Here is a 57,671-nt window from a genome sequence, read left to right as displayed (position 1 = left end):
GGGGAGTCCTACTCCCACTCGATGGTGCCCGGGGGCTTGCTGGTCACGTCGACGACGACCCGGTTGACGTCGCGCACCTCGTTGGTGATCCGCGTGGAGATCCGGGCGAGGACGTCGTACGGCAGGCGCGACCAGTCGGCGGTCATGGCGTCCTCGCTGGACACCGGACGCAGGACGATCGGGTGGCCGTAGGTGCGGCCGTCGCCCTGGACGCCGACGCTGCGGACGTCCGCCAGCAGGACCACCGGGCACTGCCAGATCTCGCGGTCGAGACCGGCGGCCGTGAGCTCCTCGCGGGCGATGGCGTCGGCGTCGCGCAGCAGGTCCAGACGGTCCTTGGTGACCTCGCCGACGATACGGATGCCGAGGCCGGGGCCGGGGAACGGCTGCCGCTGGACGATCTCCTCCGGCAGGCCGAGCTCCTGGCCGACCATGCGGACCTCGTCCTTGAACAGCTGGCGCAGCGGCTCGATCAGCTTGAACTCGAGGTCCTCGGGCAGGCCGCCGACGTTGTGGTGCGACTTGATGTTCGCCGTGCCGGTGCCGCCGCCGGACTCGACGACGTCCGGGTACAGGGTGCCCTGCACGAGGAACTCCACCGCCGGGCCCTCGTCCGCGATGATCTCGGCCTGCGCCTGCTCGAAGACGCGGATGAACTCGCGGCCGATGATCTTCCGCTTCTCCTCCGGGTCGGAGACGCCGGCGAGGGCCGTCAGGAACCGCTCCTCCGCGTCGACGACCTTCAGGTGCACGCCGGTGGCCGCGACGAAGTCCTTCTCGACCTGCTCGGTCTCGCCCTTGCGCATCAGGCCGTGGTCGACGTAGACGCAGGTCAGCTGGGAGCCGATGGCCTTCTGGACGAGGGCGGCGGCGACGGCGGAGTCCACACCGCCGGACAGACCGCAGATCGCGCGCCGGTCGCCGACCAGCTCGCGGATCGCGGTGACCTGCTCCTCGATGACGTTGCCGGTGGTCCACGTCGGCTTCAGGCCCGCGCCCCGGTACAGGAAGTGCTCCAGCACCTGCTGACCGTGCGTGGAGTGCATGACCTCGGGGTGGTACTGGACGCCGTAGAGCTTCTTCTCGTCGTTCTCGAACGCGGCGACCGGGACGACGTCCGTGGAGGCCGTGACGGCGAAGCCCTCGGGGGCGGCGGAGCAGGCGTCGCCGTGCGACATCCACACGTGCTGCTCGGCGGGCGTGCCCTCGAACAGCGTGGAGGACGACTTCGAGACGTGCAGGTCGGTACGGCCGTACTCGCGGGCGCCGGTGTTGTCGACGGTGCCGCCCAGGCTCTGGGCCATGAGCTGGAAGCCGTAGCACATGCCGAAGACGGGGACGCCGGCCTCGAAGAGCGCGCGGTCGAGACGGGGGGCGCCCTCCTCGTACACGGACGAGGGGCCGCCGGAGAGGATGATCGCCGCCGGGTTCTTGGCGAGCATCTCCTGGACCGGCATGGTGCTCGGCACGATCTCGCTGTAGACCCGGGCCTCGCGGACTCGACGGGCGATGAGCTGGGCGTACTGCGCACCGAAGTCGACGACCAGGACGGTGTCGGGGGCGGCGGCAGCGGGAGTCGCTGATGACACGGGGTGCCTTCTGGTGGTCGGGCGGGGGCTGTGTGGCTGATTCTACCGACGCGCGGGTGCGACTGGTCCGGCCGCCGGTGAGCACCCCTCGGAGCCTCGGCCTCCGCTGCCGGTGAGCACCGTTCGGAGCCTCGGCCTCCACCGCTGACAAGCACACCCCGGAGCCGCAGCCTCCACCCCCGGTGCACGCCCTCCGGAGCCGCCGGGCACGCCCCCGGACCCCCAGCCCTCCGCCGACGCATGCCCGCCCCGGGCAACCCCAGACGGCCTCGGACAACCTCAGGCAGCCGACAGACACCCCCACCGCCCCGTCTCAGCATCCGAACCGCTTTGGCCCGCCCTCCCCCGCCCGGCATACTGGCCCCATGTTCACGCGGACGACCTTCCTGTTTACCTATGGCAACCGGCCCGCCGGCTGCCATGGTCGTGCTGCTTGAGCTGACGCCAAGCGACTTCCCAGGCGCCCCGGGCCGACAAGGCCCGGGGCGCCTGACGTTTTCCGGGTCCTGTCGTCCCGGGGCGGCCCTTCCCCGACAAGGAGCCCCCGTGACCGCCACCGCAGCCCAGACGAACGCCATCCCCACGATCCCCGCCCCCCAGAAGACCGCCGCCCCCGCCGCCGAGCGGACCGGCGCCCGCACCCCCGAGGCCGCCGACGTGATCAGCGGGGCCAGGGAGCGCATCGACGCGCTGGACGACCGGATCATCGGGCTGATCCAGGAACGTGTGGCCGTGTCGGCCGTCATCCAGGAGGCCCGGATCACCTCCGGCGGGCGCCGGGTGAACCTCTCCCGCGAGATGGAGGTCCTCGGCCACTACAGCGAGGCCCTGGGCAGGCCGGGCACCACGCTCGCCATGAAGCTGCTCGAGCTGTGCCGGGGTCGGATCTGAGTTCGACCCCCGACTCACCCGTACGGAGCGTGACGGCACGGGAACGGCTTCGTTGCTCTGATTGTCCGTGTCAGCCAGGCACGGGCCCGAGAGAACCACGCGTGGCTCGCTGGAGCGATGAGACGTGCGGAACGTGCCGTGCGTCGTGGGACCTCGCTCCAGGGGTCGTGACCGGACGGCAGGGGACAGCAGCCCGGTCACCCAAGAGAACGGCCGGCTCCGGGGACGCCCGGGGCCGGCCGGCGGGAACCGTCCCCCTCTCCCGCCGCCCCTCCCCGCCCCACACCCCCGCCCCACACCTCCCATCAAGTGACCCAGATCACATAGAAACCGGGTAAGCGGAGGACAACCCTTCACAGGCCTCACCGATCCAACCGGGCAAACCACAGCTCGCCCGTGATCCAGAGGTCCGCATGAAGCTCAGCCGTGCCGTGGCGGCGGCCGCCGCCACGGCGGTCGTGACGCCGCTCGCGCTGCTGTCCGCCTCTGTCGCCTTCGCGGACCCGGCCGACCCGGCGACCGTCTCGGACACGACGACCGTCACCGCCACTGCGACGCCGGCCGGCACCGCGACTCCGGCCGGCACGGCCACCCCGGCCGCCGCGGGAACATCGAGCGCCACCAGCACCCCCACCGGCACCGCGACGGCCACCGCCACGTCCTCGCCCTCGGCCACCGAGAGCTCCTCGGGGCAGCCCGAGCCGACCGCGGACCCGTCGGAGTCCTCCGGCACGCCCGCGTCCCCCGCGCCGTCCGAGCCGGACGTCCCCTTCTGCGAGGACGTCGACGCGGGACACGACGCCAAGATCTCCGCGGACATCAAGGGCCTGCCCGGCAAGATCGTCGCGGGCGACGGCCACCACGCCTTCCGGCTGGTCGTCACCAACGACTCCGACGCCCCGATCGAGGACGTCCACCTCTACGCCGAGGTCGAGAACTACGAGCTGGAGGAGTCGGCGTTCCTCAGCCCGTACGCCGAGCTGGAGTTCAAGGACGGCGACGGCTGGACCCGGATCGGCGACGGCGACTGGGCGGGCGACGACTTCCTCGACACCACGCTCGCCTCGCACGCCTCCCGGTCGGTCGAACTGCGGCTGAGCATCGACGCCGGGGCGCGGGCCGGTGACGCGTACTCCTTCGGCTCCGGCGCCTACCTCGACCGGGTCGGCGACGAGGACTGCATCGCGGAGGGCTGGGCCCAGTACGACTTCGAGGTCCTGAGGGCCGGCTCCGCCAACCCCGACCCGGGTACGGCCACGCCGAGCGACTCGGACGACAGGGCGCAGGGCGGCGCCGGTGCCCCCGCGGCCGGGGACGGCAACCTCGCGCACACCGGCTCCAGCTCCGCGCTGCCGGTGATCGCCCTCGTCGGCGGGGTCGCGGTGGTGGCGGGCGCGGGGGCGGTGCTCGCCGTACGGCGGCGCAAGGGCGGTACCGACACCTGAGACGTGGCGTGAGCGGCCCGGTGATCCGGGCGGCACACGCCGTGCGGACAGCCAGAGGGACCTGCGCTCGGAGGGGGGCGCAGGTCCCTCTGGCTGTTCACCGGGTCACTTCTTCGGCGGCACCGCCGGCATCCCCAGGAACGGCAGCCGCAGCGCGCCGAACGCGTCCGCGGGCACGGCCGGGGACTTCGGCTCGACCGGCTGGACGCGCTCGTAGGCCGATCCCTGCTCGGGGCGCGGGTCGGCCTCGCCCTTGTTCGGCCAGAAGGACATCGCCCGCTCGGCCTGCGCGGTGATCGTCAGCGACGGGTTCACGCCCAGGTTCGCCGAGACGGCGGCGCCGTCGACGACCGAGATGCCGGGGTGGCCGTACAGCCGGTGGTACGGGTCGAGGACGCCGGTCTCGCGGGAGGAGCCGATGGGGCAGCCGCCCAGGAAGTGGGCGGTCAGCGGGGTGCCCATCAGTTCGCCGACGTTGGACCCGGCGAAGCCGTTGATCTCGGCGGCGAGGGCGTTCGCGCCCTCGTGCGCGGCCCGGATCTGCCTGGGGTTGGGTGCGCCGTGGCCCTGGCGGGCGGTCAGCAGACCCTTGCCGACGCCGTCCGGCTTCAGGTACGTCGTCAGGGAGTTGTCCAGCGACTGCATCACCAGGCCGATGATGGTCCGCTCCGACCACTTGCGGTTGGACAGCGAACGCAGCACCAGGACGGGGTGCCTGGCGGCGTTGGCCAGCCAGCCCAGCAGCCGGGAGGAGTTCTCGGCGTAGGGGACCTGGAGGATGGACAGGCCGCCCATCGAGTTGGAGCCCTTGCCGTAGCGCACCGGCTCGATGTGGGTGTCGGCGTCCGGGTGGACGGAGGACGTGATGGCGACGCCGCGGGTGAAGTCGGCCCGCTTCTGCCCGGTGGCCTTGCGGTAGCGCCGGTCGGTGGTCTGGGCGCCGACCAGGGCCTCGGAGTTGGTCCGGGTCAGTTCGCCGAGCCGGTCGGAGAGATACGGCAGCCTGCCGCCGGCCTTCATGCGGTGCAGCAGGGTCTGGGTGCCGTAGGTGCCGGCGGCGAGGACGACCCGCCGGGCCTTGAAGGTGCGGCCCTCGCCCTTCCCGCGCCTGTCGGTGGGCAGGGTGGTGAGGGCGTAGCCGCCCTGGGAGTCCTCGGTGACCGCCACGACCGTCGTCATCGGGTGGACGACCGCGCCCGCCTTCTCGGCGAGGTACAGGTAGTTCTCGTTGAGGGTGTTCTTCGCGCCGTGCCGGCAGCCGGTCATGCACTCGCCGCACTCGGTGCAGGCGTTGCGGGAGGGGCCCGCGCCGCCGAAGTAGGGGTCGTCGACCTGCTGGCCCGCCTTGGCCTTCGTGCCGCCGTCGGCGTCCTCGCCGTCGCCGAAGAAGACGCCGACCGGCGCCATGTGGAAGGTGTCGCCGACGCCCATCCGCTGCGCGGCCGCCTTCAGATGGACGTCCGAGGGGGTCATCGTCGGGTTGAGCCGGACGCCGAGCATGCGCCGGGCCTGGTCGTAGAAGGGCTTCAGCTCCTCCTGCCAGTCCGTGATGTCGCGCCACTGGGGGTCGTCGAAGAACGGCTTCGGCGGGACGTAGAGGGTGTTGGCGTAGTTGAGGGAGCCGCCGCCGACGCCCGCGCCGGCCAGGACCATGACGTTGCCGAGCAGATGGATGCGCTGGATGCCGTACAGGCCGAGCCTGGGTGCCCAGAGGTAGTTCTTGATGTCCCAGGAGTTCTTCGGGAGAGAGTCGCGGGTCCAGCGGCGGCCCGCCTCCAGGACGCCGACGGAGTAGCCCTTCTCGGTGAGGCGCAGGGCGGTGACGGAGCCGCCGAATCCTGAGCCGACGACGATGACGTCGTAGTCGTAGGTGTCCTGGGGCACGTGTGCGCTCCTCGTCGAGTGTCCGTGCGGGGTTTCCGTGCGGGGTGAGGGTGGGGCCGGTCGCGCCCGCCCGGGCGGGGCCGCACGACGGTACGGCCCCGCGCCCCGGCTACCTGAGCCGGAACGCCTTCATCAGGCGGAGGCTGCGGCTCATGAAGGCCGCGTACTTCTCGTCGTCCATGCCCAGCGCGGGGGCCATCGGGAGCACGCGCTGGTGGGCGACGGTCTGGGCCTCTGTGTACTTGAGGATGCCCTCGGAGCCGTGGCGACGGCCGAGGCCAGAGTCCTTCATGCCGCCCATCGGGGACTGGACGGAGCCGTAGGCGGAGGCGTAGCCCTCGTTGACGTTGACCGTGCCGGTGGTCAGCCGGGCGGCGATCGCGCGGCCGCGGCGGCCGTCCTTCGTCCAGACGGAGGAGTTGAGGCCGTACGGCGTGGAGTTGGCGCGCTCGATCGCCTCCTCCTCCGTCGTGAACCGGTAGACGGAGACGACCGGGCCGAACGTCTCCTCGGCGCAGACGGACATGGGTTCGGTGACGCCGTCGAGGATGGTCGGCTCGAAGAAGTACGGGCCGACGTCCGGGCGGGCGACCCCGCCGGCGAGGACCTTCGCGCCCTGGGCGACGGCCTCCTCGACATGCCGGGTGACGGTCTCCAGCTGGCGTTCGCCGACCAGGGAGCCCATGTCGGCGCCGTAGGCGAGGGAGGTGCCGAGCCGCATGGCCCGGGTGCGGGCGGCGAAGCGCTCCAGGAAGGCGTCGGCGACCGACTCGTGGACGTACAGCCGCTCGATGGAGATGCACAGCTGCCCGGCGGAGGAGAAGCAGGAGCGGACCGCGCCCGCGGCGGCCTTGTCGAGGTCGGCGTCCTCGAGGACGAGCATGGCGTTCTTGCCGCCGAGTTCGAGGGAGACCCCGACGAGGCGGGCCGCGGCGCCCTGGGCGACCTCGCGGCCGGTGCGGGTGGAGCCGGTGAAGGAGACGTAGTCGGCGTACTTGACGACCTCGGGGCCGACGACCGGGCCGTCGCCGATGACGACCTGGAAGACCTCGGCGGGCAGTCCGGCCTCGAGGAGCAGGTCGCGGGCCCACAGGGCGGTCAGACAGGTCTCGGTGTCGGGCTTCATCACGACGGCGTTGCCCGCGACGAAGGCGGGTATCGCGTCGCCGACGGAGAGTTCGAGGGGGTAGTTCCAGGGGGCGATCTGGCCCACGACCCCGCGCGGGTGGCGCAGTTCGGTGACCTTGGTCAGGGTCGGGATGGCGCCCGCGTGCCGCTTGGGCCTGAGGTACGCGGCCGCCCGGCGTCCGTAGTGACGGGCGGCGACCGCGACGGCCTGGACCTCCTCGTGGGCGTGCAGCCGGGCCTTGCCGGTCTCCAGCTGGATGAGGTCGAGGACCTCGGCCTGGCGTTCCAGGACGAGGTCGTGGAAGCGGAGCAGGACGGCGGCGCGCTCCCGTACGGGCACCTGGGCCCAGACGGCCTGGGCGGCGCGGGCGGCCTCGAAGGCCCGGGCGACGTCCTCGGGCGTCGACTCGGGCAGGTCGGCCAGCTTCTCGCCGGTGAACGGCGTGTGGTTGGCCGTCAGGCCGGAGCCCGTGACGCCCTTGGTAAGCCGGGCCACGAGGTCCGGCGTCACCACGTCGGCGGCGGTGCGGACCCCCACCGGGGCGGGGGCGACGGGATTGGTGCCGGGAGCGGCCTTCTCGGGTGCCTGCGCTTCGGTCATGAGGCGCAGGGTATGCCGCGTCGGAGGCTTTGTGTACCCGTCGGTAATGGTGATTCACCGGGCGCACACAAACCGCCAGCGATCACTGGCAACAAACCGCCTGATCAGGGGCTTGTTCCCCGAATCGGACCACAGCGTCAGTTTTTCGCGGGCGCCTCGGCCTCGTCGACCACGAACTCGGCCATCGCGCGGTCGGCCACCTCGCGGCCCCGTTCGGTGAGGTCTCCCTCGCCCGGGTAGGAGACGGACAGCCGGTACATGTCCTCGCCCACGCTCCGGTAGTAGAGGATCTTCACCTCCTTGGGCACGAGGAACTGGCTGTCCTTGTCGTCGCTGTAGGTGAAGGTGCTCTCCGCGGCCTCGTGCCCCTGGAAGGTGGCCGCCTTCGTCACGACCTTCCTCGGCTCGTCGTCCGAGATGTTGAACGCCGAGCTGGAACCGCCCTCCAGCTCCTTCTTCTCGTCGTAGGCCTCGCCCATCGAGGAGCTGGCGATGTAGCCGAGCGAGTCCTCGCTCTTCTTCAGCAGCTCCAGGCGGATGTAGATCACGCCGCTGGGGTCCGACCAGTGCACCCAGTGCTCGCCCTGGTCCGTCTCCCCGGGCAGGTAGCGGTCGTAGCCCTTGGGCACGCTCAGCGTCGCGGCGAGGTCCTTGTGCTCGTGCTTCTCCCAGACACCGCCCGACTCCCCGTCGCCCTTGAACGGCTGGGCGACCGCCAGGACGGCCGTCAGCACGGAGGCCACCACCACGGCGCCGAGCGCGGTCAGCGCCTTGCGGCCGAGCCGGACGCCGCCCCGGTCGTCTCCGCCGCGGTCGCCGCCCGACAGCGTCACCACCTGGGTCGGCGCGGGCGCGGGCGGGTTCGCGGCCGCCTCCAGCAGGGCGCGGACCTGGCCGGCGCCCGGACGGTGGGCCGGGTCCTTCTGGAGCAGGCCGTTGATGACGTCGGCGAGCGGCCCCTGCGCGGAGGCGGGCGGGGCCGGGGTGGCGTTGAGGACGGACTGGAGGGTGGCCGGGGTGTTGCTGCGGCGGAACGGCGAGACGCCCTCGGTCGCCGCGTACAGGACCACGCCCAGCGACCAGAGGTCGGAGGCCGGGCCGGGGCGCTGGCCGAGCACCCTCTCGGGCGCGATGTACTCCGGCGAGCCGACGAAGCCGCCCGTGTCGGTCAGATTGGTCTCGCCCTCGATCTGGGCGATCCCGAAGTCGGTGAGGACCACCCGGTCGTGCCGGCCGAGCAGCACGTTGTCCGGCTTGACGTCCCGGTGCAGGATGCCCGCCGCGTGGGCCGCCTCCAGCGCGCCGAGCACGTCCAGGCCGACCTTGGCGGCCTCCCGGGCGCTCAGCGTGCCCTCCTGGAGCGCGGCGCCGAGCGAACGTCCCTGCACCAGCTCCATGACGATCCAGGGCTGCCCGTCCACCACGGCGACGTCGTGCACGTTGACGACCGCCGGGTGGTCGAGCCGCGCGGCCGCGCGGGCCTCACGGCGCATCCGCTCGAAGGCGTTGGCCCGTTCACGCTCGGGAAGGTGGTCGGGGACACGCGGCTCCTTGACCGCGACCTCCCGGTCCACCGTCTCGTCCTTGGCCCGCCACACCGTGCCCATGCCGCCGTGGCCGAGCTTGGACAGCAGCCGGTACCGCCCGGCGACCAGGCGTCCCGCGCCCGGCTCCGGCACGGCCTGCCGCTGCGGCACGACCTGAGTGGGCGTCGCGTACGGGTTGCCCGGCTGCGGCACGCCCGCGGGCGGGTTCGGGTTCGGTGGTTGCAGGCCGAAACTCGTCGGCTCGTCGGCCCCGTAGCGGGCTCCCCCGTTGTTGCTCATGGTTCATCCATATCGTGCCGGGCGCTCGCGTATCCACTTCGGCGGAACACGCGGTACAGACCCGTGACCCCGGCATCGCCCGGATTCCGTCCGCGCGGGCGGTTTCAGCCCGTTGCGCCCTCTTCGCCGGACGGTGTCGGCGTCGCCCGCGGGGTGCTGACGGAGGTGGACGGGGAGGGCGTCGCCGGTGGACCGCCGCCGTCGCCGTCCCCGTCGAGGAGCAGCACCGCGGCCGACACGCCGGCCACCGCCGTCACCGCCACCAGCGCGGCCACCAACATCCTTGAGCGCGGGGCCTGTCGCTCGGGCTCGGGCGTACGACCGGTGTCCAGGAAGCCGCGCAGCATCCGCTCGGCCCCGGTCGCGTCCAGCCGCCGCTGCGGATCGCGCTCCAGCAGTCCCCGTACGACGGGCAGCAACGGCGCGGCCTGGGCGGGCAGTCGGAGGTCGTCGGACAGCACCGCGTGCACGACCGCGCCCAGCGACTCGCGCCGGAACGGCGATTCACCGCTCACGGCCGCGCACAGCAGCGCCCCGAGCGACCACAGGTCGGAGGCGGCTCCGGTGCCGGCCCCGGACATGCGCTCCGGCGCGGTGTACTCGGGCGAGCCGACGAAGGAGCCGCTCTCGGTGAGCGTGGTGGTCCCGGCGACCTGGGCGACCCCGAAGTCGGTGAGGACGACCCGGCCGGTGCCGTTCTCCACCAGGACGTTGGCGGGCTTGAGATCCCGGTGCAGCACCCCGGCGGCGTGCGCGGTGCGCAGGGCACCCAGCAGCGCCACACCGATCCTGGCCGCCTCGTGGGCGTCGACGGGGCCGTGCGCGGCGATGCGCTCGGCGAGGGAGCCGCCGTCGACGAACTCCATCACCAGATAGGGGCGTTCCTCGTGCGCCACGACGTCATGCACCACGATGACCTGCGGATGCCGCAGCTGGGCCACCGCGCGGGCCTCCCGCAGCGTGCGGTCCCGCCGCCGACGGGCCTCCTCCTCCGACAGCGTGTCGTCCAGGGCGAGTTCCTTGACCGCGACGACCCTGCCGAGCAGTTCGTCGGTGGCACGCCAGACCACGCCCATGCCGCCGCGCCCGAGCACCGTCTCCAGCCGGTAACGGCCCGCTATCACACGCCCGCCCGTCCGCTCGGTCCCCATGCGCCCCATCATGCATCAGCCGGAGCGGCACCCTCCGAGCGGCGCGACCGCGGGTGGCCGACAACAGACGCTCGACGACGGGAAGTCGTCAGGAGCCGGTGGTCCGCCAGCTGCGCAGCAGGATGTCGAACCGCTCGCGCATGGCGGGCCAGTCCGCGACCGGGGCCGAGGCGTAGACCGCGTACTCGACGCCGTCGCGGGAGATGTACATGTGGTCGATCGCGCGGCGCGGACCCGGCAGGGTGTTCGCGTTCGCCAGCGCGGTCCAGGTGTACTCCCAGAGGGCACCCGGCCGGTCCCGGTAGGTGATCTTCTCCAGCATCAGGCGCTTGTACTGGGCCAGCCGCTGCACCTGCGGCTCCAGCCCCAGTTGGTGCTCGTAGGGGTCGTCGTAGTCGGGCCTGCGGTCGACGGCGATGCGGAAGAAGTTCTCCCCGCCGTCGGGCGAGTAGTCGACCTGGCCCGTGGCCTCGTCGTACACCGTGCGCCGCCACTCCGGTCCGGGCACCGCGATGCTGAAGCCGAAGGGGTCGTTGCGGCGTTCCCAGCCCTCGGGGAGGGTGCCGGCGCTTTCCGGGGGACCGGCCGAGTCGCTCGGCGAGGGGCTCGGGCTGCGGCCACCCGGGGTCCGGTCGCCCGGGGTCCGGTCGCCCGCCTGCTGCTGTCCGCGGTCCTGCCACTGCTGGATGCCCACGGCACCGCCGCCGACGAGTGCCGCGAGGACGACCACCAGGGCGAGCGTCCGCCGCCGCCGGGGACGGCGGGGCGCGGACGGGGAGGGTCCGTCGGACTGCCGCGGGTACGGCGTCGTGGTGGACGTGGGCGACGCGCCGCCCACACCGTCCCGGGGGACCGCCTGCGTCGGGACGTACGGCTGGGGCACGGCCGACGGGCGGCCACGCGCCACCTCCGCGAGCATCCGTTCGGCCTCGGCGGCGCTCGGACGACTGGCCGGATCCTTGCGCAGCAGGGCGGCGATGACGGGCGCGAGCGCACCGGCGTTGGCGGGGGCGTCGGCCTCCTCCTCGACCACGGCCTGCATGGTGGAGATGGGCGAGGTGCGGCGGAACGGCGAACGGCCCTCCACCGCGTTGTAGAGCGTCGCCCCGAGCGCCCAGAGGTCGGAGGCCGGACCGGGGTCGTGGCCGCGGACCCGCTCCGGAGCGAGGTACTCGACGGAGCCGACGACCTCTCCGGCGAGGGTGATGGTGGCGTCGCCCTCGATCTGCGCGATGCCGAAGTCGGTGAGCAGCACCCGGCCTTCCCGGCCGAGCAGCACGTTGCCGGGCTTGACGTCGCGGTGCAGGACACCGGCGGTGTGCGCGGCGCCCAGGGCGCGCAGCACCCACAGGCCGATCCTGGCGGCCTCGGCGGGCGGGATGCGGCCCTCCTCCTTGACCGCGTCGGCCAGCGAGCGGCCCTCGACCAACTCCATGACGATCCACGGCCGGCCGTCGTGCTCCAGCACGTCGTGCACGGTGACCACTGCCGAGTGGTTGATCCGGGCGGCCGCCCGCGCCTCGGCCCGGGTGCGCGCCAGCAGCACCGCCTGGTCACTCTCCGACACATAGAGCGCGGCCGTCAGCTCCTTGATCGCGACGGTCCGGTGGAGCACCTCGTCGTGCGCCCGCCACACCCGGCCCATGCCGCCGCGGCCGATCGATTCGGCCAACCGGTAACGGGCCGCGATGAGCTGGCCCTGCATCTGATTCACGTTGCCCCGCTTTGATATTGACAGGGTCAGGGTAAGTACGGTTGACCCGACGGGGAACAAGCGGGGCGGCTCGGATACCGCACTGTGACGGTTGTCGCTTTGAGTGACGAGGGGGAACCGGACCGCCCCCGCCGGATTCAGCCGGTGGGCTGGTAGGTGGAGGACGCCTGTTCGTACAGGCGGGTCACCTCGTCCCGTTCGGCCTCCGGGCCGCGTACCTGCACCACGTGGTAGCGGCCGTCGAGGAGGATCGCGACATTGCGCACGAACAGCTCGCGCCCGTCGGCGCCGGTCCAGGTGAACTGGCCCTCGGCCATCGTCCGTCCGCCCACCGAGATCGTCTTCAGCCCGGTGGCCGTGGCCCAGCTGGAGTCGCGGTACGGCTGCAGCTCCGCCTCCCGCTCCCGCTGGTAGACCATCGGGTCGCTGCCGAACTCCCCGGCGCTGTCCCGGCCGGCGACGACGATCAGCTCGAACGAGCCGTGCGCGTACCGCACCTGTCCGCGGCCGTTCTCTCCGCCGCGTTCCCAGCCGTCGGCCACGGCGATCCGGAAGCCCGCCGGGTCGGAGCGGACGGTGAAGCCCTCGGCGGCATCGGACCCGGACGGCTGCGTCTCGTCGGAACCGGCCGACTGGGACGGGTCGTTGCCACCCCCGTCGCCCGGCGTGGTCTGGTCGGGCCGCGGTTCGCTGCTGGCCTGCGGCGAGCTCTCGGGCGCCTGTCCGGCCTGCCCGGCCGCGCCGGTACGGTCCGCCTGCGGCGAGCCGGAGCCGGACTCCTCGGACTTGGGCATGAACAGCACGGCGTACGCGACCGCCGCCGCCATCGCCAGCAGCACCGTCACCAGCAGGGTCCGGCCGAGGCTGCGCGGCGAACGCTCCTCCTGCCGGGCCCGCTTGTGCCGTCCGTGCGCCGCGGGCAGCCCGGCACGCCGCTTGCGCACCAGCTCGCCGCGTCGTCGTACGACCGGCAGCCGGCCCGTGTCGGCGGGCGGCGCGGCGACCACGTGCACCCCGGCCTCCGGCTCGGGCGCCGAGCGTACGAGGGAGCGCAGCCAGCCGCGCAGTTCCTCGAAGTCGGGCCGCTCGGTGGGGTCCTGGCGCAGCAGGGACTCCACGACCGGCCGCAGCGGGCCGCACTCCTCGGCGAACGCGGGCGGCTCCGCGCACACCATCTGCACCAGCTCGGCCGTCGACTCCTCCGGGTAGGGCGCGTGGCCCTGCACGGCCCGGAACAGCAGCGCGCCGAGCGCCCACAGGTCGGTGGCGGGGCCGATCGGTGCGGCGAGCTGCCAGTTCTCGTGCACGGGCCCGGCCTGTTCGGGGGCCCACCGCTCGGTGACCGCGCCGACCACGGCCATCCGTGCCTGCCGCGCGCGCTCGGCGGCGAGCGCGGTGGCGGGGCCACGCCGTCCGGGGACGGCGGGGGCCGGCTCGTCCCAGCGGCCGGCCGGCGGGGAGGCGGGTGCGGGAAGCGCGGCGGGGCTCAGCTGCACGGGGGACATGCCCGGCGTGCGGCCCGCCGCGGGGAGGGCCTGGCGGTGCGGGTCGGCCGGGGGGATCCCGAGCGGCGCGGCGCCCGTCCGCGGGGCACCGGGGGCGGTGCGCGGGGCGGCGCCGTGCCAGGGGCGGGCGTGCACGCCGTACGGGTCGGCTATCCGGCCCGGGGGGTTGCCGTCCGCACGGCCGCGGGAGTCCTGCTCCGGCAGCTGGGGCGAGGGCGCGCCGGGGGCGGGCCGGGCGCCGGGCAGCAGGGCCTGTCCGTCGGACAGCGAGGGGTCGGGGCCGAGTCCGGGGGCGCCCTGCCGGGTCTCCTGGACGCGGGCGGCGGCGCGGGCTCCCTCACGGTAGGCGGCGATCGCCCCGGCGCGGGCCGCCCGGATGTCGTCGCCTCGCCCCGGTTCCCCGCGCTCGGGGGCGTCCGGCGCGCCGGACGGGGCCGGGCCGTAGGGGCCAGGGCCGGGCGGGGCCTCCCCGCCGGGCAGACGGCCGACGCCCCGTGCCTCGATGGCGGCCCGCCGCGCGGCCTCCAGGTCACCGGCCGTGGCTCCCGCCCGGCCGGGGGACAGGACCGCGGCGCCGCCCGGGGGGCCGCCGGGGCCCTGGTGGGGCAGGGTGGGGTGGGTGCCGGTGTCCTCACCTGCCGGTACCGGGTCGTAGCCGCACAGCGCCTCCTCCGCAGCGCCGACGGCGAGGCCGGTGAGCAGGACACGCCCGTCGTCGCAGACGAGCACCGTGCGGGCGGTGATGTTGCGGTGCACCCAGCCGTGCGCGTGCAGCACGCGCAGCGCCGTGAGGACGTCGGAGGCGACCTCGGCGGCCCGGTACGGCGTCAGCGGTCGCTCGGTGAGCAGCGCGGCGAGCGGCCGCGCTGCCACCAGCTCGCTGACGATCCACAGCGAACCGCCCTCGGCGAACACGTCGAAGACCTGGTCGAGCCGCGGGTGGTCGGGAAGGGCCGCGGCGGCCTGGGCGGCCTCCACGGCACGCCGTACCGCCGGATCGGCGGGCCGTCGCGCCGTACCGGGCGCGGCGGGCCGCCGTACGCCGCGGTCCCGTGCGGTGAATCCCTCCGGCAGCCCGTCCGCGTCGAGCACCTCCGCCTCGACGACCTCGGGCAACGGCACCTGGCGGACCAGGACCTCCTGCCCGCTGTAGGTGTCGAAGGCGCGTGACTCGGTGAGTTCGTACTCGTCGGAGGGCGGCAGCGGCAGGCGGTAGCGGTCGGCCAGCACCCGTCCCGCATAGTCGTCCACGTTGCCTCCCCCGGCCGCCCGGCTGGTCAATTCCGTTCGTACGGCGTCCCGTTCCGGATGCGTACGGTTCGCAAGCACTCACGATACGTGCCATGGGCAGCCCGCACCGAGGGGATGGGAGATCTCACCCCGCCTCGGCCGCGGGAAACCCGGCCCGGACGCCGGGACCGGCCCCGGCCGGGGCCGGGCTCAACCCTTCGGCCGGAACGTCTTCGTGAGCGTCTGCCAGGTGTCCCGGCGCAGTTCCCCGCGCCACTTGTCGGCCTTGGCCGTGTACATCAGGGCATACCCCTGGTGGTCGTTGACGACGAACCCGCGGTCGATGCTCCGGTAGCGCGTGCCGTCCTCGGCGTAGGTGAACTCCCAGTCGGCCGTGTTCCAGCCGCGGTAGCCCACCGCTTCTATGCGGATGCGCTGGTACTGCGAGCGCTGCATCGCGCGTTCCTGGTTGCGCCAGTCGGCGACCGGGTCGTCCTTCGGGGTGCTGGTCCAGCCGATGAGCAGCTTCTGCCCGTCGGGGCCGGTGAAACGGTCCCCCGCGTCACCGGTGGACTGGTACTTCCAGCCCTTGGGCAGCCCGATCGAGTAGCCCTGGCCGCCCCGGTGGGTCCTGGCCACGGCGTCGTCGCCGGAGCCGCCCGCGGTGTCGCCCTTGTCGTCCTCGTCGCCGTCCTCGCCCTGGCCGGCCGCGGCGCCCGCGGTCGCGGTCGGGCTCGCGCCCTTGCCGGCGGACTCGGACGCCCGGCCGTCGGGGCGGGTGCCGCCCTGGTCGTCGCCCTTGGTGTCGGCGCCGGGCGTGACGTCGCCCGAGGCCCTGGTGCCCCCGCCGGTGTTCGAGGAGCCGGAGTCGTCGCCGTCGAGGTTGAGGGCGATCACGGTGCCGAGCACGGCGAGCACCAGGGCCACCGCGATGATCACCAGCGTCCGCCGGGGCACCACGTCGGTCAGCGGCGCACGCCGCGCCGGGCGCGCCGGCAGATCCGGCGGCGGCACCACGGGCCACCCGGAACCCTGTCCGGCCGTACCTGCGGCTCTCCCGCCCTGCCCCGCGGGCCCCTCCGGGCGCGCGGGCCCGGAGGCGGCCGGAGAAGCGGCACCGGCCGAGGCGGACGTGGCACTCGAAGCTCCCGCTGCCCCCGCGGCACCCGCGGACCCGGTGGAACCCGCGGACCCGGTGGAACCCGCGGCCCGCGCGGACACGGCAGACCCCGCCGACCCGGCGGCCCTGCGCACCGAACGCAGCGCTCCGCGCAGCCGGTCGGCCGCTTCCTCACCTCGTCGGCCGCCCGTGCCGGACCCGCCCGGCTGCTCGGGCAGCGGTACGACCTTGGTCGCCTCCAGCGGCTCCGTCGAGGAGGCGTCCGGCGCGCTCAGCACGGCGGTGAGCATCCTGCGCGCGCCCGCGTCGTCGAGCCGTTCGTCGGGGTCCTTGGTGAGCAGGCCGTGGATGACGTCCTTCAGCGGCCCGGCGTTCTTCGGGTCGTCCAGCGGCTCGGTCATCACGGCGGTGAGGGTGGCGATCGCCGACCCCTTGTCGTACGGCGGCACGCCCTCGACCGCCGCGTAGAGCAGTCCGCCGAGCGACCACAGGTCGGCCGCGGGCCCCGGCTTGTGGCCGCGGGCGCGCTCGGGGGCGATGTAGGAGGGGGCGCCGACGAGCATGCCGGTCGAGGTGATGGACGGGTCGCCCTCGACCTGGGCGATGCCGAAGTCGGTGAGCACGACCCGGCCGTCGTCGGCGATCAGCACGTTGGACGGCTTCACGTCGCGGTGCAGGATGCCCTGGCGGTGGGCGGAACGCAGCACGTCGAGGACCGCGAGGCCGACCTCGGCGGCGCGCCGGGGTTCGAGCAGACCGTCCTCGCGGATGGCCTCGGCGAGCGACTTGCCCTCGACGAGCTCCATCACGATCCACGGCCGGTCGTCCTCGTCGACCACGTCGAAGACCGTCACCGCGCTGGTGTTCTTGATCCGGGCGATGGCCTTGGCCTCACGCAAGGTGCGCGTGATGAGCCGTCGCTTCTCCTCCTCGTCGATGTTCGACGGGAACCGCAGCTCCTTGACGGCCACCGTGCGGCCGAGGGTCTCGTCCTCGGCGCGCCACACCGTGCCCATGCCGCCGCGGCCGAGCACGTCTCCCAGCCGGTAGCGCCCGGCGAGGAGACGTGCGCTCTTGTCCTGACGGGATGTCCCCGCCCGCTCCGCCTCCGACATGCGTCCCCTCGTGCAACCCGCCCTGACAGAGGCTCCATTGTCCCTCACCCGACAAGTGCCCGGTTCCCCGGGGGGCCCTGGGGCCCGGCGGGTGCGCTGACGTCCGCGTGCGGTCTGAATCGCCCCTTCCGCACCCCTGGATGACGCTCTGTGAGACGCTCGCGTAACGCCCTGTGACATGTACCCGCCGCGCCGTCACAGCGGCACGATGTCCGGCGCCCCCAGCCGTGCCGCGTCCGCCGTGAGGTCGTCGGGCTGGCGCTGGGACTCCCGCTCGGCCTCCACTCTCTTCTCGTAGTGCCGCACCTCCCGCTCGATCTGGTCCGCGTCCCAGCCGAGCACCGGCGCCATCAGCTCGGCGGTCTCCCGCGCGCAGCGCGTGCCGCGGTCGAAGGTCTCGATGGAGATGCGGGTGCGCCGGGTCAGCACGTCGTCCAGATGGCGCGCGCCCTCGTGCGAGGCGGCGTAGACGACCTCGGCGCGCAGATAGTCCTCGGCGCCCTGGAGCGGGTCGGCCAGCGAGGGGTCGGCGGCGATGAGTTCGAGGAGTTCCTCGGTGAGGGAGCCGTAGCGGTTGAGCAGGTGCTCGACGCGGGCCACGTGCAGTCCGGCGCGGGCGGCGATCCGCGCGCGGGTGTTCCACAGCGCCCGGTAGCCCTCGGCGCCGACCAGCGGGATGTCCTCGGTGACGCACTCCGCGACCCGCCGGTCGAGGCCGTGGACCGCCTCGTCGACGGCGTCCTTGGCCATCACCCGGTACGTCGTGTACTTGCCGCCGGCCACCACGACCAGGCCCGGCACCGGGTGGGCCACGGTGTGCTCGCGCGAGAGCTTGCTGGTGGCGTCCGACTCGCCGGCCAGCAGCGGGCGCAGCCCGGCGTAGACGCCCTCGACGTCGTCACGGGTGAGGGGCACCGCCAGCACGGAGTTCACATTCTCCAGCAGGTAGTCGATGTCGGCGCTGGAGGCGGCCGGGTGGGCCTTGTCGAGGTCCCAGTCGGTGTCGGTGGTGCCGATGATCCAGTGCCTGCCCCAGGGGATGACGAACAGCACGGACTTCTCGGTGCGCAGGATCAGTCCGGTGCTGGAGTGGACGCGGTCCTTGGGCACCACCAGATGGATGCCCTTGGACGCGCGGACGTGGAACTGCCCGCGCTCGCCCACCATGGCCTGGGTGTCGTCGGTCCACACGCCCGTGGCGTTGACGATCTGCTTGGCGTGGATCTCGTACTCCCCGCCCGCCTCGACGTCCTGCACGCGCGCGCCGACCACGCGTTCGCCCTCGCGCAGGAAACCGGTGACCCGCGCGCGGTTGGCGGCCTGGGCGCCGTAGGCCGCGGCGGTGCGCACCAGGGTGGCCACATAGCGGGCGTCGTCCATCTGGGCGTCGTAGTACTGAAGCGCGCCGACCAGGGCGTCCTTCTTCAGGCAGGGGGCGACCTGCAGCGCGTGACGGCGGCTCAGATGGCGGTGCACCGGCAGTCCCCGGCCGTGCCCGCGGGCCGTCGACATGGCGTCGTAGAGGGCGACGCCCGAGCCGGCGTAGAGCCGCTCCCAGCCCTTGTGCTGGAGCGGGTACAGGAACGGCACCGGCTTCACCAGGTGCGGGGCGAGCCGCTCCAGCAGCAGTCCGCGCTCCTTCAGCGCCTCCCGGACCAGGGCGAAGTCGAGCATCTCCAGATAGCGCAGGCCGCCGTGGATCAGCTTGCTGGATCTGCTGGACGTGCCCGACGCCCAGTCACGCGCCTCGACCAGTCCGGTGGACAGACCGCGCGTGGCGGAGTCGAGGGCGATACCGGCACCGACCACTCCACCGCCCACGACGAGGAGGTCCAGTTCGTGCTCGGCCATGGCCGCCAGTGCCTCGGCACGCTGTTCCGGCCCCAGTGTCGCTGTCCTCACCGCTGCCTCCCGCTGCTCGGTCGCGCCGGCCGCACCCGTCGGGCGAAGCCCCGTCCGTGTCCCCCCTGCCCAGAATTCTGACCGGCTTGCCCGACTTCAGCCACCACGCACCGGCGACCTGTGGATAACTCCGGCGGACCTGGACGCGTCCTCCGTCACCGGAGCGGGGCGACACAAGGAAACAATGCAGCATATCGGTCATATTTACGCTTAGTCTGACATTGCGCTCGCCCGTTCTGTCCACCGGGCTTGCGCACCTGTCCCGCATCGGTTACTGGGAAGGACGGCCCACTCCATGCCCGCAGATCTCGCCGTGATCGGACTCGGCCCGCTCGGCCTGCCGCTGGCCCAGGCCGCGGTGGCCGCCGGCATCCCCACGGTCGGCTATCGCACCGGGACCGAGGCCGGGTCCCTCAGCCCCGCCGAACTGCGCCGGATGCACTCGGAGGGCTTCCGGCCGGCCGACGGGCCCGCCGAACTCGGCCGCGTCCGCACGGCGGTCATCTGCGCCCCCACCCCACGCGCCGCCGACGGCGGCCTCGACCTCGGCCAGGTGGAGACGGCCGCCCGCACCCTCGCGGCCAGGCTGCGTCCCCACACCACGGTCATCCTGGAGTCCCCGGTCCTCCCCGGCACCACGGAGGACGTCCTGCGCCCCCTGCTCGAGGAGGGCTCCGGCCTTCGCGCGGGACGCGACTTCCACCTCGCCCACTCCCCCAGCCGCGTCGACCCCGGCAACCGCGTGTTCACCCCCGCCAACACGCCCAAGGTCATCGGCGGCCTCACCCCCGCCTGCACGGAGTCCGCCGCCGCGTTCTACAGCCGCATCACCGACAAGGTCGTCCGCGCGCGCGGACTGCGCGAGGCGGAGACGGTGCATCTGCTGGAGACCACCTACCGGCACGTCAACATCGCCCTCGTCAACGAAATGGCCGTCCTCTGCCACGACTTGGGCGTCGACCTCTGGGACGTCATCCGCTGCGCGGAGACCAAGCCCTTCGGCTTCCAGGCCTTCCGCCCCGGCCCCGGCGTGGGCGGCCACACCGTCCCCCAGGACCTCATCGGCCACCCCGGCCGCGGCCTGCGCATGGTCGAACTGGCCCGCCAGGTCAACGAACAGATGCCGCGCTACGTCGTCCAGCGCGCGGCCGCCCTGCTGAACGAGCACGGCAAGTCGGCGAGAGGCGCCCGCGTCCTCCTGCTGGGCGTCGCCTACAAGCCCGACCTCGCCGACGAACAGGCCACCCCGGCCCACGAGATCGCCTTCCGCCTGATGTCCCTGGGCGCGGCGGTCAGCTACCACGACCCGCACATCCCCTCGTGGACCGTCCTCGACCGCCCGATCCCCCGCGTCGACTCCTTCTACGAAGCCGCCGCCGAGGCCGACCTCACGATCCTCCTCCAGCCCCACCGCACCTACGACCTCCAGGGCCTGTCGGTCAAGGCCCAACTCCTCCTGGACACCCGCGGAGCAACCCCCTCCGGGGTGGCGCACCGCCTGTGACGGGGGCGCACGCCCCACCACGAGCCCGGAGGAGGGGCCGGCCGCCGCGGACGCGAAGGACCCGCCCACCTGCTGGTGGGCGGGCCCTTCGGCGTGTGCGGGAGGGGTCAGCGCTTGTGCTGGGAGTCCGCGACCGTGACCTCGACGCGCTGGAACTCCTTGAGCTCGCTGTAGCCGGTGGTGGCCATGGCGCGGCGCAGGGCGCCGAAGAGGTTCATGGAGCCGTCCGGGGTGTGGGACGGGCCGGTGAGGACCTCCTCGATGGTGCCGACCGTGCCGAGGTCGACCTTCTTGCCGCGCGGCAGCTCCTCGTTGACCGCCTCCATGCCCCAGTGGTGGCCCTTGCCGGGCGCGTCCGTGGCGCGGGCCAGCGGGGAGCCCATCATCACGGCGTCCGCGCCGCAGGCGACGGCCTTGGGCAGGTCGCCGGACCAGCCGACGCCGCCGTCCGCGATGACGTGCACGTACCGGCCGCCGGACTCGTCCATGTAGTCACGGCGGGCCGCCGCCACGTCCGCGACGGCCGTGGCCATCGGGACCTGGATGCCCAGCACGTTGCGGGTGGTGTGCGCGGCGCCGCCGCCGAAGCCGACCAGCACACCCGCGGCGCCCGAGCGCATCAGGTGCAGGGCCGCGGTGTACGTGGCGCAGCCGCCGACGATCACCGGGACGTCCAGCTCGTAGATGAACTGCTTCAGGTTCAGCGGCTCGGCGGCGCCGGAGACGTGCTCGGCCGAGACCGTCGTACCGCGGATGACGAAGATGTCCACGCCCGCGTCGACGACGGCCTTGGAGAACTGGGCCGTGCGCTGCGGTGAGAGCGCCGCGGCGGTGACCACGCCGGAGTCGCGCACCTCCTTGATCCGCGCCCCGATCAGCTCCTCCTTGATCGGGGCGGCGTAGATCTCCTGGAGGCGGCGGGTCGCGGTCTCCGAGGGCAGCCCGGCGATCTCGTCGAGCAGCGGCTGCGGGTCCTCGTAGCGCGTCCACAGGCCTTCGAGGTTGAGCACGCCGAGACCGCCGAGCTCGCCGATCCGGATCGCGGTGGCCGGCGAGACGACCGAGTCCATGGGAGCGGCCAGGAAGGGCAGCTCGAAGCGGTAGGCGTCGATCTGCCAGGCGATCGAGACCTCCTTCGGGTCCCGCGTACGGCGGCTGGGGACGACGGCGATGTCGTCGAAGGCGTACGCCCGGCGGCCGCGCTTGCCGCGCCCGATCTCGATCTCAGTCACGATGTGTGGCCTTTCCCTGATGCGTTTCAGCGTCTTCCAGTATCGCCGACGGGCACGACTGGGCCCTTCTGACGGATCCCCGTGGGAGTAGGAGCGGCCTCGGTGCGGGCGATCGGCGTGCGGTGCGGAGGGTCGTGTGGCGGAGCCGCCTGTCCCTCCGCACCGTGCGACGAGGGTGTGTGCCGGGCGTCGCGACGCCTCGGAGATCCGTCAGAAGGGCCCAAGGGCGGCCCCGGTGGTTGCGGGGCCGCCCTTCGCGAAGCTGGTGACTACTTGTGGCGGCTGTAGTTCGGCGCCTCGACCGTCATCTGGATGTCGTGCGGGTGGCTCTCCTTCAGGCCCGCCGAGGTGATCCGGACGAACCGGCCGTTGGACTGGAGGTCCGGCACGGTCTTGCCGCCGACGTAGAACATCGACTGGCGCAGACCGCCGACCAGCTGGTGCACGACCGAGGCGAGCGGGCCGCGGTAGGGCACCTGGCCCTCGATGCCCTCGGGGATCAGCTGCTCGTCGGAGGCGACGCCCTCCTGGAAGTAGCGGTCCTTGGAGAACGACTTGCGGTCGCCGCGGGTCTGCATGGCACCGAGGGAGCCCATGCCGCGGTACGACTTGAACTGCTTGCCGTTGATGAACAGCAGCTCACCCGGCGACTCCTCGCAGCCCGCGAGCAGCGAGCCGAGCATCACCGTGTCGGCGCCCGCGACGAGGGCCTTGGCGATGTCGCCGGAGTACTGCAGGCCACCGTCGCCGATGACCGGGACACCGGCCTCGCGGGCGGCGAGCGCGGCCTCGTAGATCGCGGTGACCTGCGGGACGCCGACACCGGCGACCACCCGGGTGGTGCAGATCGAGCCCGGGCCGACACCGACCTTGATGCCGTCGGCGCCCGCGTCGACCAGCGCCTGGGCGCCGTCGCGGGTGGCGACGTTGCCGCCGACGACGTCGACGCCGGAGGAGTTCGACTTGATCTTGGCGATCATGTCGCCGACCAGGCGGGAGTGACCGTGGGCGGTGTCCACGACGATGAAGTCGACGCCCGCCTCGATCAGCGCCTGGGCGCGCTCGAAGGAGTCGCCCGCGACACCGACGGCCGCGCCGACGAGCAGCCGGCCGCCCGCGTCCTTGGCCGCGTTCGGGTACTTCTCCGCCTTGACGAAGTCCTTGACCGTGATCAGGCCCTTGAGGACGCCCTGGTCGTCGACCAGCGGCAGCTTCTCGATCTTGTGCCGGCGCAGCAGCTCGATGGCGTCCACTCCGGAGATGCCGACCTTGCCGGTGACCAGCGGCATCGGCGTCATGACCTCGCGCACACGGCGGGTGCGGTCGGTCTCGAAGGCCATGTCACGGTTGGTGACGATGCCCAGCAGCTTCTTTTCGCCGTCGGTGACCGGGACGCCGCTGATGCGGAACTTGGCGCAGAGGGCGTCGGCCTCGGCGAGCGTGGCGTCCGGGTGGATCGTGATCGGGTCGGTGACCATGCCCGACTCGGAGCGCTTGACCAGGTCGACCTGGTTGGCCTGGTCCTCGATGGACAGGTTGCGGTGCAGTACGCCGACGCCGCCCTGGCGGGCCATCGCGATCGCCATGCGCGACTCGGTGACCTTGTCCATGGCGGCGGACAGCAGCGGGATGTTCACCCGCACGTTCTTGGAGACGTACGAGGCGGTGTCGATCTCGTCGGGTGCCATGTCCGACGAGCCCGGCAGCAGCAGCACGTCGTCGTAGGTCAGCCCGAGTGTCGCGAATTTACCGGGCACTCCGTCGACGTTTGCAGTCATGACACCTTCCCCAATGGCCTTGATCGGTGCGGATGTCCATGCTAACGGGAAGAGAACCCGTCTCATTCCACGGTTCCGGACCCCGGGCGGCTTCGTATGTTCGTACGGAAACTGGCCGCCGCCTGTTCAACCAAGGCGCGGACACGGCTCCACGGCAGGGCCGTTACTGCTCCGCCAGTGCCCGCAGCCGGCTCAGCGCACGGTGCTGGGCGACCCGGACCGCGCCGGGTGACATTCCCAACATTTGACCCGTCTCCTCCGCCGTGAGGCCGACCGCGATCCGCAGCAGGAGCAGTTCGCGCTGGTTCTCGGGCAGGTTGGCCAGCAGTTTCTTGGCCCATTCGGCGTCGCTGCTGAGCAGTGCGCGCTCTTCCGGGCCGAGGGAGTCGTCGGGCCGCTCGGGCATCTCGTCCGAGGGGACGGCCGTGGAGCCCGGGTGGCGCATCGCGGCCCGCTGGAGGTCGGCGACCTTGTGGGAGGCGATGGCGAAGACGAACGCCTCGAAGGGCCTGCCGGTGTCCCGGTAGCGCGGCAGCGCCATCAGGACGGCGACACAGACCTCCTGGGCGAGGTCCTCGACGAAGTGGCGCGCGTCGCCGGGCAGCCGGGACAGCCGGGTGCGGCAGTAGCGCAGCGCCAGGGGGTGGACATGGGCGAGCAGGTCGTGTGTGGCCTGCTCGTCCCCGTCGACCGCGCGATGCACGAGCGCGCCGATCGCACCCTGGGCACGGGTCGGCTCGTCGTCGCGCATCGGTCCATCGTGCCCTGAGCCCGTACGGCCCGTGGCACCGCGTCCATCGTTGTGCACCGAAGCGTTATGAGCAGGTGCGCCGGAAGTCATCCCTTGCGCCCTCCCCTTCCGCTCGACCGACTCGTCCCCGAGGAACTCCACACCTCAAGGATGCGGCATCCGCGCCGAAACGAGCAGCGGGCATCTGGAGGGCGGTCCACACCCGCGCCCCCGTCAGGGCACGGGGCTGTATCGACGCAAGACTCCGCCGCATGGGCGCGACCGGCCGACACTGCCCGCGCGGGACCGCCCACGGACGACGGCGGACGGGTGACAGCGGGCCACTCGCCCGAGTGGGGCTCTAGCGGACCAGTCCCCACCGGAAGCCCAGGGCCACCGCGTGGGCGCGGTCCGAGGCGCCGAGCTTCTTGAACAGACGCCGGGCGTGGGTCTTGACCGTGTCCTCGGAGAGGAACAGCTCCCGCCCGATCTCCGCGTTGGAGCGGCCGTGGCTCATGCCCTCCAGCACCTGGATCTCACGCGCGGTGAGCGTCGGCGCCGCACCCATCTCGGCCGACCGCAGCCGCCGCGGCGCGAGCCGCCAGGTGGGGTCGGCGAGCGCCTGCGTCACGGTCGCCCGCAGCTCCGCGCGCGAGGCGTCCTTGTGGAGGTACCCGCGCGCACCCGCGGCGACCGCGAGGGCGACGCCGTCGAGGTCCTCCGCGACGGTGAGCATGATGATGCGGGCACCCGGGTCGGCGGACAGCAGCCGCCGCACGGTCTCTACGCCGCCCAGTCCGGGCATGCGTACGTCCATCAGAATCAGGTCCGAGCGGTCGGCACCCCAACGGCGGAGGACTTCCTCGCCGTTGGCCGCCGTCGTCACGCGCTCAACGCCGGGCACGGTCGCGACCGCGCGGCGGAGCGCCTCTCGGGCAAGCGGGGAGTCGTCGCAGACGAGGACGGAAGTCATGGCCGCCCTCCGCAGCTGATGCGCGTCACCTTGAGCCTCCAGGCTGGTACGAATCGTCACCTGTGCGGTCGACCGTCTCGGACGCCTGCCCGAGCACTTTTGTTTTCAACCGCCTCCGCACTCTCAACGACGGTCACTCGAAAGAGTTACGGGGCTGTCTGCCATCTTCGGCACTCTACGTGAGGGGGCGGACACGGGGCAGACATAGCCGCCGGACCCTCAACGTTTCATCACAAGCGCGCCCCATTCGGCCCATTTTCTTCCCTTTTACTGGTGTCCGAGGCTAGATTCGCAATGAGTCATATTTTCATCTCCTTAGATCGTAGTTGTACGGTCGTGGGCACCGTATCCGCTCAGAACGGCTACAAGGGGTCACGCAATGGCAGATTTCTCCCGCCTTCCCGGACCGAACGCGGACTTGTGGGACTGGCAGCTGCTCGCTGCCTGTCGCGGGGTGGACAGCTCGCTCTTCTTTCATCCGGAGGGTGAGCGCGGGGCGGCCCGGAGCGCTCGCGAGAACTCGGCCAAGGAGGTCTGCATGAGGTGCCCGGTCCGCGCGCAGTGCGCGGCTCACGCGCTGGCGGTGCGCGAACCGTACGGTGTGTGGGGCGGGTTGACCGAGGACGAGCGCGAGGAGCTCATGGGCCGGGCGCGCCATCGCCTGGTGACGGCTTCGACGTCCGGCGGCGACGCCGGTTCGAACACCTGAAGGAACGTTTCTTCGTATCTCTGGGGGCAGAACGGGTAAGGGCTCGCGGGGCGCGTGCCCGGGCTTTGTCGTGCGCTGGCCCCGGCCGGGGGCTGCCGCGGGGTCTTGCTTACGGAGGGTGATCCCGTGTTCGCCGGGTGCGGGGGCGGACCGCCGGGTGCGGGGCGTATGTGGCTGGGCGCGGTCCGCCGGGTGCGGGGCGTATGTGGCTGGGCGCGGTCCGCCGGGAGTGGGCGGGTGCGGCTGGTCTCGGTCCGCCGGATGCGGGTCGGGGGTGGCTGGGGGCGCAGTTCCCCGCGCCCCTTGAAGGGCGCGCACGACGTGCGTCTCAGGGGTGCGGGGAGCCACGCGGGCGGGTCACGCCCCCCGCACCCGGCGGTCACGGGGGGGGCTCGCTCACATTTCTAGCGCCGCGTCGCCCTGGCCAGTTGGTCGAGTGTCGCCGTCACCGCCGGGACCTGGGCCAGGTCGGGGAGGGTGAGGGCGACGATGTCCCGGCGCACCGCGGGCTCCAGGGTCACCGCGCGTGCCCCTCGGGGCCGTACGGACTCGATGGCGAGCTGGGGCAGCACGGCGACGCCGAGACCGGCGCCGACCAGGCCCACCACGGCCGGGTAGTCGTCGGTGGCGAAGTCGATGCGGGGCGTGAAGCCGGCGCCCTCGCACACCTCCACGAGCTGGCCGCGGCAGCGCGGGCAGCCCGCGATCCAGGGCTCCTCGGCGAGTTCGCCGATGGCGACGGAACCGGCCCGGGCCAGACGGTGGCGTTCGGGCACGAGCGCGACCAGACGGTCCGTCAGCAGCGGCCGTACGACGAGGTCGTCCCACTCCGCGTCCTGCGCGCCCGCGCTCCCCGCGTAGCGGAAGGCGAGGGCGATGTCGCAGTCCCCCTCGCGGAGCATCTCCACGCTGCGCGGCGGCTCGGCCTCCACCAGGGAGACCCGGGTGCCGGGGTGCGCCGCGCGCAGGGCGGCGAGGGCGGTGGGCACGAGGGTGGAGCTGCCGCTGGGGAAGGAGACCAGCCGGACCCGGCCGGCGCGCAGCCCGGCGATCGCCGCGACCTCCTCCTCCGCGGCCGTGAGCCCGGCGAGGATGCCGGCGGCGTGCCGGACCAGGGCCTCGCCGGCCTGGGTCAGCCGCATCTCACGACCGCCGCGCACCAGCAACGGAGTGCCGACGGAGGCCTCCAGGGCCTTCATCTGCTGGCTCACCGCGGGTTGTGTGCAGCCCAGCTCGCGCCCCGCCGCGGAGAAGGAACCGGTGGCGGCGACGGCGCGCAGCACACGGAGATGTCGTGCCTCGATCACGCCCCGAGCATAAGTCTTGCTTGGGCGTGGAGGCGAATAATGCGTCGACGCTTTGGCTCCGGAGGCCTACCGTGCGCTCATGATGCTTCTGTCGCTGAATCTGGGCCGTGCGACGGCCGTGCCCTACACCGACCAGCCGGAAGGGCTGACCGGTATCGACAAGCGGCCCGTCGAGGGCCCGGTGCGGGTGGCGGCGCCCGGACCCAAGGGGGTCGGGGCGAGCGGGCTGGCCGGGGACGCGGTGTGCGACACCCGGCACCACGGCGGCGACGACCAGGCCGTGTACGCCGTCGCGCGGGAGGACCTCGACGACTGGGAGGCCGAGCTGGGCCGGGAGCTGCGCAACGGCTGCTTCGGCGAGAACCTCACCACGAGCGGTCTGGACGTCTCCGGCGCCCTCATCGGCGAACGCTGGCGCGTCGGCCCCGAACTGGTCCTCGAGGTGACCTGCGGCCGTATTCCCTGCCGGACCTTCCAGGGCCACCTCGGCGAGGAGCGCTGGGTCAAGCGGTTCACCCGGCGGGCGGCGCCGGGGGCGTACCTCCGGGTGATCGAGCCGGGGGAGATCCGCGCGGGCGACCCGATCGAGATCGTGCACCGTCCCGCGCACGAGGTGACGGTGGCGCTCGCCTTCCAGGCGGAGACGACCAGGCGGTCGCTGCTGCCCGCGGTCCTCGCGGCGGGTGAGGCGCTGCACCCCGAGCTGCTGGCCGCGGCCCGCAAGTACACGGCGGCGAACGTGAGCTGATCACCGGTCAGCCGAATCCCCACCCGCGGTCCCCGAATCCCCCACCTGCCGGGCCGGATCCCCCGTCTCCGGGTCATTAACCTTGCGCCATGACAACGGCTCTCATTACGGGATCGACGGCGGGCATCGGTGCCGCGTTCGCGCGGCGGCTGGCCGCGGACGGGCAGAACCTCGTCCTGGTGGCACGGGACGGCAAGCGGCTGGTGGAGCAGGCGACCGAGCTGCACGACCGGCACGGCATCGAGGCGGAGGTGCTGGTGGCCGACCTGGCGACGGACGCCGGGATCGATGCCGTGGCGGCCCGGCTGGCGGACCGGCGGAGCGCCGTCGACCTGCTGGTGAACAACGCCGGGTTCGGCAACAAGGGCCGTTTTCTGGAGGTGTCCGCCGAGGACGAGCTGCGGATGCTGAAGGTGCACTGCGAGGCGGTGCTGCGGCTGACGGCGGCGGCGACGGAGGCGATGCGGGAGCGCGGGCGCGGCGGGGTCGTGAACGTGGCCTCGGTCGCGGCGTTCGTGCCGCGCGGCACCTACGGCGCGTCGAAGGCGTGGGTCGTGCAGTTCACGCAGGGCGTGGCGCGCGATCTGGCGGGCAGCGGCGTGCGGTTGATGGCGCTGTGCCCGGGGTTCGTGCGCACCGAGTTCCACGAGCGGGCCGGCATGGGCACCGACAACATCCCCGGCTGGATGTGGCTCGACGCCGACAAACTGGTCGCGGCGGCGCTGGCCGACCTGGCCCGCGGTCGGACCGTGTCGATCCCGGACCCGCGCTACAAGGCGCTGATGGGCGTGGTCAAGGTGATCCCCCGGGGCATGCTGGGCGGCGTGACGTCCAGGACCGGACGGAAGTACGGGCCTCAGTAGGCCGGTCGGGGGACGCCGGGGCGGGGCGGTGGAACAATGGAGCTGTCCGGACGGACCCCTCGGGGGACCGGAGGCGGCGCCATGACGTTCGTACAGATCATCGACTGCAAGACCAGCCGGTTCGACGAGATGAACCGGCTGATGGACACCTGGGTCGAACAGACCAAAGGCAAGCGGACGGCGACGCACAACCTGATCGGCAAGGACCGGTCCGACGCGTCGCACTACATCGAGATCGTGGAGTTCCCCTCGTACGAGGAGGCGATGCGGAACTCGAACCTCCCCGAGACCGACAGGATCTTCCGGGACATGGTCGCGCTCTGCGACGAGATGCCGACGTTCACGGACCTGGACGTCGTACGGGACGAGCAGCTGTACGCGGCCAATGTGCGGCGGCTGCTCCAGACGATGGGCACGCCGGGCGAGCTCCCGCCGCTCAACGACCTGATCGCCGAGCACTACCACGACCACGACCCCTCCAACGAGCAGGACGTCCTCGGGCTGGACAACATCCGGCGCGAGATGCTGATGTGGCGCGGGGCGTTCGACTTCGCGTTCACCGTGGAGGACCTGGTCTGCGAGGGCGACCGGGTCTGTGTGCGCTGGTTCTGGAAGGGCACCAACAAGGCCGACTTCCTCGGCATCCCGGCCACCGGCAAGGAGTGCACCATGACCGGCACGACGGTCTTCCGCTGCGGCGGCGACGGCAAGATCGCCGAGGGCTGGTGGGAGTACGACCGTCTGGGCCTGATCTCCCAGCTGGGCGCGCTGGACGCACTGGAGCAGTAGGGCTCGCGGCGGGCTCCGCTGCCTGACAGCCGGAAGGCCCGGCACCCCCAACCGGGTGCCGGGCCTTCTGGTGGTGCGTGGTGCGTCAGTGCGAGTGGCCGTGGCCGTGGCCCGCCTCGGCCGGCTCCTCTTCCTTCTTCTCGACGACCAGGGTCTCGGTCGTCAGGAGGAGGGAGGCGATGGAGGCGGCGTTCTCCAGGGCGGAGCGGGTGACCTTGACCGGGTCGATGACGCCCTGCTTGACCAGGTCGCCGTACTCGCCGGTGGCGGCGTTGTAGCCGTTGCCCTTCTCCAGGTCGGCGACCTTGGAGACGATGACGTAGCCCTCGAGGCCGGCGTTCTCGGCGATCCAGCGCAGCGGCTCGACGGCGGCGCGGCGGACGACGGAGACACCGGTGGCCTCGTCGCCGGTCTTGCCGAGGTTGCCCTCGAGGACCTTCACGGCGTGGACGAGCGCGGAGCCACCACCGGAGACGATGCCCTCCTCGACCGCGGCGCGGGTCGCGGAGATGGCGTCCTCCAGACGGTGCTTCTTCTCCTTCAGCTCCACCTCGGTGGCGGCGCCGACCTTGATCACGCACACGCCGCCAGCCAGCTTCGCGAGGCGCTCCTGGAGCTTCTCGCGGTCCCAGTCGGAGTCGGTGTTCTCGATCTCGGCCTTGATCTGGTTGACGCGGCCCGCGACGTCCTCGGAGTTGCCCGCGCCGTCGACCAGCGTGGTGTCGTCCTTGGTGACGGTCACGCGGCGGGCGCTGCCCAGCACGTCCAGACCGGCCTGGTCGAGCTTGAGGCCGACCTCCTCGGAGATGACCGTGGCGCCGGTGAGGACCGCCATGTCCTGGAGCATCGCCTTGCGGCGGTCACCGAAGCCGGGGGCCTTGACCGCGACCGCGTTGAAGGTGCCGCGGATCTTGTTCACGACGAGGGTGGACAGGGCCTCGCCCTCGACGTCCTCGGCGATGATCAGCAGCGGGCGGGAGCCACCGGACTGGATGACCTTCTCCAGCAGCGGCAGCAGGTCCTGGATCGAGGAGATCTTGCCCTGGTTGATGAGGATGTAGGGCTCCTCCAGGACCGCCTCCATGCGCTCCTGGTCCGTCACGAAGTACGGCGACAGGTAGCCCTTGTCGAAGGCCATGCCCTCGGTGAAGTCCAGCTCCAGGCCGAAGGTGTTGGACTCCTCGACGGTGATGACACCGTCCTTGCCGACCTTGTCCATCGCCTCGGCGATGAGCTCGCCGACCTGCTGGTCCTGGGCGGACAGCGCGGCGACGGCGGCGATGTCGGACTTCTCCTCGATCGGCCGGGCGGTCGCGAGCAGGTCCTCGGAGACGGCGGCGACGGCCGCGTCGATGCCCTTCTTCAGGGCGGCCGGGGAGGCGCCGGCGGCGACGTTCTTCAGGCCCTCGCGGACGAGCGCCTGGGCCAGCACGGTGGCGGTGGTCGTACCGTCACCCGCGATGTCGTTGGTCTTGGTCGCCACCTCCTTCACCAGCTGCGCGCCGAGGTTCTCGTACGGGTCCTCGACCTCGACCTCGCGGGCGATGGTCACACCGTCGTTGGTGATGGTGGGGGCGCCGAACTTCTTGTCGATCACGACGTTGCGGCCCTTGGGACCGATCGTCACCTTGACCGTGTCCGCAAGCTTGTTGACGCCACGCTCAAGGGCGCGACGGGCGTCCTCGTCGAACTTCAGGATCTTCGCCATGGCAGCGGTAGCCCTCTCGGAAAAGTCTGGGGTAAAGAAACTGCGCCCCGGGCGCCCGGCTACTCATCGGTCGCGGGGGCCAGGGGCGCAGTGGAAAGCAAAGGTGCTTCGCGGGAAGCGAGGTGTTTACTTCTCGATGATCGCGAGAACGTCGCGAGCCGAGAGAACGAGGTACTCCTCGTTGTTGTACTTCACCTCGGTGCCGCCGTACTTGCTGTACAGGACCACGTCGCCGACCTGGACGTCGAGCGGCAGACGGTTGCCGTCCTCGAAGCGGCCCGGGCCCACGGCGAGGACGACGCCCTCCTGGGGCTTCTCCTTCGCGGTGTCCGGGATGACCAGGCCGGAGGCCGTGGTCTGCTCGGCGTCGAGCGGCTGGACCACGATGCGGTCCTCGAGCGGCTTGATGGCAACCTTGGAGCTGGTGGTCGTCACGATCCGACCTCCCCCTTCGGAGATCTCACGGGGTTAACTGTCTGAGGTGGCGACCAGGTGGATCCGTCGTCGCGGGTGCCGGACCTGCCCGTCGCGTGTTTGGCACTCTCCGGTGGGGAGTGCCAGAGCCGAGACTATGACCGGGGTTAGCACTCGGTCAAGCGGAGTGCCAATTGACGTCCGGCGCGGCGCGTTCTCTCCAGGCGCTCACAGGTAGTCCTCCAGCCTCCCCACCGTCAGCCCGTGCCGCTGGATCTCCCGCAGCACGGCGGCCGTACGGTCGCGCAGGGGCGGGTCGGCGGGGTCGTGGGAGGACAGCGAGACGATCGCGCCGGGGGCGAGCCCTGCGGGGGCGCGGGTGCCGGTGACGGTCGCGCTCCAGCGGACGACCGCCGCGATGCCGCAGTCGGCGGCGGCCCGCAGCGTGATGGTGTCGTAGGCGCCGTGCGGCGGGCGGACCGTGCGCAGCCTGCGAGGAGGGCGGTCAGGGCGAGCGCGGCCGCGATCGGGTGCCTCACCCTCACAGGTAGTCCTCCAGCCGTGCGACCGCGTAGCCCTCGTCCGTCACCTTGCGCAGGAACCGGCGGATCATGTCGGACATGGTGCCCTTCCACTGGTCCTTGCCGCGGAAGTGGCTGAGGACGATGTCGCCGGGGTGCAGGGCGCGGTCCGGCTCGCGGTACTCCCAGCGGTCGACGAAGACCTCCTGGTTCCACAGCGGGGCGTACTTCAGGCCGCAGGCCTTAGCGGCGCGCAGGGTGTCCCGGTTGTAGCTGCCGAAGGGCGGGCGGAACAGCACGGGGCGCTTGCCGTAGCGCTTCTCGATGACGTCCTGCATGCCGCAGATCTCGTGCTTCTGGCGGGCGTAGGACAGGGCGCGCATGTACGGGTGGTGCAGGGTGTGGTTGTTCAGGACCACGCCCCGGTCCTGCATCCGCCCGAAGTACCCGTAGTCCTCCTTGACCAGGTAGTCGCTGAGGAAGGCGGTGTACGGGATCTTCAGGTCGCTCATCATCCGCAGGAAGGCCGGGTCCTTCTCGGCGCCGTCGTCGATGGTGAGGAAGACGACCTTGTCCCTGGTGGGGACGGTGGTGAAGACCGGGGGGAGGCCCAGCTCCTCGTGGCCGTCGACCTCGAAGCCCCTGCGGGTGCCGATCACCGGCTTCCTCGCGGGCGGGGCCGGGGGCGTCAGCGGCATGCGGGTCAGCCCCCAGCGCCTGGTGGCGGCCGCGCGGGCGGTGTGGTCGGCGCGCAGGCGGTCGGCGTAGGAGTCCAGGGCGCGCGCCGGGGGCGCCTCGAGGTGCGGCTGCTGCCCGGGGGCGGGCCGCGCCGCGGAGGCCTCGGGGCCAGCGCCCTCGGCGCATCCGGAGGCGATGGCGGAGGCGACGAGCACGGCGAGCGCGGCGCGGACGCGCGGCACGCGAGGAGCGGGCCTCCGCCGGCGCCCCGCGGAACGTCCCCGGCGGCCGGAGGGACCCCCGCCGCCGCCCCCTGCGGCATCGCGGAACCGTTCGGCCCGTGACCCGTCCGGGCCGCCCCCGGAGAAACCACCCGCCCCGGACTCCAGAACACCCGCTCCCCCGGACCCCGGGCCGCCCGCTCCCCCGGACCCCGGGCCGCCCGTTCCTCCGGGCCCCGACCCACCCGCCCCACCGGACCCCAGACCACCCGCTCCCCCGGACGCTGGGCCGACCGTTCCCCCGGACCCCGACCCGACCGTTCCCCCGGACGCCGGGCCGACCGCTCCCCCGCGCCCCGACCCGACCGTTCCCCCGGACGCCGGGCCGACCGCTCCCCCGCGCCCCGACCCGACCGTTCCCTCGGACGCCGGGCCGTCCGCTCCCTCGGGCCCCGGGCCGTCCGTCGCCCCTTCGGGCGCGACCCCAGGCGCCCGGCTTTTGTCATTTTGTCCCACTGCTCGCATGGAGCCGGATCCTCGCAGCAGCCCGCCCCGGACCCCCGCCGACACCGCCACCGCGGGCGAACCGTCCTCCGGCTGGCCCACAATGAGCCGGTGAACGAGCTCGACGCCCTGCTGACGCCCGAAGGCCGTGCCCTCCTCGACGAGGTGCGTGACACCGATCCCGCGCAGGAGCTGGCCGTGGCCACGCGGCTGCGCCGCGAGCACCCCGCGGAGCTGGTGTCCGCCGCGCTGGGACAGGCACGGCTGCGGCAGCGCGCGGCGGCGAAGTTCGCGCCCGGGGACGCCGCGCGGATGTTCTTCACGCCCAACGGCGTCGAGCAGTCGACCCGGGCGAGCGTGGCCACGTATCGCGCGCGGCGGTTCGGGGAACTCGGCGTGACCTCCGTCGCCGACCTGTGCTGCGGCATCGGCGGGGACGCGATCGCGCTGGCCCGCGCCGGCATCCGCGTCCTCGCGGTCGACCGCGACCCGCTCACCGCGCGGGTGGCCCGCGCCAACGCCGAGGCGCTCGGGCTCGCGGACCTGATCGAGGTGCGCGAGGCGGACGTCACCGAGGTCGACGCCTCCGGGTACGACGCCGTGTTCGTGGACCCGGCCCGGCGCGGCGGACGCGGCCGGATCTTCGACCCGGAGGCCTACTCGCCGCCGCTCTCATGGGCCGTGCAGGCCGCGGCGAAGGCCCCGCACGCCGCCCTGAAGATCGCCCCCGGCGTCCCCCACGAGGCGATCCCCGCCGAGGCCGAGGCCGAGTGGACCTCCGACGGCGGGGACGTCAAGGAGGCCGTGCTGTGGTTCGGCACGGAGCCGGGTGCCGTGCGCGCGACCCTGCTCCCCGGCCCGCACACCCTGCTCGGCACCGGCCTGCCCAACCCGCCGGTCCGCCCCCTCGGCCGCTACCTCTACGAGCCCGACGGCGCCGTCATCCGGGCCCACCTGGTCGCCGACGCCGCCGCCGCGCTGGACGGCGGCCTCGTCGACGAGACCATCGCCTACGTCACCTCCGACGCGCTGCGCCCCACCCCGTACGCCACCGCCTACGAGATCACCGACCAGCTCCCGTTCAACGTCAAGAGGCTCAAGGCGCTGCTGCGCGAACGCGAGGTCGGCGTGCTGACCGTGAAGAAGCGCGGCTCGGCCGTCGAGCCGGAGGAACTGCGCAGGAAGGTCAAGCCGCAGGGGCGGAACGCGGCGACGGTGTTCCTGACGCGGGTGGCGGGCGCGCCGACGATGCTCGTGGGGCATCCCGCCGGGTGAGAACACGGAACGGGCAGGACACCGCCTCCTCGGCGGGTGTCCTGCCCGTTGCCTGTGCGGCCGGTCAGTCCATGCGCAGGTCCTCCGGCAGCAGGTGCCGGGCCGTCTCTAGGAGTCTCTCCCGGCGCGCCGGGACGGGCTCCGCCTCGTACAGGACCCAGTAGGCGAGCAGGGCGGTGCCCGGAGCCCGGCCGGAGAGCACCTCCTCGTACAGGGTCCAGATCCCGGCCCGCGCCGCGTCCCTGCACGCCTCCGCGATGTCCTCGTCATCCACGACGACGAACGAGGAGAGCAGGTCGAGGAACTGGTGCCGGGCCGCCGGGGCGACCCGGGGATCGGCCAGCCCGGCCATCAGCGCCCGGGCGACGGGGACGGCGGTCTCCGTCGCCCAGCTCTCCTGGATCACGTGGAACTCGATGTCCCTCGGCACGGCCTCCTCGGGCGTCCGTGCCCGGGCCATCCGCAGCAGTTCCGCAGGAACGTGCGACGCGGATGCGCAGCTGTGGCAGGGCAGCCGGGCCCAGTCGTGCAGGCCCAGCTCCAACTCCATGGCGTCCATCGCTCGCGTCTCCCTAGAAGAACTGGTGGAACCAGATGCCGCCCTCCTGAGGAACGGCGCCCGATTCAAACTGGAACGGGGACCCGTAGTCCACCTGACACCTCCTGCACACCTCCTTCATCACCGCCACCAGGTGGCCGCCGACCTCCTCCTTCACCGTGTAGGCGATGGTGAACCGCACCTTCGTGGGATCGCCTCCGAGGGCGTGCACGACATTGCCCTCGGCGCAGTAGCTGGGGCCGGGCTTGCATCCGCCGGACTGGGCGAGGGCGATGTCCCCCGTCTCGGTGTTGTAGCCACCGACGTAGGTCTTGCCCTTCTTGCTCCTGGAGTAGTTCCTGAGGGCGAACCCGGCGACCTGCGACGACGCCTTCTCCATCTGCTCGGCGTGCGTCCAGCCCGCGGGGGCCTTCTGGACCTCCACCACGGGCGCGCTCTTGCCGCCCGCGCCGCGCGGGCTGACCCGCGGCGGCGGGGTGACCCGCGGCGCCACCCTCGGCTGCTCCGCCTTCTTCGCCGCGCCCGAGAACAGCTTCCCGAGCGCGCCCTTGACGACCTTCGCCACGGTGCCGGGCTTGGAGGCCACCTTCGCCGCCCCGCCCGCGCCGGAGGCACCCGGCATGAACGGGACGAGGAACTTCCCGATCCAGTGCGCGACGTTGTACCAGGCGCCGCTGTACTCCGGCCCGCGCACGGCCTTGTAGACGCTGAAGGGGCCCTTGCCCGCGCGGTCGTTCTTGACCTTCTGGGCGTTGTTGTCGGTCCAGCCGAGCCGGTCGGTGACCGTGTAGACGCTCTCGGAGAAGTCGTAGTAGCCGTCGACCGCGCCGTTCCAGAAGCCGGACGTGGTCTTCTTGCCCTTGTCGACGAGGTCGTCCAGCCACTTCCACTGGCCGTTGGCGTCGCTGAAGGTGACGGGCGAGTTCTCGGCGTACGCGTAGCCGTTGAGCTGCTGCGGGTCCGTGAGGTCCATGACCGGGTCGACGCTGATGAAGCGGCCGGTCGCGCTGTCGTACTCACGGGCGCCGAGGTGGGTCAGGCCGGTGTCGGCCGAGTCGTCGGTGCCGCCGACGAACGCCTTGCCGCCGGGCCAGTCCGCCGCCGCCGTGCCGCGGGCGCCGCCGAAGGGCAGCGTGCGGCGCTGGGTCAGCCGCTGGGTGGCGGCGTCGACCGCGAGCTGGCCGGTGCCCTGGTGGTCGGCGATGGTGAAGGCCACCGAGCCGTCGTCGGACTTGACGGCCTGGTGACCGCCGCCGAGCGGGAAGTAGCGGGTCGCCTTCGGCTTGTCGGCGCCCTTGGTGAGGGTCAGCTCGGTGTGACCGAGGTACAGCGTGGTCTTCGAGCCGGTACGGGCGATCAGGCGGCTGCCCTCGGCGCCGTAGAGGTACTCGGTGACCTTGCCGGACTCGGTGACCTTGGCCAGATGGCCCTCCGCGTCCCACTCCAGCGACTGGCCGGGGCGGACCGTGGTGTTGCCGGTCTCGTCGTAGTCGAACGACTCCTTCGTGGACGTGCCGTCGGGGCGGCGGGTGGTGACCGAGTCCAGGCCGTGCGGGTGGGCGCTGCCGGGCGCCGGGTAGGCGTAGACGCGCTCGGTGTCCTTGGCGCTGTCGCCCGAGAGGTCGTGCCGGGTCTCGGTGAGACGGTTGCCGGACTTGTCGTAGCCGTAGGACTGCCAGTACGGCGCGGGACCGCCCACCGTGGCGCCGGACGGGGCGGCGGCGCAGGTCTTGGTGCCCTGCGTCCACGCCTCGGTCAGGCGCTGGAGGTGGTCCAGGCGGAAGCACTGGGTGTCGGTGCCGGAGCGTGAGGTGTCCGAGACGGACAGGATGTTGCCCGCCTCGTCGTACCGGTAGGTGTTGAACCGGTCGACGCCCGCCACGTCCTGGCGGTCCACCCGCGAGGTCGCCAGGCGCTGGGTGCCCCACTCGTAGGTGTTGGTGACCTGCACCGGCTTCGCACCGGCCGCGTTGCCGTACATCTTGTGCTGGAGCGGCTTGCCGGTGCTGGAGTAGCTGGTGTCGGCCGTGAAGCCGTCACCGAGCACCGAGACGGGCCGCAGCGTGTCCGCCTCGTAGGAGTACGAGTAGCCGCCGCCCGGCAGTGAGCCGGCCGCGGACCAGCTCACGCCCTTGACCAGGCCGGACGGGTTGTAGGCGGTGCCCGTCTGGTACGTGCCGGCGAGGGCGCCCTCCTTCTCGGGGACCACGAGCGCGGTGCGCACCGGGCGGTAGAGCTGGTCGTACTGGGTGACCTTGGAGGTGTACGCGGCGCCGCCGGCGTAGCGCGTGGCCTCGGCGAGCAGGCCCTTGGCACCGCTGACGGTGTCGTACGTCCACTTGGCGCGCAGGGCGCCGGTGGCGGAGCCGTCGCGCAGTTCGGTCTGCCGGCCGAGGCCGTCGTAGACGTGCGCCAGGACCGTGTCGCGGGAGTCCTTGGTCGTGGTGAGCAGGCCGCGGTCGTCGTAGGTGCGGATGGTGGTGCCCCGGTCGGGGTCCTCCGTGCGGGTCTCCCGGCCGCGCTGGTCGTAGCCGTACTTCCAGACGTTGCCCGCCGGGTCGGTGACCTTCTCCAGCTGGCCCTTGGCGGTGTAGGCGTAGCGGGTGGTGTCGTAGGGGGCGTCGGCGCTGCGGGTGTGGTGCTGGCGCAGCTCGGTGACCTGGCCGCCGGCGTCGGCGATCGCGGTCGTGGCGGTGCCGCCCTCCGGCGGGATCACGGTGGTGCGGTCGCCGCCGTAGATCCGCCGGGTGATGCCGAGGACCGCGCCGCCGTCACCGTTGCCGGCGACGTCCCGGGTCTCCGTCTCGCGGCCGAGCCCGTCGTAGGTGTGCCAGGTCTGGGTCTCGACGGTGAGCGCGTCGGCCGGCTTGAACAGGCCGCGGTTCGGGGCCTCCTGGTCGTTGTAGTAGGGCGCGAACGACCGCGCGGCGAGGCCCCGCTCGTCGTAGAAGACGTCCGTGAGGACACGGCCGCCGTTCGGGCCGGGGCTCTGGGTCTGGCGCTCGCGCAGGAAACCGTCGTAGAGGACGTACGAGGCGCGCTGGCCGCCGTTGTCGTCGAGGGTCTGGGTGCGGATGGCGACCGGCTTGCCCTCGTCTACGAAGTAGCCGAACTCGTAGTTGGGGGTCTGGCCGGTGCGCCGGTCGGGCAGCCAGATCCTGTGCGAGCGGCCGAGGGCGTCGTACGCGAACTCGGAGCGCTTGCCGTTGGGGTCGACCTGGGCGGACGGGCGGCCGCGCAGCGGCTCGAACTCCGTCACCGTGGACTGGGCCGTGGAGGCGACGCCCGGCGTGGCCGGCGGGGTCGTCTCGGTGAGCTTCGCCGGGATGCCGGTGGCCGGGCTGTACGCCGTGGTCGTGGTGCGGCCGTCCTTGCGGGCGGTGCGGACGGGGGCGCCGGTGCCGGTGAACTTCACGTCGGCCGTGAGGTCGGTGGTCGTCAGACGGCGCCCGTAGGAGTCGAAGGTGGCCTTGGACTCGATGTATGTGGCCGTGGTGCCGTCGTGGCTCTTGAGGGTCGCGGACGCGGTGGCGTCGCCCTTGGTCGCCGCGGCGCCGTACTCGCCGCCGTCGTAGGCGGTCCGGACGTCGGAGACGACGTCCTCGGCACGGTCGGGCGTGCGGGAGCAGTTGCCGAGGACGGTCTCGGTGCGGGCGACGAGGTCGAGGTCGCCGGGCACATAGGTGGTGCGGGTGCAGCGGTCGTCGCTCGCGGTGGTGGTGTCACCGAGGTCGTCGACGCGGGTGACCCGGCCGGTCGCGTCGTCGTACTCCGTCTCCGTCGCGGTCGTCTTCCACGAGGAGCCCGCGCCGGCGTCCAGGGAGGTCCAGGACGAGGTCCGGGCGGTGCCGGAGTAATTCGCGGTGACGGTGCCCCAGTCGCGGGTCTTCTTGGCGGTCTGGTGGTACCAGGGCCTGCTGACGGTCCTGGACAGGACCTTGCCGCCGACACCCGAGTACTGCACGGTCTTGTAGGCGAAGCCCGCCGTCGACTCGTGGTCGGCGATGGGGTCGCCCTCACCGGCGCCGAGCGTGACGGACACGTCCTTGGTACCGCCGGAGGTGTTCTCCCGGTCGCCGTCCATGCCGCGCAGGAAGTACGTGTCCGCCTGCGACTTCATGGCGCCGCCCTGGCCGCCGGACCTGACCCGCACCTGGCCGTAGCCGCGCCACTGCGACCACGTCTTGTGCTTCTGCTTGGTCAGGCCGTCGTCGGTGTCGAAGTGCCAGGCCGCGCCGCCCAGGTACTCGTACTGGGTCACCGCGTCGGGCGCGCCGCCCGTGCGGTCGGTCTTGGTCGTCGAGGTGACGACGTACTTGTTGAACCACTGCTTCTCCGGCGCGTCGTCGGCGTCGCCGCCGATGAACTGCGGGAAGCAGCGGGTGGTGTTCTTCTCCGGCACCGGCAGCGCGTCGAAGGAGCAGACGGGCGCCGAGTAGTTGATGTCGACCTGGCCGCCGTACTCGTCGGCGACGGTGGACAGCCGGGACTTGATGAACGGCGCGTAGCCGTCACCGGTCCTGTCGAGCCTGTTGGCGAGCTGGGTGTAGCCGAAGGTGGTCTTCGGCAGGGTGATCGCCGGGGTCGCGCTGTGCCCGGTGTGCTGGATGGAGTCCAGCAGCAGCTGGTAGTCGATGTCGGCCTTGCCCCAGCGGTGGCCCAGCGTCCAGGAGTCGACCTTGGCGGGGGCGTCGCCCTTGAGCACCTCGGTGGTGATGCCGGTCAGCCGCTTGCGGGTGAAGAAGACCGGGGACAGCCGCCCCTTGTCGCACTCCTTGCCCTCGTCGCAGTTGAGGTCCCAGGGCGTGTCGTACCAGTAGAAGGCGTCCTTGCCGATGTCGGCGCAGGTGGTCTTCGAGTCCGGCAGACAGCGCTCGGAGGTGCTGAGGTCGACCCGGGCGAGCGCCTTGGCCGTGTACGCGTCGGAGGACTTCAGGCCGTACTCGATACGGTCCAGGGAGCCGCCGCGCACATAGCGGGTGTCGTCCTTGGCCTTGAGGTTGCGGCCGTAGGAGTTCTTCTCCTGGTCGTAGTAGTAGGCGATCGCGTTGCCGTGCGGGTCCTCGACGTGGTCGAGGTTCCAGCGCCAGGCCTGCTGGCACCAGGAGTCCGCGAAGGCCGCCTTGTGGCAGGGCTCGTCGGCGTCGTCGCCGAAGACCGGGACCGTCCAGGTGGAGTCGGTGGTCTCCTTGCCGGTGGCCCAGCCGGGCAGTCGGTTGTACCCGAAGTAGTAGCGGACGCCGTCCGGGGCGGTCAGCCGCCAGTACTCGCCGTCGTTGTCGCCGTTGCCCCGGTCGTCGGAGCGCAGGCGCTTGACGCGGGTGCCGTCGTCCTGCTTGAAGCGGAAGTCGTCGGCGCCGGTGGGGACGAGTTCGCCGCCCTTGCCGTTGAAGGTGATGAAGGCGTTGTCGTAGCCCCAGCACAGGTCGCCTGGCTTGTTGACGCCGTCGGCGGCCTTCTGCCCGTCGTCGGCGCACGGCTTGTAGCGCCGCTCGATGTAGCCGGACCACAGGTCGAAGCCGTCACCGACCCAGGAGGACTGGTTGTTGGTGGTGCCGGTCCGTCCGTCGATCCGGCCCGACTGGTACGACACCCCGAGGTCGGGTGACAGCCCGCCCGGGACGTCCGGCACGGGGATGTCGTAGGACCAGCTGAAGTCACCGGTGTTGAGGTCGGTGTCCCAGGTCGCCGAAGGGGACAGCTGGGTGGCGGTGTAGTCGCCCTTGCCCGCGGTCTCCTCGGCGGCCGCGACGGCCGCGAAGAGGGTCGGACCGGAGGACCGCAGGGCGAGCTTCGGGGCGGTCAGGGTGCGCCGCTCGGTGTCGTTGACCGTCTCGACGGGCGTCGCCGTGCCGCACTTGGCCCTGATCCCCTTGCCGGCCCGGTCGAGGGCGCAGCCGGGGAGCCGGACCAGGGTGAGGCGGGAGCCGAAGCCGCCGCCGTAGGCCTCGGCGAAGGAGGAGTAGTTCAGGCTCGCCCCGACCGAGGCGGGCGTACGGCCCTTGCCGCCGGCCGCGTCGAGCGTGAACAGCACGCCGTTCACCCCGGCGCGCTCGGCCGCGGCACGGCCCAGGACACGGGCGGTGACGGAGGCGGGAGCGGTCGCGGCGGCGGAGCGCGCGAGGCGGCCGCTCGTGCGCGGGCCGGTCACGTCGACCAGGTCCGCGCCCTCCTTCGGCCAGGCCGCGCTGGGCCTGGTCCGGGGCGTCCTCGGTTCCCGGGTGAGCGCGCGGGGCTCGGCCTTCAGGACGTCCTCGCCCTTGACGGGCTTCTCGGCCGAGGGCAGGCCGGGCAGGTCGTACCGTGCGTCGGGGGTGGTCGCGGAAGCGGCCGCGGTCTGCAGCACCGAGCCCACCATGACGGCGGACAGGGTCAGCGCCACCCGTCGTCGGACCGCTTTACGCAGTCGCGACCTGGATGTTCCAGACATGAGTGATCGTCAATCCTCGTGGGAGGTCACCGGCCCGCCCCGAGCGGGGCGGGCCGGTGAAGGAAGAGAAGGAAGTGCGGGCGGCGTCAGGCGCCCGGTACCTCGGTCGGCAGGTCGAACCACGTGGCGGCGAGCTTCTCGACCTGTTCGTCGGTCAGCGCGCCCTGGAAGGCCCACACGTCGTCGACCAGACCCGGGAAGTACTCGCCGTAGCCCGTACCGGACTTGGCGCGGCCGATCTGGAAGGACTTGGCCGCCTTGAAGGCCAGCGTGTTCTCCGCCCAGGAGACCCGCTCGGCGCAGCCGCCCTGGTCGGCCTCGCCGTCGCCGTCCGCGTCGCCGCAGGAGACCGCCTGGAGGTTGCCGTTGACGTACAGCCTCGCCTGCTTGGCGAAGCCGTCGTAGACCACGGCGAGGTGGTTCCAGTCGCGTACGTCGAAGAACTCGCTGTTCTCCACGCGCACCACGGTCGCGTCCGCGCCGTCCTGGTCGGCCACCGCCAGCTCCCAGCGGCCGGGCCCTTCGGGCTTCGCGTCCGGCACGAACCGGACGGCGAACGCGCTCTGGGACGAGCCCTCCGCGCTGAGCAGGGTGACCCCGCCCTTGGGCACGGCCGCGGCCTGCGCCCAGCCGGTCACGGTGTAGCTGGCGCCGGTGTCGACGGGGACCGCGGTGGTCGCCGCGTGGCCCGTGACGCCGTCCAGGTCCAGGCTGCCGGAGTCGATGAAGGCGGAGTCCGACTTCTTCGCGCCGCCACCCAGGGTGAGCGCGCCGCCCCCGGTCACCGCGTCGGGCGTGGTGACGGTGGAGGTGCCGGCCGTCTCCTCGAAGTTCCAGCGGCTCTTGACGAGGGGCCGCTGCTGGAAGATCTGGCGGACCTCGTCGTCGGCGACGGGCCGGTCGAAGAGCCGTACGTCGTCGATCGATCCGGGGAAGTGGTCGACGATCTTGCCCGTCCAGACGGCCCGCCCGATCTGGAGGGCGCCCTGTGCCTCCCAGGTCCTCGGCGCCGCGTCGGTGCCCTGGAGCCGCCCGTTGACGTAGAGGCGGATCTGCCGGGCGGTGGCGTCGTGGACGGCCACCAGGTGGGTCCACTCACCGGGCCGCGCGGGCTGGGTGCCCCGCACCACCTGCTCGGTGATGTTGCCCGCCTGGACGTCCTCCAGCGAGGTGCGCAGGCTCCAGGTGTTCGGCGAGGCCTCGTAGGACAGATAGAACGGGCTGTAGTACGTGCCGTTCTGGCTGACCACCGTGCGGTTGCCGGTCACGCCCGGATTGAGCTTCGCCCAGGCGGAGACCGCGTAGGAACCGGCGGTGTTGAGCACCGGCCGGTCGGTGGCCGCGTAGCCGGTGCTGCCGTTCAGGGTCAGGGCACGGCCCGCGACCCCTTCGGCGCCCGCCGTGGCACCGCCGTTCAGCGTCAGCGGCTGCTCGGGAGCCGCGCCGGCGGTCTCGGTGGCGCCGGCGGCCTCGTCGAGCGGGAAGACCGCCCGGGCGGGACGTCCGCCGGTGAGCTCCTGGTCCTGCTGGAGCCGTGCCGCCTCGGCGGCGCTCAGGGCGCGGTCGAAGATCTTCAGGTCGTCGACCGTGCCCGGGAAGTAGGCGCCCGGCTTGCCGTTGTAGCTGCCCGCGCCGATCCGCAGGCCCCGGCGGGCCTCCCAGGCGGTGCTGTACGCGGTGGAGCCGGAGAGCTTGCCGTTGACGTACAGCCGTAGCTGCTTGGCCTTGCCGTCGTAGACCCCTGTCAGATGGGTCCACTCCCCCGCCTTGGCGTCCCCCGGTGTGGCCGCCATGGCGCGGGCGACGGAGGCGTCGGCCGTGTCGGCGGTGTACTGGTTGAACACCCAGCGGTCGTAGTACTGGGAGTAGTACAGCTCGAAGCCCGGCGAGTGGTTGCCCGGCTGGGCGGCGATGATCGCCGCGGCCGGGGGCATCCTGTCGAGCCGGGCCCAGGCGGCGACGGAGAAGCTGTCCGAGGTGTCGACCACGGTGAGGTCGGAGTCGGCGTACCCGGACTTGCCGTCGGTGTGCAGGGCGGTGCCCTTGCGGCCCTCGGCGCCGAGGGCCGCGCCGCCGGTGAGGCGCACGGTCCGCGGGGCCGTCGTGCCGGCCGCCTTCGCGGCGCCGGCGCCTTCGTCGAGCCGCCAGGCCGCGCGGTCGGGCTGACCCGCCTTGACCCGGAACTGGTAGGTGCGGATCTCGGAGCCGTTGCCCGCGGCGTCGAAGGCCTGGGCCGTGACGAAGTTCAGGCCCGGCCTGGACGGCAGCAGCTGCACGGACTTCCCGGCACCGCCGCTGGTGGTGATCTGCGTCGAGCCGGACGGGTCGGTGTTGAACCCGTAGCGGTAGCGGACCACGTCCGTCTCGGGCGAGTCGAGGGCGAAGCCGCCGTACTGACCCACGCCGTCGTACCAGGGGTCCTCCGGGTCCTCCGGGTCGGAGGCCGGGTAGTGGCCCGAGGAGATCGAGGGCGCCTTGGGCACGCTGTTGTCCTGGACGAAGTAGCAGCCCGTCGCGGTGCCGGAGTGCGACCACGGGGAGTACTGCGCCCCGTCGTAGGACCGGACGGACCAGCTGACCCGCTTGTTCTTCGGGATCGAGGACGGCAGCGCGACCGAGAAGCCGGAGCCGGACTTCTTGTACGAGGTCAGGGCGGGCTTCCAGCGGGCGGTCCAGCCCTTGCCGTCACCGGCGTCCCAGGCCGCCTCGAACTCGACCGCGATGTTGTCGCCGTCGGGGTCGGTGACGCCGTTGGCGTAGATCTTGCCCAGGGTGCGCACCCGGGGCTCGCTGGTGTGGGGCTTGCAGGTGCCGCCGTACTCCATGGTGAGCTGCGACATCTTCACCTGCGGCGGCGGGCGGTTGTACTTCACCCGCAGGAACGCCTTGTCGGAGAAGCGCTTCCAGCCGTACCGGTCACTCTCGCTGCCGGCGCGCAGGCCGAAGGTCATCGACGACCACTTGCCGTTCGCGGCCTCCTGCACCGCCGCCTTCACGTCGAACTCGGCGTCCTTGGCGGCGCAGCCGCTGAAGCCGTACGCGAAGGACGACGAGCGCAGCTGCTTGATCCAGAAGCCGGACTCGTTCTGCGAGTTCCAGGTGGTCGAGGAGGAGATGCCCTTCGTCCGCCACAGCTCGACCTCGCGGTCCGAGCAGGACGCCGACCAGGTGTTGCGGACCACGAACTCGGCGGACAGGATCGTCCGGCCCGCGTACGCGGAGGTGGGCACCTGGTAGAAGAGGCGCTTGGTGTCGTTCGGGGCGCAGTAGTCCCAGTTGCAGTAGCCCATGCCGGCGTCCGGCTTGCCGTTGAACTTCCACTGCGGGGAGGATGCCCAGTACTTCGACGCCATCGTCCACGAGGTCGCGCGCGGCGAGTACCACTGCGGGTCGATGAAGACCGGGTACTCGGTGTTCCTGCCCTTGAGGACGTCGGCGTCGGGCGTGAGCACCAGCTCGCGTCCGCCGGGCGGCAGTTCCACGCCGACCGGGGCGAGCTTGGCGGTCTCGCCGGGGCCGGTGTCGGCCGCGGCGGCGGCCACGGACGGGCCGATGCCACGGCGCTGCGGCGCGGTGGCCGCCCCGCCGGTGACTGCCGTCCTGCCCATGGCGGTCTTGTCGCCGCTGACAGGTGCGCCGCCGCTGGAGTCCCACATCAGTGGCTTCGGCGCCTCGAACACCGCGTTCCCGGCGCCCTTGTCGACCGCTGCCAGGCCGCCGCCCGCGGTCTCCTTCACGTCCATGCCGTCGGCGGCCAGCTTCAGCCGCAGTTCGGCGAGCGCCGGACTGGCCGCCGCCTGGGCGCTGTTGACGACGAGCAGCTGGGTGAACCCGTCCTCCTGCGCGCCCATCCGCAGATCGACGTCCGGCAGGACGTCGCGGTACGTCGCCGTGGCGCCGTCCAGCCGGGGCGCGGGCAGTGTGCCGGGCCAGGACAGCGCGAGCCGCCGGCCGGCCTTGTCCATCCGGACCAGCGGCACCTCGGTGCCACCGGCGGAGAACTCCAGCCCGATCGTCGCCACCTTCGGCGCGACCGTGCCGTGGCCGGTCGGCGCCAGCTCCGTGTCGACCGGCTTCCATTCGCCGTCGACCCGGGCTCGGACGGGACGCAGGTGCTCCCGTCTCTCCAGATCCCCTTCGGGGGTTACGAACACCTCGGTGCTCTCACCGCGCAGTGCGGTGACCTCCACGCTTCGGCCGGTGCGTACGGCCTGCTCCCGCGCCTGCCGTTCGGTCAGCGGAGCGTTCCCGGAAGTGGTCAGCTTCCGGGTGTCCGTTGCCGGCGAGTCGGCGGCCGCCGTCGCGGTGGCGGGCAGCAGCCCGACCGCGAGTGCGGAGCTGAGAGCGATTGCGATGGTTCCCCCGACGCCGCGCATGAGCGCATGCGTCTGCATCTTCACGTTCCCCCACATCATGAAAAACGTATGAAATTATTGTGGTCGGGGGGAACTTAACATGATCTACGGAATGTCCCGCGAGGTCCCCTCTACGGCAACTCCCCCGCCCGGCGCAGCAACAGCTCGCGCTCCCGCTCGTTGCGCGCGAGCCCCGCGGCCCGTTCGAACTCCGCCCGCGCCTCGTCCGTACGGCCGAGGCGCCCCAGCAGGTCACCGCGGACGCTGGGCAGCAAGTGGTAGCCGCGCAGGGCGGGTTCGGCGGCCAGGGCGTCGACGATCCGCAGCGCCTCGGCGGGGCCCTCGGCCATCGACACGGCCACGGCCCGGTTCAGCTCGACCACCGGTGAGGGGGCGCGGGCGGCGAGCATCCCGTAGAGCGCGGCGATCCGCGCCCAGTCGGTCTCCTCATAGGCCGCGGCCCGGGCGTGGCAGGCGGCGATGGCGGCCTGGAGGGCGTACGGCCCGAGGGCGCCGCCCTGTTCGACGGCGCGCTCCAGGGCGGCGAAACCGCGCCGGATCAGCAGCCGGTTCCACAGCCGCCGGTTCTGGTCGGCGAGCAGCACCGGCTCCCCCTCGGGGCCGGTCCGCGCCGCCGTGCGCGAGGCCTGGAACTCCAGCAGGGCGGCCAGACCGTGCGCCTCGGCCTCCTTGGGCGTCAGCGCGGCCAGCACCCGGGCGAGCCGCAGCGCGTCCTCGCACAGGGCGGGGCGCAGCAGGTCGTCGCCCGTGGTGGCCGCGTAGCCCTCGTTGAAGATCAGGTAGATGACCTCCAGGACCGAGCCGAGGCGGGCCGCCCGGTCCTCGCCGTACGGCACCTCGAAGGGCACCCCGGCCTTCGCCAGGGTCCGCTTGGCCCGCACGATCCGCTGCGCGACGGTCGCCTCCGGCACCAGGAAGGCGCGGGCGATCTCGTCCGTGCGCAGACCGCCGACGAGCCGCAGGGTCAGCGCGGTGCGGGCCTCGGCCGACAGCAGCGGGTGGCAGGCGGTGAAGATCAGCCGCAGCACGTCGTCGTCGATGTCCCCGGGGCCCGAGGGCTCGGGGTCGTGCGACGCCTCGGTCAGCTCGCGGCCGGCCTCCGCGAGCTTGCGGGCGTACGTCTCGCGCCGCCGCACCAGGTCGACCGCGCGATGCTTGGCGGTGGCCGTCAGCCAGGCGCCCGGCCGGTCCGGGACGCCCTCCGCGGGCCACTGCTCCAGGGCGGCGAGCAGCGCGTCCTGGGCGATCTCCTCGGCGATGCCGACGTCCCGGACGATCCGCGCGACCGTGGCGATGATCCGCGCGGACTCCAGCCGGAAGACGGTGTCGAGGGTCCGGGCCACCGAGCCCGGCGGACCGGCCCCGTCCGTGCTGTGTGCCGTCACGTCTCACATGACAGCACACGGCACCGACAACGGCCGTGGGCTCAGAGCCCGGGCTCCTCGACCTCGCGGACCTCCAGGCCCACCAGCCACTCCTTGGGGTGGACCTCCAGGAAGCGCTTCCCCCACTCGACCGCCTCGGCCATGTCCTTGCACTGCATCAGCGCGTAGCCGCCGACGACCTCCTTGGTCTCGGTGAACGGGCCGTCGGTGCAGGAGAGCTCGCCGTCCGACCAGGTGATCCGGGTGGACTCGGCGGTCGGCTTGAGCCCGGCGGTGTCCAGCATCACGCCCGCCTTGGTGATCTCCTCGAACAGGGCGCCCATGCGCTGCTCGAAGCCGGGGTCGGCGGACGCCATGTCGATGGTGCCCTCCTGGATACGGACCATGGACAGGTAGCGGGGCATGGTGACTCCTCGTGTCTCCGGGCGGGGTCCGTCCCCGCTCTCACCCATGCGTCGAACGGGAGACGGCCGGATCGACATCGTCGCCAGAATCTTTTTCGCGCGCATGGCGAACGGGTTCGCACGCACCCGCGGGGAGGACGCGCGCACCCCTCGGAGCGCGGGCGGGCACCCGCCTCGAATCCGCCCGGAGGGGGGCCGCCCCGCACCCACCGGAGCCAGGCCCTTCCGGAAGCGCCTTCTCAGCGCAGGGACTCCCACAGCCGCTCTGCCTCGGGCTCGTCCGCGACCACCCGGTTGCGGTCCCAGGGCGCCGGGACGACCGGCATGGTGACCGTCTCGACCGTGTCCGCCGACAGTCCCGCGAGGCTGCGGCCGAGACCCGTCAGCTCGGTGAGCGAGTCGAGGCCGGTGTCGGTGGTCAGACTGCCGGTCACCGTGTCGGCGACCCGGTAGAGCCGGGCGGGGTCGGTGAACAGGCCGCCCTCGGAGATGCGCGCCAGCAGGGCCGTGACCAGCTGCTGCTGGAGGCCTATGCGGCCGAGGTCGCTGCCGTCGCCGACGCCGTGCCGGGTGCGGGCGAGGGCCAGGGCCTGCTCGCCGTCCAGCAGATGGGTGCCCGCCGCCAGCTCCAGATGGCTGTCCTCGTCGTCGATGTCCTCGCCGGTGGTGACGGTGACCCCGCCGACCGCGTCGACCAGCGCCGCGAACCCGGCGAAGTCCAGCTCGACGTAGTGGTCCATCCGGGCCTCGGTGAGCTGCTCGACGGTCTTCACCGCGCACACCGGCCCGCCCAACTCGTAGGCCGAGTTGAACATCGCCGCCTCGCGGGGCGCGCTCTCGCCGCCGGACGGCAGCGGGCAGGACGGGCGGGCGACGAGCGTGTCGCGCGGGATGCTGACCACCGTGGCCGACGTACGGCCCGGGTCGACATGGACGATCATCGCGGTGTCGGAGCGGCCGCCACCGCCCTCCCCGCCGCCGAGCCGCCGGTTCTCCGCGCCCGTGCGGGTGTCCGAGCCGAGGACCAGGATGTTCAGGGCGCCGCTCGGCACGGGCGGGCCGGACGGTGACACGGACGGGGCCGTCATGGGTCTGGGCGGACGGTCGTCGCCGAGGGCCTGGTCGATGTCGACGCCGGTGATGTTGTCGCTCAGCCGCCAGTACGCCCAGGCGGCCGTGGCACCGGCCAGCAGCAGCGCTCCCGCCAGAGTGAGGCCGGCGGTCCTCAGCACTGCCGACCGCCGGCCCGCTCTCGCGCCCTCGTCCTCGTTCCCGGTGGTTCCGTTCTCCTGGTGACCCGTCACATACAGGAACGTACGTCCGAAATATTACGGGCGGGAACGTCACTCCGGGATTTCTAGGGAGAATCTCATCTTCCGGGGCCGGGGTTCAGCCCAGGGACACCACGGCACCGGATTGCCGCCGTTCCAGGAGGCGTTGAACCCGAAGGTCACCGAACCGCCGTCGGGGACCGTGCCGTTGTACGAGGCGTTCGTGCAGGTGACGGCCGCGCCCGACTGGGGGCAGTGGGCGTTCCAGGCCCGGGTGGGGTTCTGTCCGGCGCCGAAGGCCCAGGTCGCCTTCCAGGAGGACAGCGCGGCACCGGCACAGGAGATCTTCACCTGGCCGGTGAAGCCGGAGTTCCACTGGTTGACCACGCCGTAGGCCGCCGTGCAGCCGGTGCCGGGGGTCGGGGGCGAGGTCGCGCAGCGGGGTGCCGGCGGCCTGCGCGCCCGGCGCGGCGGACAGCAGCGCGCCGAGCGCGGTGAGGCCGGTCAGGGCGGACACGAGGCCTGATCTCAGAAATCGCGGTCGGGTGGAGCGCATTGCGGGCGCCCCCGAAAGTGTCGAATGTTTCGGTGGTGCAACCGATTGGCTTCGGTGGAGTGTGGAGGGCCGGATCCACCCGTCAATACGTCAACTTCCGGCCACCTGGGTCCCGGCCGTACCGGTCGGCGCGCCCCGCCGCGCGCCTCAAGCCCCGTCGCCCCACCCGCACGCGGTACGCCCCGCGGCGCGCCTCAGGCCCCGCTCCCCCGCGGCGCGCCACAGGCCCCGTCGTCCCACCCCCGCGCGGTACGCCCCGCGGCGCGCCTCAGGCCCCCGGCGTCCCGCCCCCGGCCCCGCCCGGCCCGGCCGTGCTGCTGCGCACCACCAGGCTGGTCGCCAGCTCCACCCGGGTCGTGGCCGGGGCCATGTCGTCGCCGCGGCCCAGCTCCAGCACCAGCCGGGCCGCCGCCTCGGCCATCTCGGTCAGCGGCTGCCGCACGGTCGTCAGCGGCGGCCCCACCCAGCGGGCCACCGGCAGGTCGTCGAAACCGACCACACTGAGGTCCTCCGGAACCCGGAGCCCCAGCTCACGGGCGGCCTCGTACAGGCCGAGCGCCTGGAGGTCGTTGCCCGCGAAGACGGCGGTGGGCCGGTCGGGGCGGCGCAGCAGCTCAAGGCCCAGCCGGTAGCCGGACTCGTGGTGGAAGTCGCCGGTGACGATCAGCTCCGGGTCCACCGGCAGCCCGGCGGTCTCCAGCGCGGCCCGGTAGCCGTCGACCCGGGCGCGGCTGCACATCATCCGCGAGGGCCCGCTGATCGCGCCGATCCGGGTGTGGCCGAGTTCCACCAGGTGCCGGGTGGCCGCGAGGCCGCCCTGCCAGTTGGTGGCCCCGATCGAGGGCACGTCGGCGCCCGGGTCGCCCGCCGGGTCCATCACCACGAACGGGATCGAGCGGCTGGTGAGCAGCGCGCGCTGGGACTCGTCCAGCTCGGACAGCACCAGGATCACACCGTGCGGGCGGCGGGCGGCGACCTGGTCGGCCCAGGTCCGGCCGGGGGTGAGCCGCCCGGCGATCTCGGAGAGGACCACGCTCAGCCCGGCGTCGCGGGCCACGTTCTCCACCCCCCGGATCACCTCCAGCGCCCACGCGCTCTCCAGCTCGTGGAAGACCAGGTCGATCAGCGGGGAGCGGCTCGCCTCGGCACGGCGGCGCCGGTAGCCGTGGGTCCGCAGCAGTTCCTCGACACGCAGCCGGGTCGCCGGGGCCACATCGGCCCGCCCGTTGAGGACCTTCGAAACAGTCGGGGCGGACACACCGGCCTCGCGGGCGATCTCGGCGAGGGTCGCGGTCTGCGTCGAGCGAGCCGCCATCTGGGTTTCGGCGGATTCCGGAGCTGTCATGCCGACGATCGTATCGCTGCGCGCGGTCTTGACGGACCCCTCCTGCCGCCATACGTTCCCGGAACATTCGTGATTCAGCTCGAATCTTTCGCCATTCCTTTCGTTCGACTCTCCGGGAGAGGTGCTGTCATGGGGTCCACCACTCCGTCCCACGGCGGACGCACGTTCAGCAGGCGCCGAGTGCTCGGCGCGGGTGCCGCGACGCTGCTCGGCTCCGCCCTGGCCGCCTGCGGCGACGGCGACGGCGGTGCGGGCGGGGGCGGCGACACGCTCACCGCCCTCGTCTACGGCGACGACGCGGTCAAGGTGCAGCAGGCCGCCGTCGACCGGTTCAACGCCTCGGCCGCGGCGAAGAGGGCGGGCGGCAGGGTCAGGCTGGAGAAGGTGCCCGGCTCGGACTACTCGCCCAAGCTGCGCACGGCCATGGGCTCGCCCGGCGCCCCCGACCTGTTCTTCAACTGGGGCGGCGGGTCGATCAAGGCGTACGAGGAGGCCGGCAGGCTGGTCGACCTCACCGGCGTCATCGAGTCCGACCCGGTCCTGAAGGACGGCTTCCTGCCCGCCGTGCTCGCCGCGGGCGACCTCGAGGGCCGCCACTACGGCATCCCGATGCGCGGTATGCAGCCGGTGATCCTCTTCTACAACAAGGCCGTCTTCGCCGAGCACGGGCTCCAGCCGCCCACCACCTGGGACCAGTTGCTCGACAACAACGCCAAGCTCAAGAAGGCCGGCATCACCCCCTTCGCGCTCGGCGGCTCCGACGTATGGCCGGAACTGATGTGGCTGGAGTACCTGGTGGACCGCATCGGCGGCCCGGAGGTCTTCCGGCGCATCCAGGACGGCGACGCGGAGGGCTGGGGCGACCCGGCCGTCCTCAGGGCCGCCGAACTGGTCAGGGAGCTGATCGACGACGGCGCCTTCGGCTCCAGGTTCACCTCGGTGTCGTACGTCAACGGCGGGGCCCCGGCCGTCTTCGCCAAGGGCAGGGCCGCCATGCATCTGATGGGCTCCTGGGAGTACTCGACTCAGCTCGGCAAGTTCCCCGACTTCGCCGGGAGCGACCTGGGCTGGGCCGCCTTCCCCCAGGTCGACGGCGGCACCGGGGACGCGCGCAACGTCGTCGGCAACCCCACCAACTACTGGTCCGTCAACGCCCGTGCCCGCAACAAGGACACCGCGATCGCCTTCCTCAGGGAGTGCGCCTCCGAGGCGTACGCCAAGGACCTCATCGCCAACGGCGACGTGCCGACCACCTCCGGCGCCTCGGCGCTGCTGGCCTCCGCGCCCAACCCCGGGTACGCCCGCTTCCAGTACGAGACGGTCGAGCAGGCCCCCGCCTTCACGCTCTCCTGGGACCAGGCCCTCGGCGACGAGCTGGGCACCCGGATGCTCACGGAGATCGGCAAACTGTTCGCGGGCAAGTCCTCGCCCGACCGGTTCGTGTCCGCCTGCAAGGGCCTGAAGTGACCGCCACGAGACCGGACTCCCCCGGGACGGGCACCTCCACCGCGGGCACCGCAGGTCCGGGCGCGCCCGGCGCGGACACCTCCCGGGCCGGTGCCGCGCGGACGAGGGCCCACCGCCCCGTCCGCGCGGGCCGCCCGCACGCCGCCTGGGCCCTGCCCGGCGTGCTGTTCTTCGCCTTCTTCGCCGTGGTCCCGATGGCCCTCGCCCTCTATCTGTCCTTCACGTCCTGGGACGGCCTCGGCGACCCGGTCCCGGTCGGCCTGGACAACTGGCGCAAGCTCCTCGACGACCCCCGCCTCGGCCAGTCCCTGAAACTCACCGTGCTGCTCACCGTGGCCAGCTGGCTGTTCCAGACGGTCGTCGCGCTGCTGCTCGGTGTCTGGGCGGCCGGCCCGCAGCGCAACCGGGCGGTGCTGTCGGCGGTGTTCTTCGTGCCGCTGCTGCTGTCCTCGACCGCGGTCGCGGTGCTGTTCCACGCCCTGCTCGACCCGAACTTCGGCGTCATCCGGCAGGACACCCTCGGCTCGTCCTCGGGCGCCTTCCTGGCGATCGTGTTCGTCGGCGGGTGGCAGTTCATCCCGCTGCACACGCTGATCTACCAGGGCGGCGCCCGCCAGATCCCGCGGGTCCTCTACCAGGCGGCCGCCATCGACGGCGCCGGCCGCTACCGCCAGTTCCTCTCCGTCACGCTGCCGCAGCTGCGCCACACCTTCACGACCTCCACGGTCCTGATCGTCGTGGGCTCCCTCACGTACTTCGAGACCGTCCTGATCCTCACCAGGGGCGGCCCCGGCACGGACACCGCGATCCTGCCGTACCTGATGTACGAGGCGGGCTTCCGGACGTACGACTTCGGCTACGCCAGCGCCATCGCCTCCTTCCTGGTGCTGGCCGCCACCGGACTGTCCCTGCTGCTGGTCGGGCTGACCGGCTTCGGCGGCATGCGCAGCACCCGCGAAGGGATGTGACGAGGTGTCCCACGACACGCTGCCGCGCCCGGCGAAGGCCACGGGTCCCGCGCCGCCGCCCCCGCACGGACCGCGCCGCGGGCGCCGCCACTGGACCCGCCGCGCCAACCCGGTCGCCGGCGCGGGCGCGCTGATCTGGCTGGTGATCGTGCTGATCCCGGTCTACGCGATGCTCTCCGCGTCCCTGACCGGCCCCGAACAGGCCCTCACCGGCAACCCCCTCACCCCGCCCACCGAGCCCACCCTCGACAACTACAACACCGTCCTGAACAACGGATTCGGCCATCTGCTGGCCAACACCGCGATCGTCGCGGTGAGCGTGGACGGCATCGTCCTCGGCCTGTGCGTGCCGCTCGCCTACACCGCCGTGCGCACCCGGACGCGCTGGTCGGGCGCCGCCTTCCGGCTGTTCCTGATGGGCGTGGCGATCCCCGCGCAGGCCGTGGTCGTGCCGCTGTACCTGCTGATCGCCGAACTGGGCCTCTACGACAGCCTGCTCGCGGTGATCCTGCCGACGGCCGCGTTCGCCATGCCGGTCTCGGTGCTGGTCCTCGTCGGCACCCTCCGGGACATCTCGGAGGAGCTGTACGAGGCGATGGCGCTGGACGGGGCGAGCCCGCTCAGGATGCTGTTCCGGCTCACGATCCCGCTGGCCAGAGGCGGCATCGGCACGGTCGTCATCTACTCGGCGCTCCAGGCCTGGAACGGCTTCCTCTTCCCGCTGATCTTCACCCAGTCCGACGGCCCCCGGGTCCTCACGCTCGGACTCTTCACCTACGTCAGCCAGTTCGGGGTCGACGTCCCCGCGCTGCTCGCCTCGGTCGTCCTCTCCGGCATCCCGGTCTTCGCCGTCTATCTGGTGGCGCGCCGCGCGCTGGTCAGCGGCCTGATGGGAGTGGGCGGCAAGTGAACCACTCGACCCCGACAGGAGTCTCATGACCACCGCCGCATGGCGTGACACCGCCCTGCCTCCCGCCGACCGTGTCACCGACCTGCTCTCCCGGATGACCCTGGAGGAGAAGACCGCCCAGCTGTACGGCGTCTGGGTGGGCGCCGGGACCGACGGCGAGGGTGTCGCCCCGCTCCAGGACCAGATGGGCGCCGGCCTCACTGACGAGGACTGGGCCGAGCTGATCACCCGCGGCCTCGGCCAGCTCACCCGCCCCTTCGGCACCGCCCCCGTCGAGCCGGTGGCGGGCGCCCGCTCTCTCGCCGCCGCCCAGCGCCGGATCGCCGCCGCGGGACGCTTCGGCATCCCGGCCCTGGCCCACGAGGAGTGCCTCGCCGGGTTCACCGCCTGGGGCGCGACGGCCTACCCGGTGCCGCTCGCCTGGGGCGCCACCTTCGACCCCGCCCTGGTGGCGGAGATGGCCCGGCGCATCGGGCACGACCTGCGCTCGGTCGGGGTGCACCAGGGTCTCGCGCCGGTCCTGGACGTCGTACGCGATCCGCGCTGGGGCCGGGTCGAGGAGACCATCGGCGAGGACCCGTACCTGGTCGGCACGATCGGCGCCGCCTACGTCGGGGGCCTGGAGTCGGCGGGCGTCGTGGCCACGCTCAAGCACTTCGCCGGGTACGCCTCCTCGGCGGGGGCGCGCAACCTCGCCCCGGTGCGGGCGGGGGTGCGGGAGTTCGGCGATGTGACGCTGCCGCCCTTCGAGATGGCCCTGCGCGAGGGCGGGGCACGGTCGGTGATGGCCGCGTACAACGAGACGGACGGGGTGCCCGCCACCGCCGACGCCCGGCTGCTGACGGAACTCCTGCGGGAGGAATGGGGGTTCACCGGCACGGTCGTCTCCGACTACTTCGGTGTCGACTTCCTGCGCACCCTGCACCGGGTGGCCGCCGACCCGGCCCAGGCCGCGCACACGGCCCTCGCCGCGGGCGTCGACGTCGAACTGCCGACCCTGGACTGCTTCGGGGCGCCGCTCGCCGAGGCCGTGCGCGCGGGCACGGTCCCCGCGGAGCTGGTGGAGCGCGCGGCCCGCCGGGTGCTGCTCCAGAAGTGCGAACTCGGCCTGCTGGACGAGGACTGGCGGCCGGAGCCGGCCGGGCCGGTCGACCTCGACTCGGCGGCGAACCGCGCGCTGGCCCGCCGGCTCGCGGAGGAGTCGGTGATCCTGCTCGCCAACCCGGACGGGGTGCTGCCGCTCTCCCCGGACACCCGGATCGCGGTCGTCGGCCCCCGGGCGACGGACCCGCTGGCGATGCTCGGCTGCTACTCCTTCCCCTCCCATGTGGGTGTGCAGCACCCGGAGGTGCCGATGGGCATCGCCGTCCCGACGGTCCTCCAGGCGCTGCGCGGTGAACTCCCGGACGCCAAGCTGACGTTCACCGAGGGCTGCGGGGTCGACGGCCCGGACACCGGCGGCTTCGAGGAGGCGGTCGCGCGGGCGGCCGAGGCCGACGTCTGTGTGGCGGTGCTCGGCGACCGCTCGGGCCTGTTCGGACGCGGCACCTCGGGCGAGGGCTGCGACGTGGCGGATCTGCGACTGCCCGGTGTGCAGGGCGAGTTGCTCGACGCGCTGCTGGCGACCGGCGTCCCGGTGGTCCTGGTGCTGCTCACCGGGCGCCCCTACGCGCTGGGCCGCTGGCAGGGCCGGCTGGCGGCGACCGTGCAGGCCCACTTCCCCGGTGAGGAGGGCGGCCCGGCCGTCGCGGGTGTGCTCTCGGGCCGCGTGAACCCCTCCGGGCGGCTCCCTGTCAGCGTCCCGCGCGGCCCCGGCGGACAGCCCTGGACCTACCTCCAGCCTCCGTTGGGCCTGGCCGGTGGGGTCAGCAGCCTGGACCCGACCCCGCTGTACGCCTTCGGGCACGGCTGCTCGTACACGTCGTTCGACTGGAGCGACTTCGCCGGTGGCACGGACCTGGCCACGGACGGCGGTTGCGAGCTGTCGCTCACCGTCCGCAACACGGGAGAGCGGGCCGGCGCCGAGGTCGTCCAGCTCTATCTGCACGACCCGGTGGCCTCGGTCACCCGCCCCGACGTCCGTCTGGTCGGCTACCGGCGGCTGGAGCTGGAGCCGGGCGCGGCGGCCCGGGTGACCTTCCGCTTCCACGCCGATCTGTCGTCCTTCACGGACGCCCGGGGGCGGCGGATCGTCGAGCCCGGCGAACTGGAGCTGCGGCTGGGCCCGTCGAGCGCGCAGACCCTCCATCACGCCCGGCTGCGACTGACCGGCCCCGAGCGGCAGTTGGGCCCGGACCGTCAACTGCTGTGCGGGACAAGGGTGTCGGAAGTGCCCTGACCCGCGCGTACGACTGCCCGGCCGGAGCCGTCCGGCCGGGCAGGGTGTTCCCCCTGAGCGCTGTGCGGATCAGATCTGGAAGAAGACCCGGGAGAACGTGCCGGGGATGCCCTGGCTGGAGCCTGCGGCGGAAACCGACACATTGGTGTAGCTGACGGCGACGAGGACCACGCGCTGCCCACCCGGGCAGGTGAGCGTGCTCGTCGGCGGCGACAGCGTCAGCGAGCCGGTGACCTGGCCGTTCTTGCCGGAGGTGAAGTCACCGCTGGCACTGACGGGGCCGCTGGCCTGCGTCTTCTTGGGATCGCTCGGGAAGTTGCCGCCGTTGTTCTGGCAGGCGTAGGTGGCGGTGGCGTTGGCGGAAGCCGTGACGGTCGTCGTCACGGTGTCACCGAGCCCCGCGATCTTGAAGTTGACCGAGAGGGTGCCGCTGCCGCTCGGGCCGCTGGCACTGGCACGCACGAAGTGGGCGCTCGCCGATCGCGACGCCGCGGAGGTCCATCAGAAGGGCCCTAGGGACTGTGTGATGTCGTGATCAATCTTGCCGATCCGGGTCTCCTGGTAACGGGGATTGGGTAGGAAGGCGATCGTGACGCGCAGGCAACTC

37 protein-coding genes and 1 pseudogene are annotated in these 57,671 nt (G+C 72.5%); 12 read left to right on the top strand and 26 right to left on the bottom strand.

What is annotated here, in order from left to right; translation table 11 throughout:
- Positions 1-8: 8 nt before the first annotated feature.
- Positions 9-1,589: a glutamine-hydrolyzing GMP synthase gene (gene guaA, locus ACFYR0_RS00190; protein WP_386377384.1), complete on the bottom strand. Its 1,581-nt coding sequence runs from the start codon at positions 1,587-1,589 to the stop codon at positions 9-11.
- Positions 1,590-2,174: 585 nt separating this feature from the next.
- Here guaA and ACFYR0_RS00185 point away from each other — a divergent pair.
- Positions 2,175-2,480, top strand: coding sequence for a chorismate mutase (locus ACFYR0_RS00185; protein WP_389321060.1), 306 nt, complete (start codon positions 2,175-2,177; stop codon positions 2,478-2,480).
- A 413-nt stretch (positions 2,481-2,893) separates the two neighbouring features.
- Positions 2,894-3,925: an LAETG motif-containing sortase-dependent surface protein gene (locus ACFYR0_RS00180; RefSeq protein ID WP_389319801.1), complete on the top strand. Its 1,032-nt coding sequence runs from the start codon at positions 2,894-2,896 to the stop codon at positions 3,923-3,925.
- A gap of 105 nt (positions 3,926-4,030) precedes the next feature.
- Here the strand turns inward: ACFYR0_RS00180 and ACFYR0_RS00175 are convergent, their stop codons facing one another.
- From ACFYR0_RS00175 to ACFYR0_RS00140, 8 genes are all read right to left on the bottom strand, one after another.
- Positions 4,031-5,809 carry a GMC oxidoreductase gene (locus ACFYR0_RS00175; protein ID WP_389319798.1) on the bottom strand — a complete coding sequence of 593 codons (1,779 nt, stop codon included), beginning with the start codon at positions 5,807-5,809 and terminating at the stop codon, positions 4,031-4,033.
- 109 nt (positions 5,810-5,918) lie between these two features.
- On the bottom strand, positions 5,919-7,538 hold the full coding sequence (locus tag ACFYR0_RS00170) for a succinic semialdehyde dehydrogenase (protein WP_389319795.1): 1,620 nt from the start codon (positions 7,536-7,538) through the stop codon (positions 5,919-5,921).
- A 137-nt stretch (positions 7,539-7,675) separates the two neighbouring features.
- Positions 7,676-9,364 (bottom strand): serine/threonine-protein kinase, encoded by a 1,689-nt coding sequence (locus ACFYR0_RS00165; RefSeq protein ID WP_389319792.1) that lies wholly within the window; start codon positions 9,362-9,364, stop codon positions 7,676-7,678.
- A gap of 104 nt (positions 9,365-9,468) precedes the next feature.
- Positions 9,469-10,515, bottom strand: a complete 1,047-nt coding sequence (locus tag ACFYR0_RS00160; protein ID WP_389319789.1) for a serine/threonine-protein kinase — start codon at positions 10,513-10,515, stop codon at positions 9,469-9,471.
- Positions 10,516-10,603: 88 nt separating this feature from the next.
- Positions 10,604-12,220, bottom strand: a complete 1,617-nt coding sequence (locus tag ACFYR0_RS00155; RefSeq protein WP_389319786.1) for a serine/threonine-protein kinase — start codon at positions 12,218-12,220, stop codon at positions 10,604-10,606.
- 146 nt (positions 12,221-12,366) lie between these two features.
- Positions 12,367-14,985 carry a protein kinase gene (locus tag ACFYR0_RS00150; RefSeq protein WP_389319783.1) on the bottom strand — a complete coding sequence of 873 codons (2,619 nt, stop codon included), beginning with the start codon at positions 14,983-14,985 and terminating at the stop codon, positions 12,367-12,369.
- Between the two features lie 189 nt (positions 14,986-15,174).
- Positions 15,175-17,199, bottom strand: a complete 2,025-nt coding sequence (locus ACFYR0_RS00145) for a serine/threonine-protein kinase (RefSeq protein WP_389319780.1) — start codon at positions 17,197-17,199, stop codon at positions 15,175-15,177.
- Positions 17,200-17,394: 195 nt separating this feature from the next.
- Positions 17,395-19,101 (bottom strand): glycerol-3-phosphate dehydrogenase/oxidase, encoded by a 1,707-nt coding sequence (locus ACFYR0_RS00140; RefSeq protein ID WP_389319778.1) that lies wholly within the window; start codon positions 19,099-19,101, stop codon positions 17,395-17,397.
- A gap of 295 nt (positions 19,102-19,396) precedes the next feature.
- On the opposite strand from ACFYR0_RS00140, the gene ACFYR0_RS00135 reads away from it, so the two are divergent.
- Positions 19,397-20,605 (top strand): nucleotide sugar dehydrogenase, encoded by a 1,209-nt coding sequence (locus tag ACFYR0_RS00135; RefSeq protein ID WP_389319775.1) that lies wholly within the window; start codon positions 19,397-19,399, stop codon positions 20,603-20,605.
- A gap of 107 nt (positions 20,606-20,712) precedes the next feature.
- On the opposite strand, the gene ACFYR0_RS00130 is transcribed toward ACFYR0_RS00135, so the two are convergent.
- The 4 genes from ACFYR0_RS00130 to ACFYR0_RS00115 all read right to left on the bottom strand — a co-directional run bounded on the left by ACFYR0_RS00130 (position 20,713) and on the right by ACFYR0_RS00115 (position 25,318).
- On the bottom strand, positions 20,713-21,837 hold the full coding sequence (locus ACFYR0_RS00130) for a GuaB3 family IMP dehydrogenase-related protein (RefSeq protein ID WP_386377371.1): 1,125 nt from the start codon (positions 21,835-21,837) through the stop codon (positions 20,713-20,715).
- A 269-nt stretch (positions 21,838-22,106) separates the two neighbouring features.
- Positions 22,107-23,615 (bottom strand): IMP dehydrogenase, encoded by a 1,509-nt coding sequence (gene guaB / locus ACFYR0_RS00125; RefSeq protein ID WP_389319772.1) that lies wholly within the window; start codon positions 23,613-23,615, stop codon positions 22,107-22,109.
- Between the two features lie 163 nt (positions 23,616-23,778).
- Positions 23,779-24,366 (bottom strand): sigma-70 family RNA polymerase sigma factor, encoded by a 588-nt coding sequence (locus ACFYR0_RS00120; RefSeq protein WP_389319769.1) that lies wholly within the window; start codon positions 24,364-24,366, stop codon positions 23,779-23,781.
- Positions 24,367-24,706: 340 nt separating this feature from the next.
- Entirely contained in the window at positions 24,707-25,318 is a 612-nt protein-coding gene (locus tag ACFYR0_RS00115) for a response regulator transcription factor (RefSeq protein WP_003948568.1), read from the bottom strand.
- 379 nt (positions 25,319-25,697) lie between these two features.
- On the opposite strand from ACFYR0_RS00115, the gene ACFYR0_RS00110 reads away from it, so the two are divergent.
- The gene (locus ACFYR0_RS00110; RefSeq protein ID WP_356693951.1) at positions 25,698-26,027 is read left to right on the top strand and encodes a WhiB family transcriptional regulator; all 330 of its coding nucleotides are present in this window, start codon (positions 25,698-25,700) and stop codon (positions 26,025-26,027) included.
- 404 nt (positions 26,028-26,431) lie between these two features.
- Here ACFYR0_RS00110 and ACFYR0_RS00105 read toward each other — a convergent pair whose 3' ends face one another.
- The gene (locus ACFYR0_RS00105; protein WP_389319765.1) at positions 26,432-27,334 is read right to left on the bottom strand and encodes a LysR family transcriptional regulator; all 903 of its coding nucleotides are present in this window, start codon (positions 27,332-27,334) and stop codon (positions 26,432-26,434) included.
- Positions 27,335-27,413: 79 nt separating this feature from the next.
- Here ACFYR0_RS00105 and ACFYR0_RS00100 point away from each other — a divergent pair, with 79 nt between their 5' ends.
- The 3 genes from ACFYR0_RS00100 (at position 27,414) to ACFYR0_RS00090 (ending at position 29,734) form a co-directional block, all read left to right on the top strand.
- Positions 27,414-28,082 carry an MOSC domain-containing protein gene (locus ACFYR0_RS00100; protein ID WP_389319762.1) on the top strand — a complete coding sequence of 223 codons (669 nt, stop codon included), beginning with the start codon at positions 27,414-27,416 and terminating at the stop codon, positions 28,080-28,082.
- Between the two features lie 89 nt (positions 28,083-28,171).
- Positions 28,172-28,945 (top strand): SDR family NAD(P)-dependent oxidoreductase, encoded by a 774-nt coding sequence (locus ACFYR0_RS00095; RefSeq protein WP_389319759.1) that lies wholly within the window; start codon positions 28,172-28,174, stop codon positions 28,943-28,945.
- Positions 28,946-29,026: 81 nt separating this feature from the next.
- On the top strand, positions 29,027-29,734 hold the full coding sequence (locus ACFYR0_RS00090) for an ester cyclase (RefSeq protein ID WP_389319756.1): 708 nt from the start codon (positions 29,027-29,029) through the stop codon (positions 29,732-29,734).
- Positions 29,735-29,819: 85 nt separating this feature from the next.
- Here the strand turns inward: ACFYR0_RS00090 and groL are convergent, their stop codons facing one another.
- From groL to ACFYR0_RS00075, 3 genes are all read right to left on the bottom strand, one after another.
- On the bottom strand, positions 29,820-31,442 hold the full coding sequence (gene groL / locus ACFYR0_RS00085) for a chaperonin GroEL (protein WP_389319753.1): 1,623 nt from the start codon (positions 31,440-31,442) through the stop codon (positions 29,820-29,822).
- Between the two features lie 126 nt (positions 31,443-31,568).
- Positions 31,569-31,877: a co-chaperone GroES gene (groES, locus tag ACFYR0_RS00080; protein ID WP_356693929.1), complete on the bottom strand. Its 309-nt coding sequence runs from the start codon at positions 31,875-31,877 to the stop codon at positions 31,569-31,571.
- 520 nt (positions 31,878-32,397) lie between these two features.
- Entirely contained in the window at positions 32,398-33,297 is a 900-nt protein-coding gene (locus ACFYR0_RS00075; protein WP_389319749.1) for a polysaccharide deacetylase family protein, read from the bottom strand.
- Positions 33,298-33,891: 594 nt separating this feature from the next.
- On the opposite strand from ACFYR0_RS00075, the gene ACFYR0_RS00070 reads away from it, so the two are divergent.
- The gene (locus ACFYR0_RS00070) at positions 33,892-35,055 is read left to right on the top strand and encodes a methyltransferase domain-containing protein (RefSeq protein ID WP_389319746.1); all 1,164 of its coding nucleotides are present in this window, start codon (positions 33,892-33,894) and stop codon (positions 35,053-35,055) included.
- A gap of 64 nt (positions 35,056-35,119) precedes the next feature.
- On the opposite strand, the gene ACFYR0_RS00065 is transcribed toward ACFYR0_RS00070, so the two are convergent.
- The 8 genes and pseudogenes from ACFYR0_RS00065 to ACFYR0_RS00030 all read right to left on the bottom strand — a co-directional run bounded on the left by ACFYR0_RS00065 (position 35,120) and on the right by ACFYR0_RS00030 (position 51,381).
- Complete coding sequence (locus ACFYR0_RS00065) at positions 35,120-35,614, bottom strand: hypothetical protein (protein WP_389319743.1); 495 nt, start codon at positions 35,612-35,614, stop codon at positions 35,120-35,122.
- Positions 35,615-35,627: 13 nt separating this feature from the next.
- Positions 35,628-42,044 (bottom strand): RHS repeat domain-containing protein, encoded by a 6,417-nt coding sequence (locus ACFYR0_RS00060; protein WP_389319740.1) that lies wholly within the window; start codon positions 42,042-42,044, stop codon positions 35,628-35,630.
- Between the two features lie 86 nt (positions 42,045-42,130).
- Complete coding sequence (locus ACFYR0_RS00055; protein WP_389319737.1) at positions 42,131-46,438, bottom strand: LamG-like jellyroll fold domain-containing protein; 4,308 nt, start codon at positions 46,436-46,438, stop codon at positions 42,131-42,133.
- Between the two features lie 92 nt (positions 46,439-46,530).
- Positions 46,531-47,805 carry an RNA polymerase sigma factor gene (locus ACFYR0_RS00050; protein ID WP_389319734.1) on the bottom strand — a complete coding sequence of 425 codons (1,275 nt, stop codon included), beginning with the start codon at positions 47,803-47,805 and terminating at the stop codon, positions 46,531-46,533.
- Between the two features lie 41 nt (positions 47,806-47,846).
- Positions 47,847-48,209: a YciI family protein gene (locus tag ACFYR0_RS00045; RefSeq protein ID WP_389319731.1), complete on the bottom strand. Its 363-nt coding sequence runs from the start codon at positions 48,207-48,209 to the stop codon at positions 47,847-47,849.
- A 239-nt stretch (positions 48,210-48,448) separates the two neighbouring features.
- Positions 48,449-49,513 carry an LCP family protein gene (locus ACFYR0_RS00040; protein ID WP_389319728.1) on the bottom strand — a complete coding sequence of 355 codons (1,065 nt, stop codon included), beginning with the start codon at positions 49,511-49,513 and terminating at the stop codon, positions 48,449-48,451.
- Between the two features lie 39 nt (positions 49,514-49,552).
- Positions 49,553-49,900: pseudogene (locus ACFYR0_RS00035) on the bottom strand (cellulose binding domain-containing protein); the annotation flags it as partial.
- A gap of 404 nt (positions 49,901-50,304) precedes the next feature.
- Positions 50,305-51,381 carry a LacI family DNA-binding transcriptional regulator gene (locus ACFYR0_RS00030; RefSeq protein ID WP_389319725.1) on the bottom strand — a complete coding sequence of 359 codons (1,077 nt, stop codon included), beginning with the start codon at positions 51,379-51,381 and terminating at the stop codon, positions 50,305-50,307.
- A gap of 129 nt (positions 51,382-51,510) precedes the next feature.
- On the opposite strand from ACFYR0_RS00030, the gene ACFYR0_RS00025 reads away from it, so the two are divergent.
- From ACFYR0_RS00025 to ACFYR0_RS00010, 4 genes are read left to right on the top strand one after another with little or no spacing between them, the layout of a single operon-like run.
- Positions 51,511-52,848, top strand: a complete 1,338-nt coding sequence (locus ACFYR0_RS00025; RefSeq protein ID WP_389319722.1) for an ABC transporter substrate-binding protein — start codon at positions 51,511-51,513, stop codon at positions 52,846-52,848.
- A complete protein-coding gene (locus ACFYR0_RS00020; RefSeq protein ID WP_389319719.1) occupies positions 52,845-53,816 on the top strand; it encodes a carbohydrate ABC transporter permease in 972 nt (323 codons plus the stop codon). The genes ACFYR0_RS00025 and ACFYR0_RS00020 overlap by 4 nt, the downstream gene beginning before the upstream one ends.
- Positions 53,817-53,820: 4 nt before the next feature.
- Entirely contained in the window at positions 53,821-54,726 is a 906-nt protein-coding gene (locus ACFYR0_RS00015) for a carbohydrate ABC transporter permease (RefSeq protein ID WP_389319716.1), read from the top strand.
- Between the two features lie 25 nt (positions 54,727-54,751).
- Complete coding sequence (locus tag ACFYR0_RS00010) at positions 54,752-57,064, top strand: glycoside hydrolase family 3 N-terminal domain-containing protein (protein WP_389319713.1); 2,313 nt, start codon at positions 54,752-54,754, stop codon at positions 57,062-57,064.
- A 69-nt stretch (positions 57,065-57,133) separates the two neighbouring features.
- Here ACFYR0_RS00010 and ACFYR0_RS00005 read toward each other — a convergent pair whose 3' ends face one another.
- The gene (locus tag ACFYR0_RS00005; protein ID WP_389319710.1) at positions 57,134-57,526 is read right to left on the bottom strand and encodes a hypothetical protein; all 393 of its coding nucleotides are present in this window, start codon (positions 57,524-57,526) and stop codon (positions 57,134-57,136) included.
- Positions 57,527-57,671: the final 145 nt, after the last annotated feature.

This window comes from Streptomyces sp. NPDC005017, from assembly GCF_042873115.1.
Lineage (GTDB): Bacteria > Actinomycetota > Actinomycetes > Streptomycetales > Streptomycetaceae > Streptomyces.
The sequence above is the reverse complement of the archived record's forward strand: the minus strand, read 5'-3'. Positions and strand labels throughout refer to the sequence as shown.

Excerpts from the sequence above, each read along its gene's own strand:
- ACFYR0_RS00180 (WP_389319801.1), top strand. The coding sequence starts at position 2,894 with ATGAAGCTCAGCCGTGCCGTGGCGGCGGCCGCCGCCACGGCGGTCGTG.
- ACFYR0_RS00170 (WP_389319795.1), bottom strand. The coding sequence starts at position 7,538 with ATGACCGAAGCGCAGGCACCCGAGAAGGCCGCTCCCGGCACCAATCCC.
- ACFYR0_RS00165 (WP_389319792.1), bottom strand. The coding sequence starts at position 9,364 with ATGAGCAACAACGGGGGAGCCCGCTACGGGGCCGACGAGCCGACGAGT.
- ACFYR0_RS00160 (WP_389319789.1), bottom strand. The coding sequence starts at position 10,515 with ATGGGGACCGAGCGGACGGGCGGGCGTGTGATAGCGGGCCGTTACCGG.
- ACFYR0_RS00155 (WP_389319786.1), bottom strand. The coding sequence starts at position 12,220 with ATGCAGGGCCAGCTCATCGCGGCCCGTTACCGGTTGGCCGAATCGATC.
- ACFYR0_RS00145 (WP_389319780.1), bottom strand. The coding sequence starts at position 17,199 with ATGTCGGAGGCGGAGCGGGCGGGGACATCCCGTCAGGACAAGAGCGCA.
- ACFYR0_RS00135 (WP_389319775.1), top strand. The coding sequence starts at position 19,397 with ATGCCCGCAGATCTCGCCGTGATCGGACTCGGCCCGCTCGGCCTGCCG.
- guaB (WP_389319772.1), bottom strand. The coding sequence starts at position 23,615 with ATGACTGCAAACGTCGACGGAGTGCCCGGTAAATTCGCGACACTCGGG.
- ACFYR0_RS00120 (WP_389319769.1), bottom strand. The coding sequence starts at position 24,366 with ATGCGCGACGACGAGCCGACCCGTGCCCAGGGTGCGATCGGCGCGCTC.
- ACFYR0_RS00115 (WP_003948568.1), bottom strand. The coding sequence starts at position 25,318 with ATGACTTCCGTCCTCGTCTGCGACGACTCCCCGCTTGCCCGAGAGGCG.
- ACFYR0_RS00110 (WP_356693951.1), top strand. The coding sequence starts at position 25,698 with ATGGCAGATTTCTCCCGCCTTCCCGGACCGAACGCGGACTTGTGGGAC.
- ACFYR0_RS00100 (WP_389319762.1), top strand. The coding sequence starts at position 27,414 with ATGATGCTTCTGTCGCTGAATCTGGGCCGTGCGACGGCCGTGCCCTAC.
- ACFYR0_RS00095 (WP_389319759.1), top strand. The coding sequence starts at position 28,172 with ATGACAACGGCTCTCATTACGGGATCGACGGCGGGCATCGGTGCCGCG.
- ACFYR0_RS00090 (WP_389319756.1), top strand. The coding sequence starts at position 29,027 with ATGACGTTCGTACAGATCATCGACTGCAAGACCAGCCGGTTCGACGAG.
- groL (WP_389319753.1), bottom strand. The coding sequence starts at position 31,442 with ATGGCGAAGATCCTGAAGTTCGACGAGGACGCCCGTCGCGCCCTTGAG.
- ACFYR0_RS00065 (WP_389319743.1), bottom strand. The coding sequence starts at position 35,614 with ATGGACGCCATGGAGTTGGAGCTGGGCCTGCACGACTGGGCCCGGCTG.
- ACFYR0_RS00060 (WP_389319740.1), bottom strand. The coding sequence starts at position 42,044 with ATGTCTGGAACATCCAGGTCGCGACTGCGTAAAGCGGTCCGACGACGG.
- ACFYR0_RS00055 (WP_389319737.1), bottom strand. The coding sequence starts at position 46,438 with ATGCAGACGCATGCGCTCATGCGCGGCGTCGGGGGAACCATCGCAATC.
- ACFYR0_RS00045 (WP_389319731.1), bottom strand. The coding sequence starts at position 48,209 with ATGCCCCGCTACCTGTCCATGGTCCGTATCCAGGAGGGCACCATCGAC.
- ACFYR0_RS00030 (WP_389319725.1), bottom strand. The coding sequence starts at position 51,381 with ATGACAGCTCCGGAATCCGCCGAAACCCAGATGGCGGCTCGCTCGACG.
- ACFYR0_RS00025 (WP_389319722.1), top strand. The coding sequence starts at position 51,511 with ATGGGGTCCACCACTCCGTCCCACGGCGGACGCACGTTCAGCAGGCGC.
- ACFYR0_RS00010 (WP_389319713.1), top strand. The coding sequence starts at position 54,752 with ATGACCACCGCCGCATGGCGTGACACCGCCCTGCCTCCCGCCGACCGT.